The sequence below is a fragment of the Pseudomonas sp. CCC4.1 genome, assembly GCF_035019225.1.
GTDB classification, from domain to species: Bacteria; Pseudomonadota; Gammaproteobacteria; order Pseudomonadales; family Pseudomonadaceae; genus Aquipseudomonas; species Aquipseudomonas bubulae.
Genome location: NZ_JASJWL010000019.1, coordinates 1 through 56,537 on the forward strand (window position 1 = coordinate 1; position 56,537 = coordinate 56,537).

Genomic DNA, 56,537 nt, shown 5'->3' on the forward strand with positions numbered 1-56,537 from the left:
GTAGGGGGTAGAGCACTGTTTCGGCTAGGGGGTCATCCCGACTTACCAAACCGATGCAAACTCCGAATACCTACAAGTGCCGAGCATGGGAGACACACGGCGGGTGCTAACGTCCGTCGTGAAAAGGGAAACAACCCAGACCGTCAGCTAAGGTCCCAAAGTTATGGTTAAGTGGGAAACGATGTGGGAAGGCTTAGACAGCTAGGAGGTTGGCTTAGAAGCAGCCACCCTTTAAAGAAAGCGTAATAGCTCACTAGTCGAGTCGGCCTGCGCGGAAGATTTAACGGGGCTCAAACCATACACCGAAGCTACGGGTATCATCTTAGGATGATGCGGTAGAGGAGCGTTCTGTAAGCCTGTGAAGGTGAGTTGAGAAGCTTGCTGGAGGTATCAGAAGTGCGAATGCTGACATGAGTAACGATAATGGGTGTGAAAAACACCCACGCCGAAAGACCAAGGTTTCCTGCGCAACGTTAATCGACGCAGGGTTAGTCGGTCCCTAAGGCGAGGCTGAAAAGCGTAGTCGATGGAAAACAGGTTAATATTCCTGTACTTCTGGTTATTGCGATGGAGGGACGGAGAAGGCTAGGCCAGCTTGGCGTTGGTTGTCCAAGTTTAAGGTGGTAGGCTGGAATCTTAGGTAAATCCGGGATTCTAAGGCCGAGAGCTGATGACGAGTGTTCTTTTAGAACACGAAGTGGTTGATGCCATGCTTCCAAGAAAAGCTTCTAAGCTTCAGGTAACCAGGAACCGTACCCCAAACCGACACAGGTGGTTGGGTAGAGAATACCAAGGCGCTTGAGAGAACTCGGGTGAAGGAACTAGGCAAAATGGCACCGTAACTTCGGGAGAAGGTGCGCCGATGGAGGTGAAGCATTTACTGCGTAAGCCCCTGTCGGTCGAAGATACCAGGCCGCTGCGACTGTTTATTAAAAACACAGCACTCTGCAAACACGAAAGTGGACGTATAGGGTGTGACGCCTGCCCGGTGCCGGAAGGTTAATTGATGGGGTTAGCTAACGCGAAGCTCTTGATCGAAGCCCCGGTAAACGGCGGCCGTAACTATAACGGTCCTAAGGTAGCGAAATTCCTTGTCGGGTAAGTTCCGACCTGCACGAATGGCGTAACGATGGCGGCGCTGTCTCCACCCGAGACTCAGTGAAATTGAAATCGCTGTGAAGATGCAGTGTATCCGCGGCTAGACGGAAAGACCCCGTGAACCTTTACTATAGCTTTGCACTGGACTTTGAATTTGCTTGTGTAGGATAGGTGGGAGGCTTTGAAGCGTGAACGCCAGTTTGCGTGGAGCCAACCTTGAAATACCACCCTGGCAACTTTGAGGTTCTAACTCAGGTCCGTTATCCGGATCGAGGACAGTGTATGGTGGGTAGTTTGACTGGGGCGGTCTCCTCCTAAAGAGTAACGGAGGAGTACGAAGGTGCGCTCAGACCGGTCGGAAATCGGTCGTAGAGTATAAAGGCAAAAGCGCGCTTGACTGCGAGACAGACACGTCGAGCAGGTACGAAAGTAGGTCTTAGTGATCCGGTGGTTCTGTATGGAAGGGCCATCGCTCAACGGATAAAAGGTACTCCGGGGATAACAGGCTGATACCGCCCAAGAGTTCATATCGACGGCGGTGTTTGGCACCTCGATGTCGGCTCATCACATCCTGGGGCTGAAGCCGGTCCCAAGGGTATGGCTGTTCGCCATTTAAAGTGGTACGCGAGCTGGGTTTAGAACGTCGTGAGACAGTTCGGTCCCTATCTGCCGTGGACGTTTGAGATTTGAGAGGGGCTGCTCCTAGTACGAGAGGACCGGAGTGGACGAACCTCTGGTGTTCCGGTTGTCACGCCAGTGGCATTGCCGGGTAGCTATGTTCGGGAAAGATAACCGCTGAAAGCATCTAAGCGGGAAACTTGCCTCAAGATGAGATCTCACTGGAACCTTGAGTTCCCTAAAGGGCCGTCGAAGACTACGACGTTGATAGGTTGGGTGTGTAAGCGCTGTGAGGCGTTGAGCTAACCAATACTAATTGCCCGTGAGGCTTGACCATATAACACCCAAGCAATTTGCTTAGAAGCGAATTGCGGTGTGTGAAGACGATACAAACCGAAAGTTTGCGGTTCACAAAACACCACATCTATTACATACCCATTCGCTGGAGCGTGAACCGAAAGGTAAACGACCTGGCTACCGAATTTCTTGACGACCATAGAGCATTGGAACCACCTGATCCCATCCCGAACTCAGTAGTGAAACGATGCATCGCCGATGGTAGTGTGGGGTTTCCCCATGTGAGAGTAGGTCATCGTCAAGATTAAATTCCAAACCCCCTGTCTGCTAACGCAGACAGGGGGTTTGTTTTTGTGCGCGAAAAAGCGGTCGCAAGCTTCAAACTGTGTGCTCTCGGCTTGCCCCAAGCTGTTAGCTTGCTGTGTGCGCGGGGTTTCTATGCAATGGCGCCGCTCATGGCTATCATGCGTGCCTCATTGTGAGGCGATACATGCATGCTGACGTTGTTGAAACTCCTCAAAGATGGTCGATTCCACTCAGGGCAAGCGCTTGGTGCTGCACTTGGCGTTAGCCGCAGTGCAGTCTGGAAGCAGCTCCAGCTTTTGGAATCCAACCTGAACCTGTCGATTCATAAAGTTCGTGGTCGTGGCTATCAGTTAGCTGCACCGCTTGAGCTCCTTGAGCAGGACCAGTTGACTGCCAGCCCATGGCCTGTCTCTATTCATGATTCATTAGACTCCACCAATGCCGAGGCCTTGCGCGCGATCGACAGTGGCACTGCGGCGCCGTTTGTTGTTACGGCTGAGCGGCAAACTGCTGGTCGTGGACGAAGAGGCCGCAAATGGGTCAGTCCTTTCGCAGAAAATATCTACTACAGCCTTGTTCTTCGCATGGATGGCGGGATGCGCCAGCTTGAAGGGCTTAGCCTTGTGGTTGGTCTGGCAGTACTGAGTGCGCTTCGCGGGGTGGGGATATCTGACGCCGGCCTCAAATGGCCAAATGATGTGCTCGTAGGCAACAAGAAAATTGCCGGCATTTTGCTTGAGTTGGTCGGCGATCCGGCTGATGTGTGTCATGTGGTTCTGGGGATCGGCATTAACGTCAATATGCGGGTGGCCAGCGAGGTAGATCAGGCCTGGACCTCGGTATTTCTCGAGTCAGGTCATTCGGTAAACCGCAATGCGCTGATTTCGAAACTCAACGATAGCCTGCTTGTGTATCTGAATCGCCATGCTACCGAGGGCTTTTCGGCATTGCAGGCGCAGTGGGAGCAAAACCACTTGTGGCAGGGTCGTGAAGTCTCTCTGATAGCTGGAGTGCATCAGGTGGATGGCACTGTCATGGGTATTGATCAGCAGGGCGCGCTGCGCATGAGTGTCAATGGCGAAGAGAAAGTGTACAGCGGCGGTGAGCTTAGCTTGAGGTTGCGCCATGATTCTTGAGATGGACTGTGGCAACAGTTTTATAAAGTGGCGTGCCCTTGACGCGGGGGTGGCGGTGGGTGGGGGCGTAGTTGACTCTGATGCTGCGCTGCTGGCCGCGGTGTTGGCCGTTCCGGGGTTGAACATCACCCACTGCCGGTTGGTCAGTGTGCGCAGTGATGATGAGACATCGAGCCTGGTGGCCTCCATCGTGACGACCTTTGGTGTGGCTGCACAGTGCGCGCAGCCTGCAAGGAGTGCCGCAGGTGTCAGTAACGGTTATGAGGAGTTTGCCCGTTTGGGGCTCGATCGCTGGCTTGCCGTGGTTGGTGCTTTTGAGTTGGCGAAGAGCGCGTGCCTGGTACTGGATTTCGGCACGGCGGTAACGGCGGACTTCGTGGCTGCTGACGGTCAGCACCTGGGCGGGTTTATTTGTCCCGGGATGCCCTTGATGCGCGATCAGTTGCGTACTCATACACGCCGTATCCGGTATGACGACCTCTCTGCGGAGCAGGCCTTGCTCCAGCGTACGCCCGGGCGTACGACGGTTGAGGCTGTTGAGCGTGGGTGTTTGTTGATGCTGCGGGGCTTTGTGATGACCCAGCTGGAATTGGCGCGCGAGTACTGGGGAGAAGACTTTGAAGTTTTTCTTACCGGCGGTGACGCAAGCCTGGTAAAGGATATGGTTCCAGAAGCGCGCTTGGTGCAAGACCTGGTATTTGTCGGTTTGGCGGTGGTTTGTCCCCTTCCTTGAGGTTTCTATGCGTTGGCTGTTTCTGCTGCTGGTTGTACTGAATGTCTTTTATTACATATGGCACCAGCAAGAGGCTCCGTTGAGGGCCAAAGAAGTTGTTTCCTTGTCTTTGTACAAGGGCAGTCATCAGGGCATACGCCTGCTTGGCGAGGTGCCGCCGGCAGGTGGGGGAGGTGCAGTCGCCATTGACCAGGCGCTGAGTGCGGAATGCATGTTTTTAGGCAATTTACCTGCGCAAGAACAGCTGCACGGTCTGCAGCGCAGGTTGTCTGAGATGGGGATAGCATCTACGCAAGTTGAAGGTGAGCAGGCTGAAATGCCTGGCTATGCCCTCAAGATCAGCCCGCAAGGCACTGCTGCGGCCAGTGAAATGGTTTTGCAGAACCTTGTTAATGAATTCAATGGGTTAAAATACAAAAAAATGCGCTGTGAGGGCTTGCAGGTACCCGATAGTTTGCATAGAATGGCGCCCGCTCCACAGTGAACGCCAAACAGGCTACTAGGTGTGAAGCGAGTCAAGTTGCTAACTTCCTGATTTAATTGAAGAAAGTGGTTGACATAAGGTTGGAATGATGTAGAATTCTAACCAGCTCAGGAGGGGTTCCCGAGCGGCCAAAGGGATCAGACTGTAAATCTGACGTCTACGACTTCGAAGGTTCGAATCCTTCCCCCTCCACCATATTTAAGCTAGAGCAGCAAGATTTGCGGGTGTAGTTTAGTGGTAGAACCTTAGCCTTCCAAGCTAATGATGCGGGTTCGATTCCCGCCACCCGCTCCAGTCTAGCTGTTTTCGCGACATGTTTTGCTCTTGTAGCTCAGTTGGTAGAGCACACCCTTGGTAAGGGTGAGGTCAGCGGTTCAAATCCGCTCAAGAGCTCCATATAACAAGGCAGATATGAAAATATCTGCCTTTGTTTTAACAGGTGCGTAGCCTGTCTGGGGTGTTTGCTGGTGGCGCTGTTTTTAGGTGTCGCTGCCCTGGTTGGTTGTTACGGTTGTGAGTAGCTCGCATTCTGCTATTCGCTGGCAATTCTCTGCTTGGACAGGGTTGATTGCAAAAGTAATTGCGCTTGTTGTTGAAAAGTCTCTCTCGTGTCGGCATAATCCGCGGCTCGATAATGTTTTAGGTCAGTAGCTCAATTGGCAGAGCGACGGTCTCCAAAACCGTAGGTTGGGGGTTCGATTCCCTCCTGACCTGCCAGATTCGCTCATTGCGTCTGGCTTTCTTTTCACAGGATCCTCTTTGATGACTCCCAAGGCTGAAGTTCAAGGCTCTCGCTTCGATCTCCTCAAGTGGCTTGTAGTGGTAGCTCTTGTGGTGGTTGGCGTTGTTGGGAATCAGTATTATTCTGGTTCGCCGATCCTGTATCGCGTCATTGCACTTCTTGTGATTGCTGCTGTTGCTGCCTATGTGGGCTTGCAGACGGCAAAAGGCAAGTCGTTCGCTGTCCTGGTAAAGGAAGCTCGTACTGAGATTCGTAAAGTCGTATGGCCAACTCGCCAAGAAACTACGCAGACCACGTTGATCGTGGTGGCTGTTGTTCTTGTTATGGCGTTGCTGTTGTGGGGTTTGGATTCCCTGCTCGGCTGGCTCGTTTCCTTGATTGTTGGCTAAGGGTGTCCCGTGGCTAAGCGTTGGTACGTAGTGCATGCTTATTCGGGTTACGAAAAGCATGTTATGCGCTCTCTGATAGAGCGTATTAAGCTGGCAGGCATGGAAGATGGCTTCGGCGAAATTCTGGTTCCCACTGAAGAAGTGGTTGAAATGCGTAATGGCCAGAAGCGCAAAAGCGAACGCAAGTTCTTCCCTGGTTATGTGCTGGTTCAGATGGACATGAGCGAAGGGACTTGGCACTTGGTCAAGGACACTCCGCGTGTCATGGGCTTCATTGGTGGTACTGCTGATAAACCGGCACCTATCACTGATAAAGAAGCAGAAGCAATTCTGCGTCGCGTAGCTGATGGCAGCGACAAGCCCAAGCCGAAAACACTGTTCGAGCCGGGCGAAGTTGTCCGTGTTACCGACGGTCCGTTTGCCGATTTCAATGGCACGGTCGAAGAAGTTAACTACGAAAAGAGCCGCATTCAAGTGGCGGTGCTCATTTTCGGTCGCTCTACTCCGGTAGAGCTAGAGTTTAGCCAGGTCGAAAAGGTCTAGTTAAACACGAATCCCAACCCCATGGCCTAGGCTGTGGGGTTTTGTCGTCACTGGGATAAACGCGCAAGTAACCGGGGAGCCTCTTTAGGCGATTGAACCCGTAATTGGAGTGCCTCATGGCTAAGAAGATTACCGCTTACATCAAGCTGCAAGTGAAGGCCGCTCAGGCTAACCCAAGCCCACCTGTTGGTCCGGCTCTGGGTCAGCACGGCGTGAACATCATGGAATTCTGCAAGGCTTTCAACGCCCGTACTCAGGGTATTGAGCCAGGCCTGCCGACTCCAGTGATCATCACTGTATACAGCGACCGTAGCTTCACGTTCGAAACCAAGTCGACCCCTGCTTCGGTTCTGCTGAAGAAGGCTGCCGGTCTGACTAGCGGTTCCGCTCGTCCAAACACCGTTAAGGTTGGCACTGTAACTCGTGCTCAGCTGGAAGAAATCGCGAAAACCAAAAACGCGGATCTGACTGCAGCTGATATGGAAGCAGCCGTGCGTACTATCGCCGGTTCTGCTCGTAGCATGGGCCTTAACGTGGAGGGTGTGTAATGGCTAAGCTGACCAAGCGTCAAAAGGCAATCGCCGGTAAAATCGAAGCTGGCAAGTCTTACAATTTTGTAGATGCTGCTGCTTTGCTGGCTGAGCTGTCGACTGTAAAATTCAGCGAGTCTTTCGACATCGCCGTTAACCTGGGCGTAGACCCACGTAAATCTGACCAGGTTGTTCGTAGCGCTACTGTGCTGCCACACGGCACTGGCAAGACTGTACGTGTTGCTGTGTTCACTCAGGGTCCAGCTGCTGAAGCTGCTCTGGCTGCCGGCGCTGATCGCGTTGGTATGGACGACCTGGCTGCCGAAATGAAAGGCGGCGACCTGAACTACGACGTAGTTATTGCATCCCCGGACGCAATGCGTGTTGTTGGTCAGTTGGGTCAGATCCTGGGCCCACGTGGTCTGATGCCTAACCCTAAGGTTGGTACTGTAACTCCAGACGTAGCCACCGCTGTTAAGAACGCGAAGGCTGGTCAGGTTCGTTATCGCACCGACAAAAACGGTATCATTCACACTTCCGTTGGCAAGATCGGCTTCGACGCCGTTCAGCTGAAGGAAAACGTTGAAGCCCTGATCGCTGATCTGAAGCGTATCAAACCAGCTTCCTCGAAAGGTATTTATGTTAAGCGCGTAACCCTGAGCACCACTATGGGCCCGGGCCTGGTCATCGACCAGGGTTCCCTGGACGCGTAAGGCAAAATTGGCGCAGTCAAATGCGCCAATTGAAAGATTGGGGTCCCTGCCTGGCGGGGGCTATCCAAGACCGTAGGCGGCGAAAGCCTTAAACCTCAAGCCTACGCAGATGGTGCTCCCGGTTCCTTACCGAATCAGACACCAAAACGACATCAGGCCTCGGCCAGATGAAACGGTAACAAGCAGGAGTTAAACCCGTGGCAATTAAACTCGAAGACAAGAAGGCCATCGTCGCTGAAGTCAACGAGGCTGCCAAAGTTGCCCTGTCCGCTGTTGTGGCTGATGCCCGCGGTGTGACAGTAGGCGCTATGACCGGACTCCGTAAAGAGGCTCGTGAAGCTGGCGTTTACGTACGTGTTGTACGTAACACCCTGCTCAAGCGCGCTGTTGCTGACACTGAATACAGTGTTCTCAACGACGTGTTCACTGGCCCGACCTTGATTGCATTCTCGCAAGAACATCCGGGCGCTGCTGCTCGTATCTTCAAAGAGTTCGCAAAAGGTCAGGATAAGTTCGAGATCAAGGCAGCTGCGTTCGAGGGCAAGTTCCTCGCAGCTAATCAGATCGACGTACTGGCAAGTCTGCCGACCCGTGACGAAGCAATTTCTCAGCTGATGAGCGTGATTCAAGGCGCTACCAGCAAATTGGCTCGTACTCTGGCGGCCCTTCGCGACCAGAAAGAAGCTGCTGCAGCCTAAGGCTGAGCGACTCCTTTCAGCGTTTATTGTTTATTTCGATGGCCGCGTAGGCTGTCACCCCAATACAGGAATTTATAGTCATGTCTCTGACTAACGACCAAATCATCGAAGCAATCGGCGAAAAATCCGTTCTGGAAATCGTTGAACTGATCAAAGCAATGGAAGAGAAGTTCGGCGTTTCCGCTGCTGCTGCTTCTGCTGGTCCTGCTGCTGCCGCTGCTGTTGTTGAAGAGCAAACTGAATTCAACGTTATGCTGCTGGAAGCTGGCGAGAAGAAAGTTAACGTGATCAAGGCTGTTCGTGAGCTGACTGGTCTGGGCTTGAAAGAAGCCAAGGCAGTAGTTGACGGCGCTCCAGCTATGGTACTGGAAGCTGTTGCTAAAGAAGCAGCTGACAAAGCCAAGGCTACCTTGGAAGAAGCAGGCGCTAAAGTCGAGCTGAAGTAAGCATCGACCTTGCGTTTCCAGCCCAGGCGTTAAGCTGAGGCTGATGGCTGGTGGCTCTTGCCACCGGCCTTTTTCCGTTATTGGCAGCCGACTAGGTTGGTGCCTTTAACGTGCTGTAACCACCCTGTGCGGTGGAGCAAACCAAGGGGTTTGCACGATTTTCTGGCTGCTCCCGTCGGGAGAGGCCAAACAAGCAGGTGACCAAGCTGGGGAACGCTGATGGCTTACTCATATACTGAGAAAAAACGTATCCGCAAGGACTTTAGCAAGTTGCCGGACGTCATGGATGTGCCGTATCTCTTGGCAATCCAGCTGGATTCGTATCGTGAATTCTTGCAGGCGGGAGCGACTAAAGATCAGTTCCGCGACGTGGGCCTGCATGCGGCCTTCAAATCCGTTTTCCCGATCATCAGCTACTCCGGCAATGCTGCGCTGGAGTACGTCGGTTATCGCTTGGGCGAACCGGCATTTGATGTCAAAGAATGCGTGTTGCGTGGCGTAACGTACGCCGTACCTTTGCGGGTAAAAGTTCGTTTGATCATTTTCGACAAAGAATCGTCGAACAAAGCGATCAAGGACATCAAAGAGCAAGAAGTCTACATGGGTGAAATCCCCCTGATGACTGAAAACGGTACCTTCGTAATCAACGGTACCGAGCGTGTAATTGTTTCCCAGCTGCACCGTTCCCCGGGCGTGTTCTTTGACCACGACCGCGGCAAGACGCACAGCTCCGGTAAGCTGCTTTATTCCGCGCGTATCATTCCTTACCGTGGTTCGTGGCTCGACTTCGAGTTCGACCCGAAAGACTGCGTGTTCGTGCGTATTGACCGTCGTCGCAAGCTGCCTGCATCGGTATTGCTGCGCGCGCTGGGTTATACCACTGAGCAAGTGCTGGACGCGTTCTACACCACCAACGTGTTCCACGTTCAGGGTGAGAGCATCAGCCTGGAGCTGGTTCCACAGCGTCTGCGCGGTGAAATCGCGGCCATCGATATTACCGATGACAAAGGCAAGGTGATTGTTGAGCAGGGTCGTCGTATCACTGCCCGTCATATCAACCAGCTGGAAAAAGCCGGTGTCAAAGAGCTCGTTATGCCTCTGGACTATGTCCTGGGTCGCACAACGGCCAAGGCTATCGTGCATCCGGCTACTGGCGAAATCATTGCTGAGTGCAACACCGAGCTGACCACTGAAATCCTGGCAAAAGTTGCCAAGGGCCAGGTTGTTCGCATCGAAACGTTGTACACCAACGATATCGACTGCGGTCCGTTCGTCTCCGACACGCTGAAGATCGACTCCACCAGCAACCAACTGGAAGCGCTGGTCGAAATCTATCGCATGATGCGTCCAGGCGAGCCGCCAACCAAAGACGCTGCCGAGACTCTGTTCAACAACCTGTTCTTCAGCCCTGAGCGCTATGACCTGTCTGCGGTCGGCCGGATGAAGTTCAACCGTCGTATCGGTCGTACCGAGATCGAAGGTTCGGGCGTGTTGTGCAAAGAAGACATCGTTGCTGTGCTGAAGACCCTGGTCGACATCCGTAACGGTAAAGGCATCGTCGATGACATCGACCACCTGGGTAACCGTCGTGTTCGCTGTGTAGGCGAAATGGCCGAGAACCAGTTCCGCGTTGGCCTGGTACGTGTTGAGCGTGCGGTCAAAGAGCGTCTGTCGATGGCTGAAAGCGAAGGCCTGATGCCGCAAGACCTGATCAACGCCAAGCCTGTGGCTGCGGCGGTGAAAGAGTTCTTCGGTTCCAGCCAGCTGTCCCAGTTCATGGACCAGAACAACCCTCTGTCCGAGATCACCCACAAGCGCCGTGTTTCTGCACTGGGCCCGGGCGGTCTGACGCGTGAGCGTGCGGGCTTTGAAGTTCGTGACGTACACCCGACTCACTACGGCCGTGTTTGCCCTATTGAGACGCCGGAAGGTCCGAACATCGGTCTGATCAACTCCCTGGCTGCCTATGCGCGCACCAACCAGTACGGCTTCCTCGAGAGCCCGTACCGTGTAGTGAAAGACGCACTGGTAACCGACGAGATCGTTTTCCTGTCCGCCATCGAAGAAGCTGATCACGTGATCGCTCAGGCCTCGGCCACGATGAACGACAAGAAAGTGCTGATCGACGAGCTGGTTGCTGTTCGTCACTTGAACGAATTCACCGTCAAGGCGCCGGAAGACGTCACCTTGATGGACGTTTCGCCGAAGCAGGTTGTTTCGGTTGCAGCGTCGCTGATCCCGTTCCTGGAACACGATGACGCCAACCGTGCGTTGATGGGTTCCAACATGCAGCGTCAAGCTGTACCAACCCTGCGCGCTGACAAGCCGCTGGTAGGTACCGGCATGGAGCGTAACGTAGCTCGTGACTCCGGCGTTTGCGTCGTGGCTCGTCGTGGCGGCGTGATCGACTCTGTTGATGCCAGCCGTATCGTGGTTCGTGTTGCTGATGACGAAGTTGAAACTGGCGAAGCCGGTGTCGACATCTACAACCTGACCAAATACACCCGTTCCAACCAGAACACTTGCATCAACCAGCGTCCGCTGGTGCGCAAGGGTGACCGTGTACAGCGTAGCGACATCATGGCTGACGGCCCGTCCACCGATATGGGTGAACTGGCGCTGGGTCAAAACATGCGCATCGCGTTCATGGCCTGGAACGGTTACAACTTCGAAGACTCCATCTGCCTGTCGGAACGAGTTGTTCAAGAAGATCGCTTTACCACGATCCACATCCAGGAATTGACCTGTGTGGCACGTGACACCAAGCTTGGGCCTGAAGAGATCACTGCAGACATCCCGAACGTGGGTGAAGCTGCACTGAACAAACTGGACGAAGCCGGTATCGTTTACGTAGGTGCTGAAGTTGGCGCTGGCGACATTCTGGTAGGTAAGGTTACTCCGAAAGGCGAGACCCAGCTGACTCCGGAAGAGAAGCTGTTGCGTGCCATCTTCGGTGAAAAAGCCAGCGACGTTAAAGACACCTCCCTGCGCGTACCTACCGGTACCAAAGGTACTGTTATCGACGTGCAGGTCTTCACCCGTGACGGCGTTGAGCGTGATGCTCGTGCACTGTCGATCGAGAAGACCCAGCTGGACGAGATCCGCAAGGATCTGAACGAAGAGTTCCGTATCGTTGAAGGCGCTACCTTCGAACGTCTGCGCTCTGCTCTGGTTGGCCGCATTGCCGAAGGTGGTGCCGGTCTGAAGAAAGGTCAGGAAATCACCAATGAAATCCTGGACGGTCTTGAGCATGGTCAGTGGTTCAAACTGCGCATGGCTGAAGATGCTCTGAACGAGCAGCTTGAAAAGGCTCAGGCTTACATCATCGATCGCCGTCGTCTGCTGGACGACAAGTTCGAAGACAAGAAGCGCAAACTGCAGCAGGGCGATGACCTGGCTCCAGGCGTGCTGAAAATCGTCAAGGTTTACCTGGCAATCCGCCGTCGCATCCAGCCGGGTGACAAGATGGCCGGTCGTCACGGTAACAAGGGTGTGGTCTCCGTGATCATGCCGGTTGAAGACATGCCGTACGATGCCAATGGCACCCCGGTTGATGTGGTCCTCAACCCGTTGGGCGTACCTTCGCGTATGAACGTTGGTCAGATTCTCGAAACTCACCTGGGCCTCGCGGCCAAAGGTCTGGGCGAGAAGATCAACCTCATGATTGAAGAACAACGCAAGGTCGCTGACCTGCGTAAGTTCCTGCATGAGATCTACAACGAAATTGGCGGTCGTCAAGAAAGCCTGGATGACTTCTCCGATCAGGAAATCCTGGATCTGGCGAAGAACCTTCGCGGCGGTGTGCCAATGGCTACCCCGGTGTTCGACGGTGCCAAGGAAAGCGAAATCAAGGCAATGCTTCGTTTGGCAGACCTGCCAGACAGCGGCCAGATGGTGCTGACTGATGGTCGTACCGGCAACAAGTTCGAGCGTCCGGTTACCGTTGGCTACATGTACATGCTGAAGCTGAACCACTTGGTAGACGACAAGATGCACGCTCGTTCTACCGGTTCTTACAGCCTGGTTACCCAGCAGCCGCTGGGTGGTAAGGCACAGTTCGGTGGTCAGCGTTTCGGGGAGATGGAGGTCTGGGCGCTGGAAGCCTACGGCGCGGCATACACTCTGCAAGAAATGCTCACAGTGAAGTCGGACGATGTGAACGGCCGTACCAAGATGTACAAAAACATCGTGGACGGCGATCACCGTATGGAGCCGGGCATGCCCGAGTCCTTCAACGTGTTGATCAAAGAAATTCGTTCCCTCGGCATCGATATCGATCTGGAAACCGAATAACACGTGACGCGAATCGAGAGCGGGGCTGTATGGCCCGCTCTCTGCTCCGCCAGGAGGAAAGGCCTTGAAAGACCTACTGAATTTGCTGAAAAACCAGGGTCAAGTCGAAGAGTTCGACGCCATCCGTATTGGATTGGCATCGCCTGAGATGATCCGTTCGTGGTCGTTCGGTGAAGTTAAAAAGCCGGAAACCATCAACTACCGTACGTTCAAGCCTGAGCGTGACGGCCTGTTCTGCGCCAAGATCTTTGGCCCGGTAAAGGATTACGAGTGCCTGTGCGGTAAGTACAAGCGCTTGAAGCACCGCGGTGTGATCTGTGAGAAGTGTGGCGTTGAAGTCGCACTGGCCAAGGTCCGTCGCGAGCGCATGGCTCACATCGAACTGGCTTCGCCAGTGGCTCACATCTGGTTCCTGAAATCGCTGCCGTCCCGTATCGGCTTGCTGATGGACATGACCCTGCGTGATATCGAACGCGTTCTCTACTTCGAGAGCTATGTCGTTATCGATCCGGGCATGACCACTCTGGAAAAAGGTCAGCTGCTGAACGATGAGCAGTACTTCGAAGCGCTGGAAGAGTTCGGCGACGACTTTGATGCCCGCATGGGTGCTGAAGCTGTCCGTGAACTGCTGCACGCTATCGACCTGGAGCACGAGATTGGCCGTCTGCGTGAAGAAATTCCGCAAACCAACTCTGAAACCAAAATCAAGAAGCTGTCCAAGCGCCTGAAGTTGATGGAAGCCTTCCTGGGCTCCGGCAACCTTCCGGAGTGGATGGTTCTGACCGTTCTGCCGGTTCTGCCGCCAGATCTGCGTCCTCTGGTACCGTTGGATGGCGGTCGTTTCGCGACTTCCGACCTCAACGACCTGTACCGTCGAGTGATCAACCGTAACAACCGCTTGAAGCGCCTGCTTGATCTGTCCGCTCCGGACATCATCGTGCGCAACGAAAAGCGTATGTTGCAAGAAGCGGTCGACGCACTGCTCGACAACGGCCGTCGTGGTCGCGCTATCACCGGTTCGAACAAGCGTCCTCTGAAATCCCTGGCTGACATGATCAAGGGTAAGCAAGGTCGTTTCCGTCAGAACTTGCTCGGTAAGCGTGTTGACTACTCGGGTCGTTCGGTAATTACCGTAGGTCCGACCCTGCGTCTGCACCAGTGCGGTCTGCCGAAGAAAATGGCTCTCGAGCTGTTCAAGCCGTTCATTTTCGGCAAGCTGGAAATGCGTGGTCTTGCTACCACCATCAAAGCCGCCAAGAAGATGGTTGAGCGCGAGTTGCCGGAAGTGTGGGACGTTCTCGCTGAAGTTATCCGCGAACACCCGGTTCTTCTCAACCGTGCACCGACCCTTCACCGTCTGGGTATCCAGGCGTTTGAACCGGTACTGATCGAAGGTAAAGCTATCCAGCTGCACCCTCTGGTCTGTGCTGCGTACAACGCCGACTTCGACGGCGACCAAATGGCCGTGCACGTACCGCTGACACTGGAAGCCCAGTTGGAAGCGCGCGCGTTGATGATGTCGACCAACAACATTCTGTCGCCAGCCAACGGTGAGCCAATCATCGTTCCGTCGCAGGACGTTGTATTGGGTCTGTACTACATGACGCGTGAAGCGATCAACGCCAAAGGCGAAGGTCGTGTATTCGCTGACTTGCAGGAAGTTGACCGTGTATTCCGTGCCGGCGAAGCCGCACTGCACGCCAAGGTCAAGGTTCGTATCAACGAAACCGTCAACGACCGTGATGGCGGCAGCGTGACCAACACCCGTATCGTCGACACCACTGTCGGCCGTGCGCTGTTGTTCCAGGTTGTGCCAAAAGGTTTGTCGTACGACGTCGTCAACCTGCCGATGAAGAAAAAAGCGATCTCCAAGCTGATCAACCAGTGCTACCGCGTGGTTGGTTTGAAAGAGACCGTGATCTTCGCTGACCAGTTGATGTACACCGGTTTTGCTTACTCGACCATCTCCGGCGTTTCCATCGGTGTTAACGACTTCGTTATCCCGGATGAAAAAGCTCGCATCATCGCTGCTGCAACCGATGAAGTGAAAGAGATCGAAAGTCAGTACGCCTCCGGCCTGGTAACCCAGGGCGAGAAGTACAACAAGGTAATCGACCTTTGGTCGAAAGCTAACGATGAAGTTTCCAAGGCGATGATGTCCAACCTCTCGAAAGAGAAGGTAATCGACCGCCACGGCAACGAAGTCGAGCAAGAATCGTTCAACTCGATGTACATGATGGCCGACTCCGGCGCACGGGGTTCTGCTGCGCAGATCCGTCAGCTGGCCGGTATGCGTGGTCTGATGGCCAAGCCGGACGGTTCCATCATCGAAACGCCGATTACTGCGAACTTCCGTGAAGGTTTGAGCGTACTTCAGTACTTCATCTCGACTCACGGTGCTCGTAAGGGTCTGGCGGATACCGCCTTGAAAACAGCTAACTCCGGTTACCTGACACGTCGTCTGGTAGACGTTGCACAAGATCTGGTTGTGACTGAAGTTGACTGCGGTACCGAACACGGTCTGCTGATGACTCCGCACATCGAAGGCGGCGACGTTGTTGAGCCATTGGGTGAGCGCGTACTGGGTCGAGTAATCGCCCGTGACGTATTCAAGCCGGGCACCGAGGAAGTTATCGTTCCTGCAGGCACCCTGGTTGACGAGAAGTGGGTTGAATTCATCGAGCTGAACAGCATCGACGAAGTGATCGTGCGCTCGCCAATCAGCTGCGAAACCCGTTTCGGTATCTGCGCCAAGTGCTACGGCCGTGATCTGGCTCGTGGTCACCAGGTGAACATCGGTGAAGCTGTCGGCGTTATCGCTGCCCAGTCGATCGGTGAGCCGGGTACACAGCTGACCATGCGTACGTTCCACATCGGTGGTGCGGCAAGCCGGACCTCCGCTGCTGACAGCGTTCAGGTGAAGAATGGCGGTACTGTCCGTCTGCACAACCTGAAGCACGTTGAGCGTGTAGATGGCTGCCTGGTTGCAGTATCCCGTTCCGGTGAGCTGGCCATTGCTGATGACTTCGGTCGTGAGCGTGAGCGTTACAAGCTGCCGTACGGCGCCGTGATTTCGGTTAAAGAAGGTGACAAGGTTGACGCTGGCTCTATCGTAGCCAAGTGGGATCCTCACACTCACCCAATCGTTACCGAAATGAAAGGTACCGTGACCTACGTGGGCATGGAAGAAGGCATCACGATCAAGCGTCAGACTGACGAATTGACCGGTATGACCAACATTGAAGTACTTGATGCCAAAGACCGTCCAGCTGCCGGCAAGGACATTCGTCCAGCCGTCAAGATGGTGGGTGTTGATGGCAAGGATCTGCTGTTGCCAGGTACCGACGTACCGGCTCAGTACTTCCTGCCAGCGAACGCCTTGGTCGGTGTAGCGGATGGTGCGGAAATCGCGATCGGTGACGTTATCGCTCGTATTCCGCAAGAAACTTCGAAAACTCGAGACATCACCGGTGGTCTGCCACGGGTTGCTGACTTGTTCGAAGCCCGTCGTCCGAAAGAAGCCTCGATTCTGGCTGAAGTCAGCGGCACCATCGCGTTCGGTAAAGAAACCAAAGGCAAGCGCCGTCTGGTTATTACCCCGAACGACGGTACTGATCCGTACGAAGAGCTGATTCCAAAGTGGCGCCACCTGAACGTCTTCGAAGGCGAACAAGTGAACCGCGGCGAAGTTATCTCCGACGGTCCAAGCGATCCACACGACATCCTGCGTCTGCTGGGTGTGAGTGCGCTGGCCAAGTACATCGTTAACGAGATCCAGGACGTTTACCGTCTGCAAGGCGTAAAAATCAACGATAAGCACATCGAGACCATTCTGCGTCAGATGCTGCGTAAAGTTGAGATTGCCGAGTCTGGCGATTCCACCTTCATCAAGGGCGACCAGATGGAGTTGACGCAGGTATTGACCGAGAACGAGCGTCTGGGCAACGAAGACAAATTCGTGTCCAAGTTCACTCGCGTCCTGCTGGGTATCACCAAGGCGTCGTTGTCGACTGAATCGTTCATCTCGGCGGCCTCTTTCCAGGAGACCACTCGAGTACTGACCGAAGCGGCGGTAACCGGCAAGCGCGATTACCTGCGCGGCCTGAAAGAAAACGTTGTCGTGGGTCGTCTGATCCCGGCAGGTACCGGTTTGGCATACCACAGCGAGCGTAAGCGCCGCCGTGAGGCTGACAAGCCGTTGCGCGTAAGCGCCAGTGAAGTGGAAGCTGCACTGACCGAAGCGCTGAACTCGAGCGGTAACTGAGTTCTGCGGTAAATGATGGGCGGGCCCCGGCAGTTCCGTTCATCGAATCGAGACAATTTGTCTGGGTTTGATGAGTGGAAGTGTCGGGGCCTTGCCTTGACTGGGGGCAAGATCCTCTTTAGACTCTTGTACCCCTAAATTTGGCGGGAATTCGTTCCTGCCATTTTGCTTTTCTTGCAAGACAATAGCGTCGCAAGACAACAGTGGAGCTAGTAGATGGCAACTATCAACCAGCTGGTACGTCAGCCGCGTAAGCGTATCGTCGAGAAATCCGACGTACCTGCGCTGCAAAACTGCCCGCAACGTCGTGGCGTATGCACCCGTGTGTATACAACTACGCCGAAAAAACCTAACTCGGCACTGCGTAAAGTATGCCGTGTGCGCCTGACCAACGGTTTCGAGGTTTCCTCGTACATCGGTGGTGAAGGTCACAACCTGCAAGAACACAGCGTGGTACTGATTCGTGGCGGTCGTGTAAAAGACTTGCCAGGTGTTCGTTACCACACCGTTCGCGGCTCTTTGGATACTTCCGGCGTTAAAGGTCGTAACCAAGGTCGTTCGAAGTACGGTACCAAGAAGCCGAAGTAGTCTTCGGTTTCCGGTAAATAATGCAGATTTCTTTTTTTCTGAGTCGATAAGAGTAAGGTCGGACCTGCATCCCTGGGGTGTAATGGTTCCGAGCTAACCTGAAGACCGTTTGAGGGCTTATCCATGCCAAGAAGACGCGTAGCAGCCAAGCGCGAAGTGCTTGACGATCCAAAATACGGAAGCCAAATTCTGGCCAAGTTCATGAACCACGTGATGGAAAGCGGCAAAAAAGCCGTTGCCGAGCGTATCGTTTATGGCGCGCTGGAAAAGGTTAAAGAACGCAAGAACAGCGATCCCCTGGAACTCTTCGAGAAAGCTCTCGACGCCATCGCTCCGCTGGTCGAAGTGAAGTCGCGCCGTGTAGGCGGTGCTACTTACCAGGTTCCGGTCGAAGTTCGCCCGTCCCGTCGTAACGCCCTGGCAATGCGCTGGTTGGTAGACTTCGCCCGCAAGCGCGGCGAGAAGTCTATGGCTCTGCGTTTGGCTGGCGAACTGTTGGACGCTGCCGAAGGTAAAGGTGCTGCTGTTAAGAAGCGTGAAGACGTGCACCGTATGGCCGAAGCTAACAAAGCTTTCTCGCACTACCGCTTCTAATTTCAGCTTCACTAATTTTGCGAGGGCTTTATGGCTCGTACTACTCCGATTAGTCGCTACCGTAACATCGGTATCGTCGCTCACGTGGATGCTGGTAAAACCACCACCACCGAGCGCGTACTGTTTTACACTGGCAAAAGTCACAAAATGGGCGAGGTGCATGATGGCGCCGCGACCACAGACTGGATGGTTCAGGAGCAGGAGCGTGGTATTACCATTACTTCTGCTGCCATTACCGCCTTCTGGAAAGGTTCTGCCAAGCAGTACAAGGACGAACACCGCTTCAACGTAATCGATACCCCGGGCCACGTTGACTTCACTATTGAAGTTGAGCGTTCCCTGCGTGTACTCGACGGCGCTGTCGTTGTGTTCTGTGGTACCTCGGGCGTTGAGCCTCAGTCGGAAACCGTATGGCGTCAAGCCAACAAATACGGCGTTCCACGTCTTGTTTACGTAAACAAGATGGACCGTGCTGGTGCCAACTTCCTGCGCGTTATCGAGCAGATCAAGAAGCGTCTGGGCCACACTCCAGTTCCAATCCAGTTGGCTATCGGTTCCGAAGACAACTTCCAGGGTCAGATCGATCTGATCAACATGGAAGCTGTGTACTGGAACGATGCTGACAAAGGTATGGTTCCTGTTCGCAAAGAAATTCCAGCTGAGCTGAAAGATCTTGCTGACGAGTGGCGCGACAACATGGTTCAGGCTGCGGCCGAAGCCAATGAAGAGCTGATGAACAAGTACCTCGAAGGTGAAGAATTCACCATCGCGGAAATCAAGGCGGCTCTGCGTCAGCGTACTATCGCTGGTGAGATCGTCCTGGCTGTTTGCGGTTCTTCCTTCAAGAACAAGGGTGTTCCCCTGGTTCTCGACGCCGTTATCGACTTCCTGCCTGCTCCGACTGATATTCCTGCCATCAAGGGTACTGACCCGGATGACGAGACTATCGAACTGGAGCGTCATGCAGACGACAACGAGCCGTTCTCGGCTCTGGCGTTCAAGATCGCTACCGACCCATTCGTGGGTACCTTGACCTTCGTCCGTGTTTACTCGGGCGTGTTGAACTCCGGCGACGGCGTAATCAACTCGGTTAAGGGCAAGAAAGAGCGCGTGGGTCGTATGGTGCAAATGCACGCAAACGCCCGTGAAGAAATCAAGGAAGTACGCGCTGGTGACATCGCGGCCTTGATCGGCATGAAGGACGTCACCACTGGTGAGACTTTGTGCAACGCTGACAAGCCAATCATTCTGGTTCGTATGGACTTCCCGGAGCCGGTTATTTCGGTTGCCGTAGAGCCTAAGACCAAGGATGACCAGGAAAAAATGGGTGTTGCACTGGGCAAGCTTGCTCAGGAAGATCCATCTTTCCGCGTTAAAACTGATGAAGAGACTGGTCAAACGATCATCTCTGGCATGGGCGAGCTGCACCTGGACATCCTGGTTGACCGGATGCGCCGTGAGTTCAACGTCGAAGCCAACATCGGTAAGCCTCAGGTTTCCTATCGTGAGCGCATCACGAAGAACTGTGAGATCGAAGGCAAGTTCGTTCGTCAGTCCGGCGGTCGTGGCCAGTTTGGTCACTGCTGGATTCGTTTTGCACCTGCTGACGAAGGTCAGGAAGGTCTGCAGTTCGTGAACGAAGTGGTAGGTGGTGTGGTTCCTAAGGAATACATCCCGGCTATCCAGAAGGGTATCGAAGAGCAGATGAAGAACGGTGTTGTTGCCGGCTATCCGCTGATCGGCCTGAAGGCTACCGTGTTTGATGGTTCTTACCACGACGTCGACTCCAACGAGATGGCGTTTAAGGTGGCTGCTTCCATGGCGACCAAGCAACTGGCTACCAAAGGTGGCGGTGAGCTGCTTGAGCCGATCATGGCGGTAGAGGTTGTTACACCTGAAGACTATATGGGTGACGTGATGGGCGACTTGAACCGTCGTCGCGGCATGATCCAGGGTATGGAAGATACGGTCTCCGGCAAAGTAATTCGTGCTGAAGTACCGTTGGGTGAAATGTTCGGTTATGCGACCGACGTTCGTTCCATGTCCCAGGGTCGCGCAAGCTACTCTATGGAATTCAAAAAATACGATACAGCTCCGGCGCACATCGTCGAAACTGTTACTAAAAAACAAGGCTGATTTAGTTCAGTCCTTTAGGCAAGGAGTTAATTGTCGTGGCTAAAGAAAAATTTGATCGTTCCCTACCGCACGTCAACGTTGGCACTATCGGTCACGTTGACCATGGTAAAACCACGCTGACTGCAGCTCTGACCCGTGTTTGCTCCGAAGTTTTCGGTTCGGCAATCGTTGACTTCGATAAAATCGACAGCGCGCCAGAAGAAAAAGCTCGTGGTATCACGATCAACACTGCGCACGTTGAATACAACTCGCACATTCGTCACTACGCTCACGTTGACTGCCCAGGTCACGCTGACTATGTGAAGAACATGATCACCGGTGCTGCTCAGATGGACGGCGCTATCCTGGTTTGTTCGGCCGCTGATGGTCCGATGCCACAAACCCGTGAGCACATCCTGCTGTCCCGTCAGGTTGGCGTTCCGTACATCGTGGTTTTCCTGAACAAGGCTGACCTGGTAGACGACGCTGAGCTGCTGGAACTGGTTGAGATGGAAGTTCGTGACCTGCTGTCGACTTACGACTTCCCAGGCGACGACACTCCGATCATCATCGGTTCGGCTCGTATGGCGCTGGAAGGCAAAGACGACAACGAAATGGGCACCACTGCCGTTCGTAAACTGGTTGAAACTCTGGATACCTACATTCCAGATCCAGTACGTGTTATCGACAAGCCGTTCCTGATGCCAATCGAAGACGTATTCTCGATCTCTGGTCGCGGTACTGTTGTAACTGGTCGTATCGAGCGCGGTATCGTTCGCGTTCAAGATCCGCTGGAAATCGTTGGTCTGCGTGACACTACTGTTACCACCTGCACCGGCGTTGAAATGTTCCGTAAGCTGCTCGACGAAGGTCGTGCGGGCGAGAACTGCGGCGTGCTGCTGCGCGGCACCAAGCGTGACGACGTTGAGCGTGGCCAGGTTCTGGTTAAGCCAGGCTCGGTTAAGCCACACACTACCTTCGAAGCTGAAGTGTACGTGTTGAGCAAAGAAGAAGGCGGCCGTCACACTCCGTTCTTCAAAGGCTACCGTCCTCAGTTCTACTTCCGTACAACTGACGTAACTGGTAACTGCGAACTGCCGGAAGGCGTTGAGATGGTAATGCCGGGCGACAACATCAAAATGGTTGTTACCCTGATCAAAACCATCGCAATGGAAGACGGTCTGCGTTTCGCAATCCGTGAAGGCGGTCGTACCGTTGGCGCTGGCGTTGTAGCCAAAATCATCGCGTAAGTGATGATTGTCTGAAAAAAGCCCCCGCTCAGCGGGGGCTTTTTTTATTGAGTTGACACCTACTGGGGTCGTCTATAGAATTGCGCCTCCTTTTAACGGGCGTATTGCGCTCGGTGGGAACAGCAATCTGGAGTCTGAAATCCAATGCAAAATCAGCAAATCCGTATCAGGTTGAAGGCTTTTGACCATCGCCTGATCGACCAATCAACCCAGGAAATCGTGGAAACCGCGAAACGTACTGGTGCTCAAGTGCGTGGTCCAATTCCACTGCCTACCCGTAAAGAGCGGTTCACCGTTCTGGTCTCCCCGCACGTCAACAAAGACGCGCGTGACCAGTACGAGATCCGTACTCATAAGCGCGTACTGGACATCGTCCAGCCAACGGATAAAACCGTTGATGCACTTATGAAGCTTGATCTTGCGGCCGGTGTGGAAGTGCAGATCAGCCTCGGCTAAGACTTGGGTCTTAGTCGTGTAACGCTCTGAAATGGGCGGCCATAGCGGGTGAAAGCCCCGTACACTCATGAGGTTTACAACATGACTATTGGTGTAGTCGGTCGTAAATGCGGTATGACCCGTATTTTCACCGAAGAAGGTGTCTCCATTCCGGTCACGGTCATTGAGATCGAGCCGAATCGCGTCACCCAGTTCAAAACTGAAGAAACCGATGGCTATCGTGCAGTGCAAGTCACTGTCGGCGAGCGTCGCGCTTCGCGTGTAACAGCTGCTCAAGCGGGTCACTTCGCTAAAGCAAACGTTGCCGCCGGTCGTACCGTAATGGAATTCCGTCTTGAAGAAGGCGAGTACCAGGCTGGCGATCTGATCAACACTGAAATCTTCACCGCTGGCCAACTGGTTGATGTAACCGGTCAGTCCAAGGGTAAAGGCTTCCAGGGTACGATCAAGCGTTGGAATTTCCGTGGCCAAGACAACACTCACGGTAACTCCGTTTCCCACCGCGTCCCGGGCTCTATTGGCCAGTGCCAGACTCCTGGTCGTGTATTCAAGGGCAAAAAAATGTCCGGTCATATGGGCGCTGAGCGCGTGACCGTGCAGTCCCTGGAAGTAGTGCGCGTCGACGCTGAACGCAATCTGTTGTTGGTCAAGGGTGCTGTTCCTGGCGCTACTGGCGGCAACCTGGTTGTACGTCCAGCGGCCAAGGCTCGCGGTTAAGGGGAAGCTGACATGCAATTAAATGTAAATGACGCTCAAGCGATCGAAGTTTCCGAACTGACTTTCGGCGGCGAATTCAACGAGACGCTGGTTCACCAAGCAGTCGTGGCCTACATGGCCGGCGGCCGTCAAGGTAGCAAGCAGCAAAAGACCCGTTCCGACGTTCGTGGTGGCGGTAAGCGCCCTTGGCGTCAGAAAGGTACTGGCCGTGCTCGTGCCGGTACTATCCGTAGCCCAATCTGGCGTGGCGGCGGTACCACTTTCGCAGCTCGTCCACAGGATCACTCCCAGAAGCTGAACAAGAAGATGTATCGCGCAGCAATGCGTTCCATCCTTGCTGAGCTGGTGCGTACTGATCGTCTGGTCGTGGTTCAGGACTTCGCTGTTGAAGCGCCGAAAACCAAAGATCTGCTCAACAAGCTGAATGGCATGGGTCTGACTGATGTCCTGATCGTGTCTGAAGGTGTTGATCAGAACCTGTACCTGGCTGCTCGTAACCTGCCACACGTTGATGTACGTGACGTGCAAGGTTCCGATCCAGTTAGTCTGATCGCATACGACAAGGTGTTGATCACCGTGTCGGCCGTGAAGAAATTCGAGGAGCTGCTGGGATGAACCAGGAACGCGTATTTAAAGTTCTGCTTGGCCCGCACGTTTCCGAGAAGGCTACGGTTCTGGCAGACAAGAAAGGCCAGTTCGTTTTCAAGGTTGCTACCGATGCAACCAAGCTGGAAATCAAGAAGGCCGTCGAAAGCCTGTTCAGCGTGAAAGTTGAGCGTGTTACTACCCTGAACGTTCTGGGTAAGAGCAAGCGCACCGCTCGCGGCGTGGGCAAGCGTAATGACTGGAAGAAGGCAGTAATCTCCCTTCAGCCAGGCCAAGATCTCGATTTCAGCAGCAGTGCTGAGTAAGGAAGGGGTGCATCATGGCAATCGTTAAATGCAAACCGACTTCCCCTGGCCGCCGTCATGTGGTCAAGGTGGTCAACCAGGAGCTGCATAAAGGCGCTCCTCACGCACCGCTGCTCGAGAAGAAATCGAAGTCTGGTGGTCGTAACAACAATGGCCGTATTACCACTCGTCACATCGGTGGTGGTCATAAGCAGCATTACCGTATGGTCGACTTCCGTCGCAACGACAAAGATGGCATTCCAGCCACTGTTGAGCGTATCGAATACGATCCAAACCGTACTGCTCACATCGCTCTGATGCTGTACGCAGACGGCGAGCGCCGCTACATCATCGCTCCTAAAGGCGTGAGTGCTGGCGACCAGCTGATTTCGGGTGCTTTGGCCCCAATCAAGCCGGGTAACTCGTTGCAACTGCGCAGCATTCCAGTTGGTAGCACCGTACACGGCATCGAATTGAAGCCGGGTAAAGGCGCGCAAATCGCACGTTCCGCTGGTGCTTCGGCTCAGCTGGTCGCTCGTGATGGTGTCTATGTGACCCTGCGTCTGCGCTCTGGTGAAATGCGTAAAGTACTGGCTGAATGCCGTGCGACCCTGGGTGAAGTCTCGAACTCCGAGCACAGCCTGCGTTCGCTGGGTAAAGCTGGTGCCAAACGCTGGCGTGGCGTTCGCCCAACCGTTCGTGGTGTTGCCATGAACCCGGTTGACCACCCACATGGTGGTGGTGAAGGTCGTACCTCTGGTGGTCGTCATCCGGTATCGCCATGGGGCTTCCCGACTAAGGGCGCGAAGACTCGTGGTAATAAGCGTACCGACAAAATGATCGTCCGTCGTCGCAAGTAAATAGAGGGATACGACAGTGCCACGTTCTCTGAAAAAAGGTCCTTTTATTGATCTTCACCTACTGAAGAAGATCGAAGTGGCGGCGGAAAAGAACGATCGCAAACCGGTGAAAACCTGGTCGCGTCGTTCGATGATCCTGCCACAAATGGTCGGTCTGACCATCGCTGTGCATAACGGTCGTCTTCATGTCCCAGTTCTCGTGAACGAAGACATGGTTGGCCATAAACTAGGCGAGTTTGCCGGTACCCGCACTTATCGTGGGCACGTGGCAGACAAGAAAGCCAAGCGTTAAGGGGTAAGGAACGATGGAAGTAGCCGCTAAGTTGTCGGGCGCTCGAATCTCCGCCCAGAAAGCCCGCTTGGTCGCCGACCAGATCCGCGGGAAGAAGGTGGGCGAAGCGCTCAACCTGTTGGCTTTCAGCAACAAGAAAGCCGCCGAGATCATCAAGAAAGTGCTGGAGTCGGCCGTAGCCAACGCCGAGCATAACGAAGGCGCAGACGTTGACGACTTGAAAGTCGCCACCGTTTTCGTCAACGAAGGGCGTTCGCTGAAGCGCATCATGCCGCGTGCCAAAGGCCGCGCTGATCGCATCGTCAAGCGGTCTTGCCATATCACTGTCAAGGTTGCTGACAAGTAACGGAGTCGAAGAGATGGGTCAGAAAGTACATCCCATTGGCATTCGCCTGGGAATCGTCAAGGAGCACACCTCCGTCTGGTACGCAGACGGCCGGACTTATGCGGACTACTTGTTCGCTGATCTGAAGGTGCGTGAATACCTCCAAGACAAACTAAAAAGCGCGTCCGTAAGCCGTATCGATATCCATCGTCCGGCCCAAACTGCACGTATCACCATCCACACCGCTCGTCCAGGTATCGTTATCGGGAAGAAAGGTGAAGATGTTGAGAAACTGCGTCAGGACCTGACCAAGCAAATGGGTGTGCCTGTGCACATCAATATCGAAGAGATCCGCAAGCCGGAACTCGACGGTATGCTGGTTGCGCAGAGCGTAGCTCAGCAGCTGGAGCGTCGTGTAATGTTCCGTCGCGCGATGAAACGCGCTGTACAGAACGCTATGCGCATTGGTGCCAAAGGCATCAAAATCCAAGTGAGCGGTCGTCTCGGCGGTGCTGAAATCGCACGTACTGAATGGTATCGCGAAGGTCGTGTGCCATTGCACACCCTGCGTGCCGACATCGACTATGCCAACTACGAAGCTCACACCACTTACGGTGTGATCGGTGTAAAGGTTTGGATCTTCAAAGGCGAAGTAATTGGTGGTCGCCAAGAAGAACTGAAGCCACAAGCACCAGCGCCTCGTAAAAAAGCTGCTAAGTAAGGGGTACGCCAAATGTTACAACCTAAGCGTACGAAGTTCCGCAAGCAAATGACTGGCCACAACCGTGGCTTGGCATTGCGCGGTAGCAAAGTCAGCTTCGGCGAATACGCGCTGAAGTCTGTTGCTCGTGGTCGTCTCACCGCTCGTCAGATCGAATCAGCGCGTCGTGCACTGACCCGTCACGTTAAGCGTGGCGGCAAGATCTGGATCCGTGTATTCCCGGACAAGCCTATTTCCAAAAAGCCCCTAGAAGTTCGTATGGGTAAAGGTAAGGGTAACGTGGAATATTGGGTTGCCCAGATTCAGCCAGGCAAAGTCCTGTATGAAATCGAGGGTGTTACTGAAGAGCTGGCGCGTGAGGCTTTCGCCCTGGCTGCTGCAAAGCTGCCGCTCGCCACCTCCTTTGTTAAACGGACGGTGATGTGATGAAAGCGAATGAACTTCGTGAAAAATCCGCACAGCAGCTGAACGAGCAACTGCTCGGCTTGCTGCGCGACCAGTTCAATCTGCGTATGCAGAAAGCAACTGGCCAGTTGGGGCAGTCGCATCTGCTCTCGCAAGTTAAGCGTGACATCGCTCGCGTGAAGACTGTGCTCAAACAGCAGGCAGGTAAGTAATCATGGCTGAAGCCGAAAAGACTGTCCGTACGCTGACTGGCCGTGTTGTCAGCGACAAGATGGACAAAACCATCACCGTTCTGATCGAGCGTCGCGTTAAGCACCCGATCTACGGTAAATACGTTAAGCGTTCGACTAAGCTGCACGCGCACGACGAAACCAATCAGTGCCACATCGGCGACAAAGTCACTATTCGTGAAACTCGTCCGATGGCCAAGACCAAGTCTTGGGCACTGGTTGATGTTCTCGAACGCGCTGTGGAAGTCTAAGGACTAGGGGTCGGAGAAATTATATGATTCAGACTCAATCCATGCTCGATGTGGCCGATAACAGCGGCGCACGCCGCGTTATGTGCATCAAGGTGCTGGGTGGCTCCCATCGTCGTTACGCTGGTATCGGTGACATCATCAAAGTTACCGTGAAGGAAGCAATTCCTCGCGGTAAAGTGAAAAAAGGCCAAGTGATGACTGCTGTTGTAGTCCGCACTCGTCACGGCGTACGTCGTGCTGATGGCTCCATTATCCGCTTTGATGGCAACGCTGCTGTTCTTCTGAACAACAAGCAAGAGCCGATCGGCACCCGTATCTTTGGGCCAGTGACCCGTGAACTTCGTACTGAGAAGTTCATGAAGATCGTCTCGCTCGCCCCAGAAGTGCTGTAAGGAGATCCGACATGCAAAAGATTCGTCGTGACGACGAGATCATCGTGATCGCCGGCAAAGACAAAGGTAAGCGCGGTAAGGTGCTTAAGGTTCTCGCTAACAACCGTTTGGTTATTGGCGGTCTGAACCTGGTTAAGCGTCATACCAAGCCTAACCCGATGTCGGGCGTACAAGGCGGTATCGTCGAGAAAGAAGCTCCACTGGACGCTTCTAACGTGGCCATCTTCAACAGCGAAACCAGCAAAGCAGATCGCGTTGGTTTCAAAGTAGAAGAAGGCAAAAAAATTCGTGTCTTCAAGTCGACCCAAAAAGCGGTTGATGCTTGAACACTGCTAGGTAGATGAGACCATGGCACGACTAAAAGAGATTTACCGGAAGGAAATCGCTCCGAAACTTAAGGAAGAACTTAAGCTTTCGAACGTGATGGAAGTTCCGCGCGTTACCAAAATCACCCTGAACATGGGTTTGGGCGAAGCGATCGGTGATAAGAAAATCATCGAGCACGCTGTAGCTGATTTGGAAAAAATCACGGGTCAAAAATGTGTAGTGACCTACGCTCGCAAGTCCATCGCAGGCTTCAAAGTTCGCGAAGGCTGGCCGATCGGCGTTAAGGTTACTCTGCGCCGTGAGCGTATGTACGAATTCCTGGATCGTCTGCTGTCGATCTCCCTGCCTCGGGTACGCGACTTCCGCGGCCTGAATGCCAAGTCCTTCGATGGTCGTGGTAACTACAGCATGGGCGTAAAAGAGCAGATCATCTTCCCGGAAATCGACTACGACAAAATCGATGCTCTCCGCGGTCTGGACATTACCCTGACCACCACTGCTCGGACAGATGATGAAGGTCGCGCCTTGCTGCGTGCTTTCAAATTCCCGTTCCGCAACTGATTGGAGTAGGACCATGGCTAAGATGAGCATGAAAAACCGCGAGCTGAAACGTCAGCTCACGGTTGCCAAGTTCGCCAAGAAGCGTGCAGCACTGAAAGCTATCATCGTGGATCTGAACGCAAGTCCAGAAGCACGTTGGGAAGCTCAAGTTGCTCTGCAGAAGCAGCCACGTGACGCAAGCGCTGCGCGCATGCGTAACCGCTGCCGCCTGACTGGCCGTCCGCATGGTGTTTACCGCAAGTTCGGCCTTGGCCGTAACAAATTGCGTGAAGCAGCAATGCGTGGCGACGTACCAGGTCTGGTTAAAGCCAGCTGGTAAGGCGCACAGGCAAAGTTACCCCTGTCAGGGTTGCAAGATCCTGACAGCCGGTGACCTTGAATATGAATCAAGCCCCTATTGGGGCTTGATTCATTTCTGGCGTGTGTCTAGAATGACCGGCTCGCCTGAGCCCGTGCTTTTTAAGCATTGAGTACTCGGCGACAGTTGTAGCCGCAAGGCTAATTCTTTTTGTATCAGGAGCGTCTAGCCCATGAGTATGCAGGACCCGTTAGCGGACATGCTAACTCGAATCCGTAATGCCCAGATGGCTGAAAAGTCCGTCGTAAGCATGCCATCTTCCACGTTGAAGGTAGCTGTAGCCAAAGTTCTCAAAGACGAAGGTTACATCGCGGATTATCAGATCAGCAGCGAAATCAAGCCACTGCTGTCTATCGAGCTGAAGTACTTCGAAGGCCGTTCGGTTATCGAAGAAGTTAAGCGCGTTAGCCGTCCAGGCCTGCGTCAGTACAAGTCCTCCGAAGATCTGCCGAAAGTTCGTGGCGGTCTGGGTGTGTCTATCGTCTCCACCAGCAAAGGTGTGATGACGGATCGTGCTGCGCGCGCTGCCGGTGTCGGCGGCGAAGTTCTTTGCACTGTGTTCTAAGGGGGGATAAGCATGTCACGCGTCGCTAAGAACCCCGTTAAGCTGCCAGCTGGTGTCGAAGTAAAATTCGCCGGCCAACAGCTTTCGGTGAAGGGTGCCAAGGGTACTCTAGAACTGAACATCCATTCGTCCGTTGAGATTGTTGAAGAAGCTGGTGAGCTGCGTTTCGCTGCTCGCAATGGCGATCAACAAACTCGCGCAATGGCTGGTACCACTCGTGCGTTGGTAAACAACATGGTCCAAGGCGTAAGCCAAGGCTTCGAGCGCAAGCTCCAGCTGGTCGGTGTTGGTTACAAAGCGCAAGCAAAAGGCACAGTGCTGAACCTGGCTCTTGGCTTCTCGCACCCAGTGGATTACGAGTTGCCGGAAGGCATCACCGCTGAGACTCCTAGCCAAACCGATATCCTGATCAAGGGTATTGATAAGCAGCTGGTAGGTCAGGTGGCCGCTGAGATCCGCGGTTTCCGTCCGCCAGAGCCTTATAAAGGCAAGGGTGTACGTTACGCGGACGAAGTCGTCCGTCGTAAAGAAGCCAAGAAGAAGTAGGGCATAGCAAATGACCGACAAAAAAGTTACTCGCCTGCGCCGCGCTCGCAAAGCACGTCTGAAAATGCACGAACTAGAAGTCGTGCGTCTCTGCGTGTTCCGCTCGGCACAGCACATATACGCCCAGGTCATCTCGGCCGACGGCAGCAAAGTCCTGGCAAGCGCCTCGACTTTGGACAAAGAACTGCGTGATGGTGCCACTGGCAACATCGACGCGGCCACAAAGGTTGGCCAGCTGGTCGCTACGCGTGCAAAAGCCGCTGGCGTCTCGCAGGTGGCTTTCGACCGCTCTGGCTTCAAGTACCACGGCCGCGTGAAAGCGCTGGCTGAGGCTGCTCGTGAAGCTGGGCTGGAGTTCTAAGTTATGTCAAATAACGACCAAAAGCGCGACGAAGGCTACATTGAGAAGCTGGTTCAAGTTAACCGCGTAGCCAAAACCGTTAAAGGCGGCCGTATCTTCACTTTCACCGCGTTGACCGTGGTTGGTGATGGTAAAGGGCGCGTTGGCTTCGGCCGTGGCAAGTCACGTGAAGTGCCTGCTGCGATCCAGAAGGCAATGGAAGCTGCTCGCCGCAACATGATTCAAGTGGACCTTAACGGCACCACTCTGCAGTACGCCATGAAATCCGCCCACGGCGCTTCCAAGGTTTACATGCAGCCTGCTTCTGAAGGTACCGGTATCATCGCTGGCGGCGCTATGCGTGCTGTCCTCGAAGTTGCTGGCGTTCAGAACGTACTGGCCAAGTGCTACGGCTCGACTAACCCGGTAAACGTGGTTCACGCCACTTTCAAAGGTTTGAAAGCTATGCAATCTCCTGAATCTATTGCCGCCAAGCGTGGCAAAAGCGTCAAGGAGATCTTCTGATCATGGCTACCGTTAAAGTAACGCTGATCAAAAGCATGACCGGCCGTATCCCTAACCACAAACTGTGCGTTAAGGGTCTGGGTCTGCGTCGCATCGGTCACACTGTAGAAGTACTTGATACTCCCGAGAATCGCGGGATGATCAACAAGGCTTACTACATGCTGCGTGTAGAGGGTTAATCGATGAAACTCAATGATCTGAGTCCAGCGCCGGGTTCCCGTCGCGAAAAGCATCGTCCGGGCCGTGGTATCGGTAGTGGTTTGGGTAAGACTGGTGGCCGTGGTCACAAAGGTCAGACCTCCCGCTCCGGTGGCACCATTGCTCCAGGCTTTGAAGGCGGTCAACAGCCGCTGCATCGCCGTCTGCCTAAGTTCGGTTTCGTATCCCTGAAAGCCATGGATCGCGCAGAAGTGCGTTTGTCCGAGCTGGCTAAAGTGGAAGGCGACATCGTAACTGTGCAGACCCTGAAAGATGCCAACGTGATCAACGTCAACGTACTGCGTGTGAAAATCATGCTGTCCGGTGAAGTGACTCGCGCTGTCACAATCGGCAAGGGAATCGGCGCCACCAAAGGTGCGCGTTCGGCTATCGAAGCAGCTGGCGGCAAGTTCGAGGAATAAATGGCTAAGCAAGGTGCTCTCTCAGCGCTCAGCAAAGGCGGGTTATCCGAGCTCTGGGCTCGACTGCGTTTTCTATTCCTGGCGATTATCGTCTACCGGATAGGCGCACACATCCCAGTTCCAGGTATCAACCCGGACCGGCTGGCGGACCTGTTTCGACAGAATGAGGGGACCATACTTAGCTTGTTCAACATGTTTTCCGGCGGCGCGCTGGAGCGGATGAGTATTTTTGCGCTGGGGATCATGCCGTACATTTCGGCATCGATCATCATGCAGCTTATGTCCGCTGTCAGCCCGCAACTGGAGCAGTTGAAGAAGGAAGGTGAAGCTGGCCGTCGCAAGATTAGCCAGTACACCCGCTACCTCACTGTCGCTCTTGCTCTTGTCCAGGCTATTGGCATGTCCATTGGTCTGGCAGGGCAAGGCGTAGCGTTCACTGGTGACCTGGGCTTCCATTTCGTTGCAGTAACCACGTTTGTGGCGGGTGCAATGTTCATGATGTGGCTGGGTGAGCAGATTACTGAGCGTGGTGTTGGCAACGGTATCTCGATGTTGATTTTTTCGGGTATCGTCGCCGGTCTTCCGAGAGCAATCGGGCAGTCTTTCGAGTCTGCACGTCAGGGCGATATCAATATTTTCGCTCTGGTTGCTATCGGTTTGCTGGCAGTAGCGATTATCGGTTTTGTGGTGTTCATTGAGCGTGGCCAGCGTCGTATTGCTGTTCACTACGCCAAGCGTCAGCAGGGCCGCAAGGTGTTTGCTGCGCAGACTAGCCACCTACCGCTGAAAGTGAATATGGCCGGTGTTATCCCGGCTATTTTTGCGAGCAGCATTTTGCTGTTCCCGGCTTCGCTGGGTGCCTGGTTCGGTCAGTCTGAAGGTATGGGCTGGTTGCAGGACATCTCGCAGTCGATCGCTCCTGGTCAGCCGTTGAATATTCTGCTGTTTAGTGCAGGGATTATTTTCTTCTGCTTCTTCTATACGGCGTTGATGTTCAATCCGAAAGACGTAGCGGAAAACCTGAAGAAGTCCGGTGCCTTTATTCCGGGTATCCGTCCAGGTGAGCAGTCGGCACGCTATATTGATGGCGTTTTGACTCGTTTGACTCTGTTCGGTGCTCTTTATATGACGGCCGTGTGCCTGTTGCCCCAGTTCCTGGTGGTTGCGGCAAACGTTCCGTTCTACCTTGGCGGGACCTCGTTGCTGATCGTTGTTGTGGTTGTTATGGACTTCATGTCCCAAGTACAATCGCACCTCGTTTCGCACCAGTACGAATCCCTGATGAAGAAAGCCAACCTGAAGGGCTACGGCAGCGGCATGCTCCGCTGAAGTACTACCCCGTAAGGTGAGAGGAGTTGGTGATGAAAGTTCGTGCATCGGTGAAAAAGCTGTGCCGTAACTGCAAGATTATTCGCCGCGAAGGTGTTGTTCGGGTAATTTGCAGCGCGGAACCACGTCACAAACAGCGCCAAGGCTGAGTGTGATCTGTTTGAAGCCCAGCAGCTAGTGCGCTGCTGGGTTGATTATTTGTTATTACAGCGATATTATCTCGCGCCCTATTTCTTGGCTTCCGGGGCGTAGGTAGCTGTCAATTGGAGTCCCACTGAATGGCCCGTATTGCAGGCGTTAACATTCCAGATAACAAGCACACTGTTATCTCGCTGACCTACATCTATGGTGTTGGTCGCACTACCTCACAGAAAATCTGTGCGGATGCTGGTGTAAACCCAGCCGCTAAGATCAAGGATCTGAGCGACGAGCAGATTGAGTTGCTGCGTGGCGAAGTGGCGAAGTTCACCACTGAAGGTGACCTGCGTCGTGAAGTCAACATGAAAATCAAACGCTTGATGGACCTGGGCTGCTACCGCGGTCTGCGCCATCGTCGTGGTCTTCCAGTGCGCGGTCAGCGTACCAAGACCAACGCGCGTACTCGCAAAGGTCCGCGTAAGCCGATCCGCAAGTAATCGCACCAGCGAATCGACAGGAATTTAGTCATGGCAAAACCTGCTGCTCGTCCTCGTAAAAAAATTAAAAAGACAGTGGTTGATGGCATCGCCCACATCCACGCGTCTTTCAACAACACCATCGTGACCATCACGGATCGTCAGGGTAACGCGCTTTCTTGGGCTACCTCTGGTGGTTCGGGTTTCCGCGGTTCACGCAAGTCCACCCCGTTCGCTGCTCAAGTAGCTGCTGAACGTGCTGGTCAAGCTGCGCTGGAATATGGCCTGAAAAACCTTGACGTTAACGTCAAGGGCCCAGGTCCAGGTCGTGAGTCCGCTGTCCGTGCTTTGAACGGCTGTGGCTATAAGATCGCCAGCATCACCGACGTGACGCCAATCCCGCACAACGGGTGCCGTCCGCCGAAGAAGCGCCGCGTGTAATCAGGAGACTGTAAAGAATGGCTCGTTACATTGGTCCAAAATGCAAACTGGCACGTCGTGAAGGCACTGATCTCTTCCTGAAGAGTGGTGTGCGCGCTATCGAATCGAAGTGCAATATTGAAGCTGCTCCAGGCATCCACGGCCAACGCCGCGGTCGCCAATCCGACTACGGTACCCAACTGCGTGAAAAGCAGAAGGTCCGTCGTATCTACGGCGTTCTCGAGCGTCAGTTCAGCGGCTACTACAAACAAGCTGCTGGCAAAAAAGGTGCAACCGGTGAAAACCTGCTGCAACTGCTCGAATGCCGCCTGGATAACGTCGTATACCGTATGGGTTTCGGTTCTACTCGTGCCGAATCTCGTCAGTTGGTATCGCACAAGTCGATCAGCGTTAACGGTCAGACCGTAAACGTTCCGTCCTACCAGGTTCGTGCTGGTGACGTGGTCGCTATCCGCGAGAAAGCAAAGAACCAGCTTCGCATTGTCCAAGCTCTCGATCTGTGTGCCCAACGTGGCCGCGTAGAATGGGTAGAAGTAGACACTGAGAAGAAGTCGGGCGTTTTCAAGAACGTTCCTGCTCGCAGTGATCTGTCCGCCGACATCAACGAAAGCCTGATTGTCGAGCTCTACTCCAAGTAAGGGCTAGAAAATAGGTGCATCCATGCAGATTTCGGTAAATGAGTTCCTGACACCTCGCCATATTGATGTGCAAGTTGTCAGTCCAACCCGCGCTAAAATCACTCTCGAGCCTCTCGAGCGTGGTTTTGGCCACACCCTGGGCAACGCGCTGCGCCGCATCCTGTTGTCCTCAATGCCAGGCTGTGCAGTAGTCGAGGCCGAGATTGACGGTGTGCTCCACGAGTACAGCGCCATCGAAGGTGTACAGGAAGACGTAATTGAAATCCTGTTGAACCTTAAAGGTCTGGCTATCAAGCTGCACGGCCGTGACGAAGTTACGCTGACCTTGTCGAAGAAGGGTTCGGGGGTGGTTACCGCTGCCGATATTCAGCTGGATCATGATGTCGAGATCGTTAATCCCGATCACGTAATCGCCAACCTGGCGTCTAACGGCGCCTTGAACATGAAGCTCACCGTAGCTCGTGGTCGTGGTTATGAACCAGCAGACTCGCGTCAGAGCGATGAAGACGAAAGCCGCAGCATTGGTCGCTTGCAGCTGGATTCTTCGTTCAGCCCGGTTCGCCGTATCGCATACGTGGTGGAAAACGCCCGTGTCGAGCAGCGCACCAACCTGGACAAGCTGGTTATTGATCTGGAAACCAACGGTACACTGGATCCTGAAGAGGCCATTCGTCGTGCTGCAACCATCCTGCAACAGCAGTTGGCTGCATTCGTCGACCTCAAAGGTGACAGCGAGCCAGTGGTAATCGAGCAGGAAGACGAGATCGATCCGATCCTGCTTCGTCCTGTTGACGATCTGGAACTGACCGTGCGTTCGGCCAACTGCCTTAAGGCGGAGAACATTTACTACATCGGTGACCTGATTCAGCGCACCGAAGTAGAACTGTTGAAGACTCCGAACCTGGGCAAGAAATCCTTGACTGAAATCAAGGACGTTCTGGCCTCCCGTGGTCTGTCCCTCGGCATGCGCCTCGACAACTGGCCGCCTGCAAGTCTTAAGAAGGACGACAAGGCGACTGCCTGATCGTCGTAATCACCGAACGTTGTGTTTGGTAAGGAATGAACCATGCGTCATCGTAAAAGTGGTCGTCACCTGAGCCGCACTAGCTCGCACCGCAAGGCTATGTTTCAAAACATGGCAGTGTCGTTGTTCGAGCACGAGCTGATCAAAACGACTCTGCCGAAAGCCAAAGAATTGCGTCGCGTTGCTGAGCCGCTGATTACTCTGGCCAAGATTGATTCTGTTGCTAACCGCCGTCTGGCCTTCGACCGTACTCGTTCGAAAGCCATGGTTGGTAAGCTGTTCAACGATCTGGGCAAGCGTTATGCAACTCGTGAGGGTGGCTACCTGCGCATCCTCAAGTGCGGTTTCCGCGCTGGCGACAACGCGCCTATGGCGTACGTCGAGTTGGTTGATCGTCCAGTTGGCGGTGAAGCTGTATCCGCTGAGTAAGACGTCAGTCTCTACAAAGAACCGGGCCTAGTGCCCGGTTTTTTGTGCGCGTTCGATTATGATTATCTATTGATTCTGATCATTTAATGCATTTGCCCATGTGTAATTCATGGTCAATACTCCTCGTCAGCCGATTAGCCGGCAGTACAAAGACTGACTGAGGAAGCAAACATATGAGCCAGACCAAAACGCTTACAACCGCCAGCGGCGCTCCAGTTGCGGATAACCAGAATTCTCGTTCTGCCGGTCCTCGTGGCCCATTGCTGCTTGACGATTTTCATCTGATCGAAAAGCTCGCGCACTTCAACCGTGAAAACATTCCTGAGCGTCGCGTACACGCCAAGGGTTCAGGCGCCCATGGCACTTTCACCCTGACCCGTGACATGGCTCAGTACAGCAGTGCCAAGCTGTTTGACACCATCGGCAAGCAAACCCCCACTTTTCTGCGCTTCTCAACGGTAGGTGGCGAGCGCGGCTCGGCAGATACCGAGCGTGATCCACGTGGCTTTGCCCTCAAGTTCTACACCGAGGAAGGTAACTGGGACATCGTCGGTAATAACACCCCGGTGTTTTTCATCCGTGACCCGCTTAAATTTCCCGACTTTATCCACACCCAAAAACGCCTCCCGCAAAGCAACCTGAAAAGCGCACAGATGATGTGGGACTTCTGGTCGCACTCCCCTGAGTCGCTGCACCAGGTCACCATCCTGTTTTCCGATCGCGGCATTCCAGATGGTTACCGCCATATGCATGGCTTTGGCAGCCACACGTACAGCCTGATCAATGCTGCGGGTGAGCGTCACTGGGTCAAATGGCATTACAAAACCAAGCAGGGCATCAAGAACCTGCCGCCTGCAGAGGCTGCGCGCCTTGCCGGTACCGACCCGGATTACGCACAGCGTGACTTGTTTGGCGCCATCGAATGCGGTGACTTTCCGAAATGGCGCGTATGCATGCAGGTCATGACTGAAGCTCAGGCTGCAGCCCACTATGAGAACCCGTTTGACGTGACCAAGACCTGGTCGCAGAAAGAGTTCCCGCTGATTGAAATCGGTGAGCTGGAGCTGAACCGCAACCCGCTGAACTACTTTGCCGAAGTGGAGCAGGCTGCGTTCGGGCCAAGCAATATGATCCCGGGTGTGGGCCTGTCGCCTGACCGCATGCTGCAAGGCCGTGTGTTCGCGTATGCCGATGCCCATCGCTACCGTGTAGGCACCAACCACCAGCACCTGCCGATCAACTCACCACGGGTACCTGTGCATAACTATCAGCGTGATGGCTCTATGGCCTTCGGCAACAATGGTGGTGCTGCACCGAACTATGAGCCGAACAGCTATGGCGACGCGCCAAAACAAGCACCGCAATATGCTGAGCCGCCATTGGCCCTCAGTGGTGCAGCTGATCGTTACGATCATCGTGTAGACAGCGATTACTACAGCCACGCCGGTGCCCTGTTCCGACTGATGAACGACGAGCAGAAAGCCCTGCTGATCAACAATATTGCAGGGGCTATGGAGGGTGTGACGGGGGATGTCGTCGAGCGTCAGCTGCAGCATTTCTACAATGCTGATCAGGCTTATGGTGATGGTGTTGCCAAGGCGTTGGGTGTACAGCGTAACTAACTCTAAGTGAGAAGCAGAACCGCCCTCAATTGGGCGGTTTTTGCGTTATTTAACCCTGTTTTCTCTGAAAAACAGGGTTTTTATTGCGATTTAGCCGTGACCTCTCAGTCGGCTTGGTTCAAACTACAGCCTTTCAAGCAGGGAGATGTAAGGCAATGCAAGGCCACCCGGATGTAATCGATTATCTCAATACGTTGCTGACCGGCGAGTTGGCTGCGCGTGACCAATATTTCGTCCATTCCCGTATGTACGAGGATTGGGGTTTCACCAAGCTTTACGAGCGTATCAACCACGAGATGGAGGAAGAGGCACAACACGCTGATGCGTTGATGCGCCGGATTCTGATGCTCGAGGGTACGCCGCGCATGCGCCCTGACGACCTGGATGTGGGTACTACGGTGCCTGAGATGTTCGCTGCCGACCTGCGCCTGGAATATAAAGTCCGTGCCGCGCTGTGCAAAGGCATCGCCCTGTGCGAACTGCACAAGGACTACGTGAGCCGTGACATGTTGCGTGTTCAGCTGGCAGACACCGAAGAAGACCACACCTACTGGCTGGAAAAACAGCTGGGCCTGATCAAGTCGATCGGCTTGCAGAACTACCTGCAATCGCAGTTCTGATCCAGGGAAGCTGAGATGCTTTTGGTGGGAGCGTGGCTTGCCCGCGATGCAGGCAACACGGTCTGGCTTGTGTGTCGCGGCGTTACCTTCGCGAGCAAGCCCGCTCCCACAAGAGCTTGATTTGCGCTCAGTAAAAAGCCCCTGCCATCTCACGATGGCAGGGGCTTTTTCGTACCGCGATTTAAGCCTTGTCGCGAATCAACAGTGGCTTCAGGTAGAAGCCCGTGTGTGATTGCTTCATCTCGGCTACTTCTTCCGGTGTACCGGTAGCAATGATCTGCCCGCCCTTGGAACCCCCCTCAGGGCCGAGATCCACCAGCCAGTCAGCGGTCTTGATCACGTCCAGGTTGTGTTCGATCACTACCACGGTGTTGCCATGGTCGCGAAGACGATGCAGCACATCCAGCAACTGCTGGATGTCAGCAAAGTGCAAACCGGTAGTAGGCTCATCGAGGATATACAAGGTCTTGCCTGTATCGCGCTTGGACAGCTCACGGGACAACTTGACCCGTTGCGCCTCACCGCCTGACAGTGTGGTGGCGGATTGTCCTAGCTTGATATAGGACAAGCCTACATCCATCAGCGTTTGCAGCTTACGCGCCAGTGCAGGCACGGCATCGAAGAACACTCGCGCTTCTTCGATGGTCATTTCCAGCACTTCGTGGATGCTCTTGCCCTTGTATTTGATCTCAAGGGTTTCACGGTTGTAACGCTTGCTTTTGCACACATCGCAAGGCACATAGATGTCCGGCAGAAAGTGCATTTCTACCTTGATCAGGCCATCACCCTGACAGGCCTCGCAGCGTCCGCCCTTTACGTTGAAAGAGAAACGCCCCGGGCCGTAACCGCGCGAGCGCGACTCGGGCACACCCGAGAACAACTCGCGGATTGGCGTAAACAACCCGGTGTAGGTCGCAGGGTTGGAGCGCGGCGTACGGCCAATCGGGCTTTGGTCGATATCGACGACCTTGTCCAGATGCTCAAGCCCCTTGATGCTGTCGTGCGCCGCCGCTTCCAGCGTGGTCGCGCCATTCAGTGCCGTGGCGCTGAGCGGGTAGAGTGTGTTGTTGATCAGGGTCGACTTGCCCGAACCGGAAACCCCGGTCACACAGGTCAAAAGACCGATCGGTATCTCCAGGTCAACGTTGCGCAAGTTATTGCCGCGAGCACCCTTGAGCGACAGTGTCAGCTTCTTGTTGCGCGGTGTGCGCTTGGCGGGTACGGCAATCTTCACACGCCCCGACAGGTATTTGCCTGTCAGTGAATCAGGGTGAGCCATCACCTCGGCCGGTGTACCTTCAGCAACAATATGACCGCCATGCACGCCAGCACCAGGGCCGATATCCACCACATAGTCCGCCAGGCGGATGGCGTCTTCGTCGTGCTCCACCACAATCACGGTGTTACCGATATCACGCAGATGCTTGAGGGTGCCCAGCAGGCGATCGTTATCGCGCTGATGCAGGCCGATGGAGGGCTCGTCGAGGATATACAGCACGCCAACCAGGCCTGCACCAATCTGACTGGCCAGACGAATACGCTGGGCTTCACCGCCTGACAGGGTATCGGCACTACGGTCCAGCGACAGATAGTCCAGCCCCACATTCACCAGGAACTGCAGGCGCTCGCGAATTTCCTTAAGGATTTTGTCAGCGATTTCGCCACGGCGTCCGCTCAGGCTCAGCGTGCTGAAGTATTCGGTCGCATCACCGATAGGCATGCTGGTGACCGCGGGCAGGGTTTTTTCGCCGACCCATACATGACGGGCTTCGCGACGCAGTCGGGTACCCCGGCAATCCGGGCAGGACTGGGTGCTGAGGAACTTGGCCAGTTCTTCGCGCACGGTGGCCGACTCGGTTTCGCGATAACGGCGTTCCAGGTTTGGCACGATGCCTTCGAACGGGTGAGCACGCTTGACGATATCGCCACGATCATTCAGATAGCGGAAATCCACGTTTTGCGTGCCGCTGCCATAGAGGATCACCTTTTGCTTGTCGGCCGGCAGCTCGCTGAACGGCACTTCAAGGCTGAAGTCGTAATGCTTGGCCAACGCCCCGAGCATCTGGAAGTAATAAACGTTGCGCCTGTCCCAACCGCGGATCGCGCCTTCGGCCAGCGTCAGCTCGCCATTGACCAGGCGCTTGATATCGAAGAACTGCTTGACCCCCAGACCATCGCAGGTCGGGCATGCACCTGCCGGGTTGTTGAAGGAAAACAGCTTGGGTTCCAGCTCGCTGATCGCATGGCCGCAAATCGGGCAGGCGAAGCGCGCGGAAAAGATTATTTCTTCGCCCGGCTCATCGTCCATCGGCGCAACCAGGGCAATGCCATCAGCCAGTTTCAGCGCTGTCTCGAAAGACTCGGCCAGGCGCTGCTGCAGATCGGCACGCACTTTAAAGCGGTCAACCACCACATCAATGCTGTGCTTTTTCTGTTTGTCGAGCTTGGGCAGTTCGTCCAGCTCGCAAAGCTTGCCGTTGACCCGGGCGCGAACAAAACCCTGGGCGCGCAGTTCTTCAAATACTGAAAGGTGTTCGCCCTTACGCTCGCGGATCACCGGCGCCAGCAGCATCAGCTTGCTGCCTTCGGGCTGGGCCAGTACCAGGTCGACCATTTGGCTGACGGTCTGGGCTTCCAGAGGAATGTCGTGATCCGGGCAGCGCGGGATACCTACGCGGGCATACAGCAGGCGCAGGTAGTCGTAGATTTCGGTGATGGTGCCGACCGTGGAGCGCGGGTTGTGCGAGGTCGATTTTTGCTCGATGGAAATCGCCGGCGACAGACCCTCGATGGTATCGACGTCAGGCTTTTCCATCATCGACAGGAACTGCCGCGCATAGGCTGACAACGACTCGACATAACGGCGCTGGCCTTCGGCATACAGCGTGTCAAACGCGAGGGATGATTTGCCGGAGCCAGACAGTCCGGTGATAACGATCAGTTTGTCCCTTGGCAGGGTCAGGTCGATGTTCTTCAGGTTGTGGGTTCGTGCCCCACGTATCAGGATCTTGTCCACTGCGGCCTCGCTTGGCGGGCATAACGTAAACGAATGAGTATACGGATCTGTGCGAAAGCTGTGCAGGCCCTTGATGGCACACTGTCATTCAAGCAGCCTTTATAACTTTTGCGTGACAAAGCGTCGCGTCTCTCTCGTGTATGTGCTGTTAGACGATGGGACTGATAGAATCGCCGCCGGTTCACATGAGGTTTTTCCATGCACGATCCCCACAGCGAACGCATGAGTAGCGGCGAGACCCGGGCAGCAAGCGGTCTGGCCCTTGTGTTCGCCTTCCGTATGCTGGGCATGTTTATGGTGTTGCCGGTTCTGGCAACCTATGGAATGGACCTTGCCGGTGCAACGCCCGCCCTGATTGGTCTGGCGATTGGCGCTTATGGCCTGACCCAGGCCATTTTCCAGATCCCTTTTGGTGTTATTTCCGATCGTATTGGACGGCGCCCGGTCATTTACCTGGGCTTGATTGTCTTCGCGCTGGGCAGTGTGCTGGCGGCCAATTCCGATTCGATCTGGGGCGTCATTGCGGGACGCATCCTGCAAGGTGCGGGGGCGATTTCTGCAGCCGTCATGGCGCTGTTGTCAGACCTTACCCGTGAACAGCATCGCACCAAGGCCATGGCCATGATCGGCATGACCATCGGCTTGTCATTTGCCGTGGCCATGGTGGTGGGCCCGCTCCTGACTCGCGCTTTCGGGTTGTCCGGGCTGTTTCTGGCGACGGGGGCAATGGCGCTGTGCGGGATCGTGATTGTGATGTTTATGGTGCCGCGTTCCACCGGTACCTTGCAGCATCGTGAGTCCGGAGTGGCGAAGCAGGCCTTGCTGCCGACCTTGCGCCATCCCGACCTGTTGCGCCTGGACCTTGGCATTTTTGTGCTGCACGCCATGTTGATGTCGAGCTTTATCGCACTGCCGCTGGCGCTGGTCGAGAAGGCCGGCCTGCCCAAGGAACAACATTGGTGGGTGTATCTGACGGCCTTGCTGATTTCATTCTTCGCCATGATCCCGTTCATCATCTACGGCGAAAAGAAACGCAAAATGAAACGAGTTTTGCTCGGCGCCGTCGTGACGTTGATGCTCACTGAGCTATTCTTCTGGAAGTTCGGCGACAGTTTACGAACGCTGGTGATTGGCACTGTGGTGTTTTTCACTGCGTTTAACCTGTTGGAGGCTTCATTGCCTTCGCTGATCAGCAAAGTTTCACCCGCAGGCGGCAAGGGCACGGCGATGGGGGTTTACTCCACCAGCCAGTTCCTCGGATCGGCACTGGGCGGCATACTCGGCGGCTGGCTGTTTCAGCATGGCGGTCTGTCGGTTGTGTTCCTGGGAGGCGCAGGTCTGGCTGCACTCTGGTTGGCCTTTGCTGTTACCATGCGTGAACCACCGTATGTAACAAGCCTGCGCCTGCCGTTATCGCCCGAGGCGTTGCGCGAAGCAGGTCTGGCTGAGCGTCTAAAGGCAGTCAATGGCGTTACAGATGCAGTGATCGTGGCTGAAGAGGCTGCGATTTATATCAAATTGGACACCGAACTATTGGATCGCGCGACACTCGAGCAGTTGGTTAACCCAGCGCCGACGTGCGAAGCCTAGGAGAACGTTATGGCCCGTGGGGTTAACAAAGTTATATTGGTCGGCACATGCGGCCAGGATCCCGAAGTTCGCTACTTGCCTAACGGTAATGCCGTGACCAACCTGAGTCTGGCAACCAGCGAACAATGGACTGACAAGCAAACCGGTCAGAAAGTCGAGAAGACTGAATGGCACCGTGTATCGATGTTCGGCAAAGTGGCCGAAATCGCCGGCGAATACCTGCGCAAGGGTTCGCAGGTGTACATCGAAGGCAAGCTGCAAACCCGTGAGTGGGAAAAAGACGGTATCAAGCGTTACACCACCGAAATCGTGGTCGACATGCAAGGCACCATGCAACTGCTGGGTGGCCGTCCACAGGGCGACCAGCAAAACCAGGGTGGTGGCAACAACTACCAGCAACAACAGTCGGCTCCGCGTCAGCAGGCTCAACGCCCTGCACCGCAGCAACAGCAACAGTCGCGCCCTGCGCCGCAACAGCAGGCCCCGCAGCCAGCTCCGGATTTCGACAGCTTTGATGACGATATTCCGTTCTAGGTCTTGCCTTGGGCTTAACAGCTTCAGCGTTACCTAAAAAGCCCCGAGAGTTCTGCTCTCGGGGCTTTTTGTTTGCCTCAAAAATAATCCCCGTAAACGGGGATTATTTTTTACATAAACGTAACCAGCCGTTTATTTTTCAGCGCTGTCCGGTAATGCATACGCAATGATGTAATCACCTACGTCAGGGGAGTGGCTCATGCCCCCTGCAGAGATCACCACGTATTGTTTCCCGGTAACCGGTGATTTGTAGATCAGCGGTGCGGCCACTGCGCCGACAGGCAAGCGTGCTTTCCACACTTCTTTACCGGTTGCCGAGTCGAGCGCACGCAGGTAGTAGTCTTGAGTCCCTGCAAAGAACACCAGGCCCGAGGCTGTTGAGGTTGGACCACCCAGTGTTGGCATGCCCAGCGGTATCGGCATGTGGGTTTTAATTCCCATAGGGCCGGTATCCTGGACGGTGCCCATAGGCACTTGCCACACCAGTTTCTGAGTATTGAGATCAATCGCACTCATGCTGCCGAACGGGGGTGTATTACACGGCACGCCCAGTGGCGATTGCAGAATGTCGATTCTCACGCCGCCATAGATGCCGGCGACTTGTGGGCGAATGGTTCCCATGAAACCGGGCACTTCGTCAGTCGATACTTTGAACTTGCTGGTGTCTTCCTTCGTCACCAGCGACATCCGCAGGGGCACACGCATGTCGTTAACAAACATCATGCCTGTATTTTCGTCGATGGAGATGCCCCCCCAGTTCATACCGCCCAACAAGCCTGGCCATTCGATGTACGGTTTCTCGGACGGAGGTGTAAACGGGCCCACGTAAACGGAGTCCTTGAACATGATCCGGCAGTACAGTTGATCGAAAGTCGTCACGCCCCACATGGACTTCTCAGTCAGTGGCTCAACACCAATAGTTGGCATTCCGACCGAAAACGGTTGAGTCGGTGACAGGTGCTCGCCTTCAGCAGCAGGTGAGGTTGGAACCGGACGTTCTTCAACTTCGGTAACAGGTTTGCCTGTACGACGGTCCAGAACAAAAATATTGCCTGTTTTGCTGGTCTGGATCAAAACCGGCGTTTTCTCGCCGTCAGCGCTCTTCCAGTCATACATGACTGGCTGAGAAGGCAGGTCGTAATCCCACACATCGTGGTGAACGATCTGGTAAACCCACTTGGCTTTACCGGTCGATGCATCCACAGCTACAACCGCCGAGCCATATTTTTCCTTGGCCGCGTTGCGATCACCGCCCCAGTAGTCCGGTGGGCCATTGCCTGTTGGCAGGTAGACCAGGTTCAACTCTTTATCGTAAGTAGGAATAGTCCATACGTTAGGCGTTTCCAGCGTGAACTGGTGATCGTCGGCAGTAGCGTCCTTACCCTCAGGTGCGCCTATGTCCCATGCCCAGACCAAATCACCGGTCAGCACGTCAAATGCACGCACGGCCCCTGAAGGCTCGCCCGCTACAATGTCACGCACCCAGCCGCCGACTACGGTCAGATGACCCATCACAACCGGCAGAGAGGTTGGGTGATAGCGTTTGCTCTTCTCGGTCGGGCCCATGCCTTTCTTGAGATCGACGTAACCGTTCTCACCAAAGCTCGAGCACAGGGCGCCGGTGTGCGCATCAAGCGCAAACAGACGGGCATCTACCGACGACACCAGAATGCGCTGACGGCATTGTTGGTCGTTGTCGTGCGAAGCCTTGACCTCAGCACTCAGGCTGTCGTCTTTATCGATGTCGTAATAACCCACGCCGCGGCAGGTGACGTGTTCTTCAGTTTTGGCTTTAGGGTCGAACTTCCAGAGAGGAGTCCCAGTATCACCATCCAGTGCGGTGATCAGATTCTCTGGTGTGCATGAATACAGCACGTTGCCAATCTGCAACGGCGTGTTTTCGTCTACGCCTGCACCAGCCCCGGTCGTTCTGCGCCCTGTTCTGTATGTCCAGGCGACCTGTAGGTCCTTGACGTTTTCTGGGGTGATCTGCGTGTAAGGCGCAAACCGGGTACCCGATGCGCTGCGACCATAGTATTCCCAATTTTCAGGCGTATCGGCAGTAGGTTCCTTCGGCTCGGATGCCTTCGACGCGACCACAGGATTTGAGATCGCACCATGAGGGTAAAACGCAGCAATAAAGGTAGCGATCAACGCGGCAAATACCGCAAAGCCAAACCGGTTAGCCATGCGCCGAGTCGTCAGGGATGTACCCGGGAACGTCGCGCCCACCCACAAACTAAGTGTCAGGATAATGGCTGGAACGACAAGGCGTGGCAGCAGTTCCCAATAACTGAACTGACCTACCTCATAAAATGCCCAGACGCATGTGGCAAGGAAAATAAGTGCCGAAAATATAATGCTGAAACGTTTACGCCATAACAATAACGGGGCGAGTAGCAAATAAGCCAACCCGGCTATTAGATAATAACTTGATCCGTCCAGGGCCAATAACATGACCCCGCCGTATATCAATGTCACTGCAACAGCAAAAACGAAGAGGGAAAATATTATTCTCGCGAGCGAGCTGATTGCCCGTCTTTTAGTGGGTGATTGATGGTCATCCGTCATTTTCATGAATGCTCTATGGGTGAATACAAAACTGTTCGTCGTCGGTGCGAACAGCCCGGCCGAATGATCGATTCGGACGTAATTGGTTGGGCGTAAATCCTCTGGCACCTCGTCAATCAAGCGTTAAAGCGCTGAAAAACCAGGTCGTTACCCGGTGAGTCGGATGCCGAACGCGCAGTTGCACACAAAGGACTGAAGGTTCTACGAAACCTGGAGCGGAGCATCAGTGCTCTATAGGGTTGGATTTTGTGACTTTGTTTGCGCAAGCAGGCTAATTTTAATCGGATGATGTCTCGGATAAATCCAGCGCATTGGAAAACAATATTGATGAAACAGTAACAATCAAGTAGTCGTGAGCGACTCAATAGGTGCAGAACGTCATCGGTGCTGGGTGGCCAACGAGCAATGAGTCATAGGCACGATGAGCAGATCTGTTGAGTCATCGCTTCAGGTTCGTGCCTGTTAGTTCAAGAGCTGGCATTCAGGCGAATTGTTACGAACGCACCAACAATGTTTCTTGCAGAGTTGGATGTATTCCAAAAAAGCTAATGCTTACACTTAAGCGTTGTTACTAACGTCAAGCGACGTTATCCAATCCAATCCAGTCCTTACACCCTGACGCAAGCAGCATAAGGCGACTTGCTAAACAGCCTTGATCATCTGCGTTTTTTCAACGGAGCACCTTTCGAATGTTTTTTTCTTTCCGCGCGCTGCTGAGTACCAGCCTGTGCAGCGGTTTGTCGTTCTGTATGTTGGCCCCTGCTTCAGCGTTGGCAGATTCTACGGACTTGATGAGTCGCTCAACACTCACCGGCGATTGGGGAGGGGAGCGACAGAAGCTGGTCGACAAGGGGATTAAGCTGACGGGTGAATACAGCTCCGAGACGATTTCGAACCTGCACGGCGGGATAAAACGCGGCACTCGCTATGCGCAACAAATACGCATTGGCGCGCAGTTTGATCTGAGCAAGTTACTCGACACTCCGGATGCTGGGGTGGTGCAGATCATTATCAATGACCGTCGTGGCCACAGCGCCACGGAAGATTTGCTCGGTAACCGCTTATCAGCTCAGGAAAACTATGGGGGTGAATACACCCGGCTGACCGAGTTCAGCTATCAACGCAATCTGTTTTCCAAAGAACTGTCGGCCAAGGTTGGATATATGGTCATGGGCACCGAATTTGGGGGGATGCCGATCCTGACCAACTTTGTAAGCGCCGGTTTTTGTGCACACCCGTTAACCATGTCGAGCGGCAGTGGATGGGGTAACTATCCGACGGCACACTGGGGGGGAGAACTGCGTTACGACGTTAACCCGTCTCTAACGCTGCAAACCGCTGTGTTCCAAGTCAACCCGGAGCACAACGCACGCCCTTCTGAAGCGTTTTCCATGCCCAGCAACGGCACCACCGGGGCTATTTTGCCACTGGAGGCGATTTTCAATAATCATGCCTTTCTGGATGGTCAGTACAAAGTCGGTTGGTATTACGACACGTCCAATTACCAGAAAATTGGCAGCACAGAAAAGAGCAGTAACCGTACCGGGGCTTACGTGTTGTTTGATCAGGCCATCTGGAAGGACGAGCAAGACCCTGAAAGCGTATTGCGCCTTTTCGGGCAAGCGGCCACCAGTAACGCTGCGACTTCACCGATGCGTCGTTGGTATTCGGTGGGTCTGGTCAAGCAGAAGCCCTTTGCAAACCGCCCCAAAGATACTATCGCCTTTGGTTATGGCCGCGCCGTGATCAATTCGCGCACGCGCGATGAGCAAGAAGCGGCTGCAATCAATTTTGGGGAGTCAGACATGATCGCCAGCCTCGACAACGGCGAGCAGATGCTTGAACTCAACTATGGCGCGCAAGTCACGCCCTGGCTGCTGGTGCGACCGGACATGCAGTACTACATCGAACCGGGCGCGTTCTTCGGTAAAAAAAGAGGAAACGCATTGGCTGTAGGACTACAGATCAAAGCGACTTTTTAACAGACGGGCTGGCGCTTTGTGCGTTACGAACCTGAAAGCGCAGGCTATTAAGCGATCTCCGCGACTCAGGCAAGCACACATTGCCCATTGACCATGCGCCACAGTTCGAGCGGATTGCCCTCCTGTAGCGCTTCAGGCATCAAGGCCGCAGGCAGGTCCTGATAACACACCGGCCGCAAGAACCTGTCGATGGCGCTGGCGCCGACGGCGCTACTTCGACTGTCCGAACTGGCCGGGAACGGGCCGCCATGCACCATCGCGTGAGAGACCTCGACGTTGTTCGGATAACCGTTCACCAGGATGCGGCCCGCCTTGCGCTCAAGGATGGGCAGCAGCTTTCGGGCCAGCCCATGATCAGCGTCATCCAATTGCATTGTCGCCGTCAGCTGTCCAGACAGGTGCTCGGCCACCGCCAGCATTTCATCTTCATTTTTGCAGGCGACGATCAGCGAGCAGGGGCCGAATAGTTCGTCACCAAGCCGTTCTGTTGTGAGAAAGGTGGCTGCATCGGTTACGAACACTGTGGCCTGCGCGGCACTTGGCTTTTCTGCAGGGCACCCTTGGCCCAGCGTTGTAATACCGCTGATGTTGCCTGTCTCCTCGATCCCAGCGAGGTAGGCATGATGAATCCCCGGCGTCAGCATGGTTGCTGCCGCCTTTTTGTGCAGGGCGTCCAGGGCCGTGCTGCAAAACTGGGTCAGCGGCTGACCTTCCAGGGCAATCACCAAACCTGGATTTGTACACAATTGGCCGGCACTCATCGTCAGAGCCTCAACGAATCCACGGCCGATTTCGCTGGCGCGCATCGACAGCGCATGCGGCAACAGGAACACGGGATTGATGCAGCTCATTTCGGCGTACACCGGAATCGGTTCGCTGCGTTGCGCCGCGGTACGCATCAGCGCCAGACCGCCTTGTCGCGAACCCGTGAAGGCGACTGCCTTGATCGCGGGATGGCTGACCAGGGACTGGCCGAACGGATGACTGTCGCCAATGAGCAGGGAAAACACGCCCTCTGGCAAGTTGTGGGCAGCGGCTGCCTGTTGAATCACCTGGCCTACCAGTTCAGACGTACCCAGGTGAGCCTCGTGTGCCTTGACCACTATCGGGCAGCCAGCGGCCAGGGCAGCGGCGCTGTCGCCGCCGGCAACCGAAAACGCCAGGGGAAAATTGCTTGCACCAAATACAGCCACCGGGCCGAGCGCGATCTTGTGCAGCCTCAGGTCGGGGCGAGCAGGGATGCGTGTCGGCAATGCGCAGTCGAGGGTGGCGCCGAGGTAGTGGCCGTCGCGCACCACCTGGGCAAAGAGTCGCAACTGGCTCACGGTGCGACCCCGTTCGATGATCAGGCGCGCTGCAGGCAATCCGGTTTCGAGGGAGGCGCGCCCGATCAGCGTGACCCCCAACGCCAGGATGCCGGTGGCGATCGCTTCCAGAAACTGGGCACGCTGTTCTGCCGTGGTCGCGCGGTAGCGATCGCAGGCCTGCTGCGCCAACGTGCAGGCCTGCTCAATGTCAGCGATACCGCCGACGCCGAAGTCAGGCCCCAGCTTTTCATGGGTGGCAGGGTTGATTGCAGACAGCAATCCTTTGTCGCCAAGCACTGCCGACTGGCCGATGAGCATTTTGCCGGTAATCATCATGTGTCCTATAGCTTGCTGTGCCATCGTCAGGCCCGATTTTTCTGAAATTGAAGTGCGCAGGCGGTTTGTTCTATGTGTAGCGGTAGCGGCCCAACACAGCTTGGGGATCCATTAAATGCTGCATAGCCCTGCTGATTTCCTGCACCTCTGGGGGCGTGTACTTGCTGTAATAAGCTGCATTCACAGGCCCGACGCCATGCTCTGCACTGAAGCAGCCGCCGTTTTCGGTCACCAGCTTATAGATGCCGCTACGCACAGCGACGACCTTGGCGATGCCGTACTGGCTGATGTGGGCGTGCGGCACCAGCACAATCAAATGGCAGCCGCCGTCGGCAAAATGGCCGAAATCGTAAAGTTGCAGCAGCGGATGTTCGTGCTCTAGCCACTGTGCAGCTTGATCGCGGAAAGCGACCAATCGTGAGCGCGAAAACGCCACGTCGAACGACAGTGGGATACCTTCCTTGGCGATGGCCAGCGGCAGGTTGTCTCGCAGTGGCCAAAAGCTGCTGGTATTTCCAAAAGCGGCGTCGAGAATTCGGCCGCTTTCATACAGCGCTTCCAACACCTGTTCGGTTCGTTGCGCAAAAAGGCTGTGCAAGCCAGGCATGCTGCTGGCGATCTCAATCAGGGCGTAGCAGCTTGCCGACGATTGGCCGAACGGGTGGCGCAGCGTGGGGAAGTTGCGCAACGTAATGGCGAGCGCCGCCTCGGAGATCACTTCGAACGCGCACAGCAGATCGCCAAATTGAAGTTCGAAAGCCTGCAACACCTCAAGCGCTGTCCCATGGTCAGGCAAGGCCACAAACACGCTTTGCGTCGACTGGTCGATGCGTTTGAGCTCAAGCGTCGCCGCCGTAATGATGCCGAAGGCGCCGCCGGTGCCGACAAACAACTGCTTGAGGTCAAGCCCGGTATTGTTCTTGCGCAGCGGTGCGAGGAGTTGCACCACGGTGCCGTCGCCATCGGGCAGCACCACTTCGATACCGAGCAGGTTATGGCGCACGTCGCCATGCTTGAGCAAGCGGCTGCCGCCGGCATTGGCGCCAATTAATCCGCCTATGGCCGGGTCGCTGCCGATATCAATAGGGAAATACAGCGAATGGGTTTCCAGTGTGCGATTCAGTGCTGACAAGAGCGTGCCGGCTTCGACAATCACCGTGCGGTTCAAGGGATCAATCTCGCGCACTTGGCGCATGCGCGAAAGTGAGACGATCACTTGCTTGCCGGAGTTGTCGGTGACGGCACCGCCCACCAATCCGCTGCGGTTGCCTTGGGCGACCAGCCGTATGCGATGGCGCACCGCGATGCGCATAAGCGCGCTGACAGCGTGGGTATCGCACGGGATGACGACCGCCGCCGCTTTGCCGCGGCAATGAGCAACGTCGATTTCATAGGGGGCACAGTCCGCCCCGGTCAGCAGCGACGCCTGCCCCAGAACTTCGGCGACTTCGGCCAGAAACGCGTGGAGTCCCGAGGCTTGTCGGTCCACGGTATGTTCCAGGTCGCTCATTGCGCCGCCACCATGCGTTTGAGCAACTGGCTGCGTACCAGCACCAATGCGACGACCGGCAATACGCCTCCCAGCAGCGTGTTATGGCGAAAAGCCAGTGACACCGCGACGGCGATGGCAGCGCCAATCAGCAACATCACAGAGAGTTTTCGGACCAAAGCCTGGTCGCTGCTGGTTTCGCCGATAAAGCCGAGTGGAGAAAACCGGGTGGCACCCATGCCAATCACCAATACGCACGCCAGCACCGGAGCAGCACCCAGCTCCTGCCCCCACACTTGCAACGCAGCGGTAGAGACCGTGGCCAACAGGGCGCCAATCATCAGGTACAGGTCGACGCCCATTGCGATCCAATGGCCAGGGCGGTAATTGAACAGCCAGAACAGGTGCGCAATGCTGAGAATACCGCTGAGCACATACGCGGTATCCCAGCGTACGCCTGCCTCACCCGGGCCGAAACGGCCATACAACAGGAACACGATGACCGGAATGAATGCGCTGGCATTCGACAAATAGGCACGGCCTAGCTTGCTGATAGACATGCGGGTTTCCTTGGATAGAGATGCAATGAAATGCCTGAGTCCCGGGCTTAACTCTTGTGCCAGCGGAACATTAAGGTGGCTGCGGTGAGAAACAACGTGGTCCAGCCTGCCATGGCCAACAAGGGCAGCCACAGCGAAGGCAAGGGCGCTCCTTCGAGCATCACTTGGCGCAGTACCGAGACAAACTGGTTGATCGGAATCACCGAGAGAATGCTTTTGATCCAGGCTGGCGCATCGTTCAACGGGATGGTCAGGTTGCCGAAGAACAGGGCCGGGTAATGGATCAGATGGCACAGCAATTCGGTTTCCTTGACCGAGGAGGTGCGACTGGCCAGCAGGGTGCCGAGGCTCAGCAACATGGCGCCGCCCAGCAGAATGACCGGCAACGCACGCATGGACTGCACGCTCCACAGCGAGATATCAATGCCGTACCCGTACCGCGCCACCAGCAGCAAGGTGCCGACAGAAATCAGCATCATGAGCACCCGCGACACGAGAATAGAGGCCAGAAAGACCAGCTTCGGCACTGGAAAGCAGGCGTAGATCTTGAGTGCATTATGTTCACGCAAGCTTGCAATCGATAAGGCGGTGGACATGATGCCGAGTGACATCAAACAGATGACCAGAATGCCGGTTGTAAAGAACTGGCCGTAGTCGAAGGGCTTGGCACCGGAGGCCGTATCCTCGAAACGCACCAGGTCTGTTGAGACGATGCCGCGTCTGGCCGCTGAACACCTGACCGCGGCGATCTCGATCACGCGCGCTGCGGCGCGTACCGCCAGCTGACCCTTGAAGTCATAGTGCACCTGCAACGGTTCGTCGCCGGCCGCAAAGACGATGCGTACCGTGTCTGCTGCGATGGGGGCAGTGCTGCTGACGGTTGAAAAATTGGCCTTTACCGGATCTCCGCCAGCAAATGCCTGCTGGATTGCTAGCTGGCAACTGGTGTCCGAACTGGCCTGGGCGTCAGCCTCCAGAAACTGGATATTTACCGTACCGAGTGAGCCAGGATGACCGAACGCCATCAGCATCACGGTCAGCAGCAGGATGGGAAAGGCCAACGCCCAGAACAGCGCCGACTTGCTGCGAAAAAACCCCAGCAGCTCGTTGCGCGTCAATATCGCCAGTATGCTAAACATCCTGTTCTCCCTGGGCGCAGAGGTGCAACATGTCGCGGTAATGGGTGGGGCCGAACTCGAAGTGCTGGAACGCAACATTGCCGATCAGGCGGCGTATCGACTGATCCAGTTCCTGCGTGCCATAGACGCTGATTTCAGTGTTTGATGGCCTCGACAGCCGCAACGTGGCGCTTTCGCGCTCCAACTGGCGATAGATGGCGTTGATATGATCACTGTCGTCCAGCTGCAGATACGCATGGAAGGCGCCGACCAGGCGGTTCTTTAATGCTTCTTTATCGCCTCGATACTTAACGCCGCCGTTGCACACCCACACCACATCGCTTGCGGCATCCAGCTCTTCCTCCGAGTGGCAAATCATGATGATGGTCAGTTCCGTCAGGTCGTAGCGCAGCAGGTGTGCGACGCGCTCGATATACGCTCGGTCGAGCCCGGTAAACGGTTCGTCAAGGATTGCGATTTCCGGGTGGTGTGCCAGCGCCACGAACAAATCGAGCCGCTGTTTCTGGCCGCGTGACAGTGCCCGATAGGGCAGTGTGCGCAGCGCTTCGATATCCAGTGCCTGCGCCACCTGCGGGTCTTGCTTGCCGTACAGGGCCTGATGCAAATCGAGGATTTCCCTGACATTCGACGAGTCTTCATATTCGACCCGCTGCAATTGCACCCCCAACCGCTTGCGGTGCCGGGTGCTTTGCAGAAAGCGCGACGCCGCAACCCCCAGAATCTGCGCCTCTTCCAGATGCGCCTGACGGAAGCCGAGCAAGGCTTCGATCAGGGTGGTTTTGCCAGCACCATTGGGGCCAATGATGGCGGTATGTCGACCGCGCCGGAACTGCAGATCGCGGACCTCGAAGTGGAAACTGCCAGCGCTGACCCGGATCAGTTTGGCCGCCGCCGCATAGGGTTCATCAGTGCGCGTGGGTGCCAACTGCACCTCACGGTGCAGGGCAGGTTCGGACAGCCCGTGTGTTTCGTCCGTCAGCAGGATTTGACTGTTCATGTTCAATCGAACAACGCGACTTGGACATCGCGTTTGCCTTTGTAGGGATTGCGGCCATGGGCGACGGCAATGTTATCGATCAACAACATGTCACCGCTGTGCCAGGGAAACGCAATTTCCTGCGCCTCCAAGGCGTCGTATATCGGCGCAATTTCATCCTCCGAGATCGGCGAGCCGTCGCCCAGCCGCACATCGTAAGGGCGTGCCGGTTTGTCCTGATAGGCGTGCTGGATATAGGCGTAGCCCGGCTTGCCGAGGGAGCGGGCGTTGTTGTGTTGGGTCGACAGTTGATTGAACCAGATCGCTTCGCCGGTCAGCGGATGTTTCAACATGGCATCACCGGTATGCGAGACCGTGATGCTGCCATCGTCGAGCCACTGGTAATCGAGGTGGGTATCGCGGCACAGCTGTTCCACCTGCTGCGGATCATCGGTCAGGAACGCTTCATCCCAGGGGCGGTGGTATTCGCGCATATGGGTGTTACGCGGTTCATTCTCGGGTGTGCTGGGGGCACGGAAGTTGCGCAAGTACTGGATGCGCGCGGCGCTGAGGCGTTCGATCAATGACGGTGACAGGCGACGGGTGACGGCTCGCATATCACACAGTATGGTTTCGCCGCCTTGGTCAGAGGGCTGTTTGCAAAAGAAAGCCAGTTTCTGTGGATAGTGCGCCATGTAGGCCTTTTCCTGATGCAGACCGATTTTCAGGGTGGCCGGGATGCGTGTCGATTCGTAGACTCTGCCCTCGATGTTCTTGCGTGGCGTGGCGCCGCCGATATAACCGAACGCATGCTCAGGATAGTGTTGCGCAATGGCCTGGAAGTCCGCGTTTTCGCGCAATGGAAAACCACGGAACAACAGGCAACCGAACTCCAGCAGCATGCTGTCAAAGATTGACTGGTGCTGGCGATACCACGTCGTAAAAGCCTCGCGGTCATCGCTTAGCGTACTGTCGACAGGCGTTATGACGAGCGGCATGTGCTCCGGCGACAGAAAGCCACACTGTACCCGTGAGCCGCCCAGCATTTCGTTAAAGTGCTCAACCCTATCTAAACGATGATCCATAGCCTTTTCCCCGACGAGTTGCGTATCAAGCCAGCAAAGGCTTTTTGATAAGGATTTCGAAACCCAGTGCGCCCATGCCGGAACTTGGGCTGGTCACTACCGTGCAATGGTCCAGACCCGCTTCGATGACCAGCGCGCGTGCCTCTTCCAGGGTGACTTTTTCTTCAACATGGGTCGGTGGATAACCCACTGAAGCGCGCATTTGAGTGAACTTCTCCAGCAAGTCGGGGGCGACGTCGCGGCGCATGTCGTGCACCAGGCCAACCCCGCCCGGCTGCAGTACGCGATACATTTCAGTCAGGCTTTTCAGCTTGTCCGGCAAGTGATGCAAGGTGGCACGGCTTACCGCCATGGTCAGGCTGTTGTCCGCGAAGGGCAGGTCCAGGGCATCGCCGACTTTGAGTTCGATGGTATCGCTCAGGCCTAGCGCTTCGATGCGTGGTCGGCCTCCTTCGAGCATGGTTTCGTCCAGATCCAGGCCGATGAAATGCCAGCCTTTCAAAACCGGGTCGGCCGCCAGACGCACCGGGACCACGACGGTGGCGGTGCCGATATCGACCAGGGCGCCCGGCGGCAAGTCGCGGGCAATCTGGCGGATGCGGGTGACGAACAACACATCCCAGGGTTCCAGTGCTTGCGAGGCAAAGCGGTCGTACTCGTCAGCAGGGCGTAGATTTTTCAATAACATGGATACGTTCTCGTCTTGGTTAGCGTTAGAAGAAGATTCAGCGTTGAACTAGCCAGTGCGTGTGGCTCATTTCTTGTCTTACAGCCACCCCACTGGAACGGTGGCCAACAACTTGCGCGCGGCTTTGCTGTTGACACCGAAAGCAGGGCGATCGCGTCGCTCGATGGCATGCGCGACCATGGCCGCCACCCGGCCACAGAGCCCCAGGCCGACACCCCAGCGGGCTTGGGTCACGCCGAGATCGAGCAGGGCTACGGCGGTAATAAAATCAATATTCGGACGTAGGCCTTTGCGCTCCAGAACGTGGGCACAAACAACGTCGTAAATCTCCAGATAGCGCCCCCCGAAACCCCACTGGGAAAACAGGGCCCTGATGTGCGGCGGTCGTGGGTCCTGCACAAACAGCGGATGGCCAAAGCCAAACAACAGGTTGCCCGGCTGATCCAGCGCAAGGTCGACCGCTTGCCGTATGTCAGCAGGGCTGGCTTGCGCACTGATGGTCTTGAGCCAGGTCATCGCTTCTTCTGCTGCGCCGACATGGTTCGGTCCGCTGGCCATGAAACCGGCCGCCACGGCCTGGGCAAGGGTGACACCGGTGCCGATGGCGGTACGGGGTACCAGCACCGTCGGCGTGATGTAGCCGAAACCGGCGTGCCAGGCCACCAGCAGGGCATCAACGACACGAATGGCTAATGGGTCGATATCGGTCGCGCCCATTGCCGTCAACACGACCTCGGCGTGATGCGTCGATGCTGCGCCGGGGGCGCCATAACCGAGCGCCGTTTGCAGAAAGTGCGGCGTTGAAGCAACGCTGACCAGGCCCTCGATAAAATCCTGATGCGTAGGCAAGTCGCGAACGGTGGCTTCGATCAGGACAATATGTTCCAGCGCTGCCAGATCACCGAGAAGGCCGCAGGCGGCGGCCTGAACGATGCCGGCACCGCTGTCGGCCACGGCTTCGATGCCACGTCGATAGGCAGGCTCCGCCGACAGGTGGCTGGCAATGCGTACCAGAAGGGCGTCAACGGCCTGGCTCTCAGCAGGGGTCGGCAGGCTGCCAAACCACGCCAGCCATAGCGCTGTGGGGAAGTCGACACTGCCGATCAGGTCATTGAGGTTGCGACCCCTGACCCACAGCCCTTCATTAGGCTCAATCGTGGCGCCGTCGATATTGGTACCGCGATACAGGGTGCGTGGTCCGCCAAACAGGCTCTGCGGCGGTGTGGGTATCAGCGTGTCGGCCTGTGCCAACTCATCAAGCGCAATGCCGCAGTGGGCGACCAGCAGGTTTTCTATTGTGTGTGCGTGTTGCGTGACCGTCGGCAGGAT

58 protein-coding genes, 4 tRNA genes and 2 rRNA genes (1 of these 64 running past the window's edge) are annotated in these 56,537 nt (G+C 55.2%); 54 read left to right on the plus strand and 10 right to left on the minus strand.

Going from position 1 to position 56,537, the window contains the following annotated elements; all coding sequences use genetic code 11:
* From QN377_RS10095 to bfr, 51 genes are all read left to right on the plus strand, one after another.
* Positions 1-2,053 (plus strand): 23S ribosomal RNA (locus QN377_RS10095); the annotation flags it as partial.
* 148 nt (positions 2,054-2,201) lie between these two features.
* Positions 2,202-2,317 (plus strand): 5S ribosomal RNA (rrf, locus tag QN377_RS10100).
* A 190-nt stretch (positions 2,318-2,507) separates the two neighbouring features.
* A complete protein-coding gene (birA, locus tag QN377_RS10105; RefSeq protein WP_095019088.1) occupies positions 2,508-3,455 on the plus strand; it encodes a bifunctional biotin--[acetyl-CoA-carboxylase] ligase/biotin operon repressor BirA in 948 nt (315 codons plus the stop codon).
* Positions 3,445-4,188: a pantothenate kinase gene (locus QN377_RS10110; protein WP_095019087.1), complete on the plus strand. Its 744-nt coding sequence runs from the start codon at positions 3,445-3,447 to the stop codon at positions 4,186-4,188. Before birA ends, QN377_RS10110 begins: the two co-directional genes overlap by 11 nt.
* Before the next feature lie 7 nt (positions 4,189-4,195).
* Complete coding sequence (locus tag QN377_RS10115) at positions 4,196-4,672, plus strand: hypothetical protein (protein WP_095019086.1); 477 nt, start codon at positions 4,196-4,198, stop codon at positions 4,670-4,672.
* Between the two features lie 110 nt (positions 4,673-4,782).
* Positions 4,783-4,867 (plus strand) — tRNA-Tyr (locus QN377_RS10120).
* 25 nt (positions 4,868-4,892) lie between these two features.
* Positions 4,893-4,966 (plus strand) — tRNA-Gly (locus tag QN377_RS10125).
* 26 nt (positions 4,967-4,992) lie between these two features.
* Positions 4,993-5,068, plus strand: a tRNA-Thr gene (locus tag QN377_RS10130).
* 245 nt (positions 5,069-5,313) lie between these two features.
* Positions 5,314-5,389, plus strand: a tRNA-Trp gene (locus tag QN377_RS10135).
* Positions 5,390-5,434: 45 nt separating this feature from the next.
* Positions 5,435-5,803 (plus strand): preprotein translocase subunit SecE, encoded by a 369-nt coding sequence (secE, locus tag QN377_RS10140; RefSeq protein ID WP_016779165.1) that lies wholly within the window; start codon positions 5,435-5,437, stop codon positions 5,801-5,803.
* Between the two features lie 9 nt (positions 5,804-5,812).
* Complete coding sequence (gene nusG / locus QN377_RS10145) at positions 5,813-6,346, plus strand: transcription termination/antitermination protein NusG (RefSeq protein WP_026014126.1); 534 nt, start codon at positions 5,813-5,815, stop codon at positions 6,344-6,346.
* A gap of 116 nt (positions 6,347-6,462) precedes the next feature.
* Positions 6,463-6,894: a 50S ribosomal protein L11 gene (gene rplK, locus QN377_RS10150; RefSeq protein ID WP_008008888.1), complete on the plus strand. Its 432-nt coding sequence runs from the start codon at positions 6,463-6,465 to the stop codon at positions 6,892-6,894.
* Positions 6,894-7,589 carry a 50S ribosomal protein L1 gene (gene rplA, locus QN377_RS10155; protein ID WP_016779167.1) on the plus strand — a complete coding sequence of 232 codons (696 nt, stop codon included), beginning with the start codon at positions 6,894-6,896 and terminating at the stop codon, positions 7,587-7,589. The genes rplK and rplA overlap by 1 nt, the downstream gene beginning before the upstream one ends.
* Before the next feature lie 197 nt (positions 7,590-7,786).
* Entirely contained in the window at positions 7,787-8,287 is a 501-nt protein-coding gene (gene rplJ, locus QN377_RS10160) for a 50S ribosomal protein L10 (protein WP_016779168.1), read from the plus strand.
* 80 nt (positions 8,288-8,367) lie between these two features.
* Positions 8,368-8,733, plus strand: coding sequence for a 50S ribosomal protein L7/L12 (gene rplL / locus QN377_RS10165; RefSeq protein WP_016779169.1), 366 nt, complete (start codon positions 8,368-8,370; stop codon positions 8,731-8,733).
* Positions 8,734-8,952: 219 nt separating this feature from the next.
* Positions 8,953-13,026 carry a DNA-directed RNA polymerase subunit beta gene (gene rpoB / locus QN377_RS10170; RefSeq protein WP_016779170.1) on the plus strand — a complete coding sequence of 1,358 codons (4,074 nt, stop codon included), beginning with the start codon at positions 8,953-8,955 and terminating at the stop codon, positions 13,024-13,026.
* Positions 13,027-13,090: 64 nt separating this feature from the next.
* Positions 13,091-17,290 carry a DNA-directed RNA polymerase subunit beta' gene (gene rpoC, locus QN377_RS10175; RefSeq protein WP_094999501.1) on the plus strand — a complete coding sequence of 1,400 codons (4,200 nt, stop codon included), beginning with the start codon at positions 13,091-13,093 and terminating at the stop codon, positions 17,288-17,290.
* 216 nt (positions 17,291-17,506) lie between these two features.
* A complete protein-coding gene (gene rpsL, locus QN377_RS10180) occupies positions 17,507-17,878 on the plus strand; it encodes a 30S ribosomal protein S12 (RefSeq protein ID WP_002555494.1) in 372 nt (123 codons plus the stop codon).
* Positions 17,879-18,001: 123 nt separating this feature from the next.
* Positions 18,002-18,472 (plus strand): 30S ribosomal protein S7, encoded by a 471-nt coding sequence (gene rpsG, locus QN377_RS10185; protein ID WP_016779172.1) that lies wholly within the window; start codon positions 18,002-18,004, stop codon positions 18,470-18,472.
* Positions 18,473-18,502: 30 nt separating this feature from the next.
* The gene (gene fusA, locus QN377_RS10190) at positions 18,503-20,608 is read left to right on the plus strand and encodes an elongation factor G (protein ID WP_094999500.1); all 2,106 of its coding nucleotides are present in this window, start codon (positions 18,503-18,505) and stop codon (positions 20,606-20,608) included.
* Positions 20,609-20,643: 35 nt separating this feature from the next.
* Positions 20,644-21,837, plus strand: a complete 1,194-nt coding sequence (gene tuf / locus QN377_RS10195; protein WP_016779174.1) for an elongation factor Tu — start codon at positions 20,644-20,646, stop codon at positions 21,835-21,837.
* Positions 21,838-21,981: 144 nt separating this feature from the next.
* Entirely contained in the window at positions 21,982-22,293 is a 312-nt protein-coding gene (gene rpsJ / locus QN377_RS10200) for a 30S ribosomal protein S10 (RefSeq protein ID WP_003186070.1), read from the plus strand.
* 81 nt (positions 22,294-22,374) lie between these two features.
* Positions 22,375-23,010 (plus strand): 50S ribosomal protein L3, encoded by a 636-nt coding sequence (gene rplC, locus QN377_RS10205; protein ID WP_016779175.1) that lies wholly within the window; start codon positions 22,375-22,377, stop codon positions 23,008-23,010.
* Positions 23,011-23,022: 12 nt separating this feature from the next.
* Entirely contained in the window at positions 23,023-23,625 is a 603-nt protein-coding gene (gene rplD, locus QN377_RS10210; protein WP_016779176.1) for a 50S ribosomal protein L4, read from the plus strand.
* Positions 23,622-23,921, plus strand: coding sequence for a 50S ribosomal protein L23 (gene rplW / locus QN377_RS10215; protein WP_003444375.1), 300 nt, complete (start codon positions 23,622-23,624; stop codon positions 23,919-23,921). Before rplD ends, rplW begins: the two co-directional genes overlap by 4 nt.
* A 14-nt stretch (positions 23,922-23,935) precedes the next feature.
* A complete protein-coding gene (gene rplB / locus QN377_RS10220) occupies positions 23,936-24,760 on the plus strand; it encodes a 50S ribosomal protein L2 (protein WP_016779177.1) in 825 nt (274 codons plus the stop codon).
* A gap of 16 nt (positions 24,761-24,776) precedes the next feature.
* Positions 24,777-25,052: a 30S ribosomal protein S19 gene (rpsS, locus tag QN377_RS10225; protein WP_003232420.1), complete on the plus strand. Its 276-nt coding sequence runs from the start codon at positions 24,777-24,779 to the stop codon at positions 25,050-25,052.
* 13 nt (positions 25,053-25,065) lie between these two features.
* The gene (gene rplV, locus QN377_RS10230; protein WP_003444373.1) at positions 25,066-25,398 is read left to right on the plus strand and encodes a 50S ribosomal protein L22; all 333 of its coding nucleotides are present in this window, start codon (positions 25,066-25,068) and stop codon (positions 25,396-25,398) included.
* Positions 25,399-25,411: 13 nt separating this feature from the next.
* A complete protein-coding gene (rpsC, locus tag QN377_RS10235) occupies positions 25,412-26,098 on the plus strand; it encodes a 30S ribosomal protein S3 (protein ID WP_003176422.1) in 687 nt (228 codons plus the stop codon).
* 12 nt (positions 26,099-26,110) lie between these two features.
* Complete coding sequence (gene rplP / locus QN377_RS10240) at positions 26,111-26,524, plus strand: 50S ribosomal protein L16 (RefSeq protein WP_016779178.1); 414 nt, start codon at positions 26,111-26,113, stop codon at positions 26,522-26,524.
* On the plus strand, positions 26,524-26,715 hold the full coding sequence (rpmC, locus tag QN377_RS10245) for a 50S ribosomal protein L29 (protein ID WP_003444371.1): 192 nt from the start codon (positions 26,524-26,526) through the stop codon (positions 26,713-26,715). Before rplP ends, rpmC begins: the two co-directional genes overlap by 1 nt.
* 2 nt (positions 26,716-26,717) lie before the next feature.
* Positions 26,718-26,984, plus strand: coding sequence for a 30S ribosomal protein S17 (gene rpsQ / locus QN377_RS10250; protein WP_003194644.1), 267 nt, complete (start codon positions 26,718-26,720; stop codon positions 26,982-26,984).
* A gap of 23 nt (positions 26,985-27,007) precedes the next feature.
* The gene (rplN, locus tag QN377_RS10255; protein WP_002555479.1) at positions 27,008-27,376 is read left to right on the plus strand and encodes a 50S ribosomal protein L14; all 369 of its coding nucleotides are present in this window, start codon (positions 27,008-27,010) and stop codon (positions 27,374-27,376) included.
* A gap of 11 nt (positions 27,377-27,387) precedes the next feature.
* Positions 27,388-27,702 (plus strand): 50S ribosomal protein L24, encoded by a 315-nt coding sequence (rplX, locus tag QN377_RS10260; protein WP_016779179.1) that lies wholly within the window; start codon positions 27,388-27,390, stop codon positions 27,700-27,702.
* A 22-nt stretch (positions 27,703-27,724) separates the two neighbouring features.
* Positions 27,725-28,264, plus strand: coding sequence for a 50S ribosomal protein L5 (rplE, locus tag QN377_RS10265; RefSeq protein ID WP_003444368.1), 540 nt, complete (start codon positions 27,725-27,727; stop codon positions 28,262-28,264).
* A 13-nt stretch (positions 28,265-28,277) separates the two neighbouring features.
* Complete coding sequence (gene rpsN, locus QN377_RS10270; protein WP_003444367.1) at positions 28,278-28,583, plus strand: 30S ribosomal protein S14; 306 nt, start codon at positions 28,278-28,280, stop codon at positions 28,581-28,583.
* 211 nt (positions 28,584-28,794) lie between these two features.
* Positions 28,795-29,187: a 30S ribosomal protein S8 gene (gene rpsH, locus QN377_RS10275; protein ID WP_003444366.1), complete on the plus strand. Its 393-nt coding sequence runs from the start codon at positions 28,795-28,797 to the stop codon at positions 29,185-29,187.
* A 12-nt stretch (positions 29,188-29,199) separates the two neighbouring features.
* Positions 29,200-29,733, plus strand: coding sequence for a 50S ribosomal protein L6 (rplF, locus tag QN377_RS10280; protein WP_016779180.1), 534 nt, complete (start codon positions 29,200-29,202; stop codon positions 29,731-29,733).
* Between the two features lie 10 nt (positions 29,734-29,743).
* On the plus strand, positions 29,744-30,094 hold the full coding sequence (rplR, locus tag QN377_RS10285; protein ID WP_016779181.1) for a 50S ribosomal protein L18: 351 nt from the start codon (positions 29,744-29,746) through the stop codon (positions 30,092-30,094).
* Positions 30,095-30,097: 3 nt separating this feature from the next.
* Positions 30,098-30,598 (plus strand): 30S ribosomal protein S5, encoded by a 501-nt coding sequence (gene rpsE, locus QN377_RS10290; protein WP_003186035.1) that lies wholly within the window; start codon positions 30,098-30,100, stop codon positions 30,596-30,598.
* Between the two features lie 2 nt (positions 30,599-30,600).
* Positions 30,601-30,777 (plus strand): 50S ribosomal protein L30, encoded by a 177-nt coding sequence (gene rpmD / locus QN377_RS10295; protein WP_003186033.1) that lies wholly within the window; start codon positions 30,601-30,603, stop codon positions 30,775-30,777.
* A 3-nt stretch (positions 30,778-30,780) separates the two neighbouring features.
* On the plus strand, positions 30,781-31,218 hold the full coding sequence (gene rplO / locus QN377_RS10300) for a 50S ribosomal protein L15 (RefSeq protein ID WP_016779182.1): 438 nt from the start codon (positions 30,781-30,783) through the stop codon (positions 31,216-31,218).
* Complete coding sequence (secY, locus tag QN377_RS10305; protein ID WP_003444361.1) at positions 31,219-32,547, plus strand: preprotein translocase subunit SecY; 1,329 nt, start codon at positions 31,219-31,221, stop codon at positions 32,545-32,547.
* A 32-nt stretch (positions 32,548-32,579) separates the two neighbouring features.
* Positions 32,580-32,696: a 50S ribosomal protein L36 gene (gene rpmJ / locus QN377_RS10310; RefSeq protein WP_002555468.1), complete on the plus strand. Its 117-nt coding sequence runs from the start codon at positions 32,580-32,582 to the stop codon at positions 32,694-32,696.
* A 129-nt stretch (positions 32,697-32,825) separates the two neighbouring features.
* Entirely contained in the window at positions 32,826-33,182 is a 357-nt protein-coding gene (rpsM, locus tag QN377_RS10315) for a 30S ribosomal protein S13 (protein ID WP_016779184.1), read from the plus strand.
* 30 nt (positions 33,183-33,212) lie between these two features.
* On the plus strand, positions 33,213-33,602 hold the full coding sequence (rpsK, locus tag QN377_RS10320) for a 30S ribosomal protein S11 (protein WP_007924177.1): 390 nt from the start codon (positions 33,213-33,215) through the stop codon (positions 33,600-33,602).
* Positions 33,603-33,619: 17 nt separating this feature from the next.
* Positions 33,620-34,240 (plus strand): 30S ribosomal protein S4, encoded by a 621-nt coding sequence (gene rpsD / locus QN377_RS10325; RefSeq protein ID WP_003444359.1) that lies wholly within the window; start codon positions 33,620-33,622, stop codon positions 34,238-34,240.
* Positions 34,241-34,262: 22 nt separating this feature from the next.
* Positions 34,263-35,264, plus strand: coding sequence for a DNA-directed RNA polymerase subunit alpha (locus tag QN377_RS10330; protein WP_003176403.1), 1,002 nt, complete (start codon positions 34,263-34,265; stop codon positions 35,262-35,264).
* Positions 35,265-35,306: 42 nt separating this feature from the next.
* Positions 35,307-35,693, plus strand: a complete 387-nt coding sequence (rplQ, locus tag QN377_RS10335) for a 50S ribosomal protein L17 (RefSeq protein WP_016779185.1) — start codon at positions 35,307-35,309, stop codon at positions 35,691-35,693.
* 173 nt (positions 35,694-35,866) lie between these two features.
* Positions 35,867-37,315: a catalase gene (locus tag QN377_RS10340; RefSeq protein ID WP_322213722.1), complete on the plus strand. Its 1,449-nt coding sequence runs from the start codon at positions 35,867-35,869 to the stop codon at positions 37,313-37,315.
* Positions 37,316-37,470: 155 nt separating this feature from the next.
* Positions 37,471-37,935, plus strand: coding sequence for a bacterioferritin (gene bfr / locus QN377_RS10345; protein ID WP_016779187.1), 465 nt, complete (start codon positions 37,471-37,473; stop codon positions 37,933-37,935).
* A gap of 181 nt (positions 37,936-38,116) precedes the next feature.
* Here the strand turns inward: bfr and uvrA are convergent, their stop codons facing one another.
* Complete coding sequence (gene uvrA, locus QN377_RS10350) at positions 38,117-40,951, minus strand: excinuclease ABC subunit UvrA (RefSeq protein ID WP_094999498.1); 2,835 nt, start codon at positions 40,949-40,951, stop codon at positions 38,117-38,119.
* A 198-nt stretch (positions 40,952-41,149) separates the two neighbouring features.
* Between uvrA and QN377_RS10355 the strand changes: the two genes are divergently transcribed.
* Together QN377_RS10355 and QN377_RS10360 are read left to right on the plus strand one after the other, a co-directional pair.
* Positions 41,150-42,541 carry an MFS transporter gene (locus QN377_RS10355; RefSeq protein ID WP_095019084.1) on the plus strand — a complete coding sequence of 464 codons (1,392 nt, stop codon included), beginning with the start codon at positions 41,150-41,152 and terminating at the stop codon, positions 42,539-42,541.
* 9 nt (positions 42,542-42,550) lie between these two features.
* Positions 42,551-43,075 (plus strand): single-stranded DNA-binding protein, encoded by a 525-nt coding sequence (locus QN377_RS10360; protein ID WP_016779190.1) that lies wholly within the window; start codon positions 42,551-42,553, stop codon positions 43,073-43,075.
* Between the two features lie 132 nt (positions 43,076-43,207).
* Here QN377_RS10360 and QN377_RS10365 read toward each other — a convergent pair whose 3' ends face one another.
* The gene (locus QN377_RS10365) at positions 43,208-45,646 is read right to left on the minus strand and encodes a membrane-bound PQQ-dependent dehydrogenase, glucose/quinate/shikimate family (RefSeq protein ID WP_095021276.1); all 2,439 of its coding nucleotides are present in this window, start codon (positions 45,644-45,646) and stop codon (positions 43,208-43,210) included.
* A 689-nt stretch (positions 45,647-46,335) separates the two neighbouring features.
* On the opposite strand from QN377_RS10365, the gene QN377_RS10370 reads away from it, so the two are divergent.
* The gene (locus QN377_RS10370) at positions 46,336-47,628 is read left to right on the plus strand and encodes a carbohydrate porin (RefSeq protein ID WP_150628560.1); all 1,293 of its coding nucleotides are present in this window, start codon (positions 46,336-46,338) and stop codon (positions 47,626-47,628) included.
* Positions 47,629-47,693: 65 nt separating this feature from the next.
* Here QN377_RS10370 and QN377_RS10375 read toward each other — a convergent pair whose 3' ends face one another.
* The 8 genes from QN377_RS10375 to QN377_RS10410 form a co-directional block, all read right to left on the minus strand.
* Positions 47,694-49,271 (minus strand): aldehyde dehydrogenase (NADP(+)), encoded by a 1,578-nt coding sequence (locus QN377_RS10375; RefSeq protein ID WP_095019083.1) that lies wholly within the window; start codon positions 49,269-49,271, stop codon positions 47,694-47,696.
* A gap of 70 nt (positions 49,272-49,341) precedes the next feature.
* Entirely contained in the window at positions 49,342-50,781 is a 1,440-nt protein-coding gene (locus tag QN377_RS10380) for an FAD-binding oxidoreductase (RefSeq protein WP_095019082.1), read from the minus strand.
* Positions 50,778-51,320, minus strand: coding sequence for a permease (locus tag QN377_RS10385; protein ID WP_095019081.1), 543 nt, complete (start codon positions 51,318-51,320; stop codon positions 50,778-50,780). The genes QN377_RS10380 and QN377_RS10385 overlap by 4 nt, the downstream gene beginning before the upstream one ends.
* Before the next feature lie 47 nt (positions 51,321-51,367).
* Complete coding sequence (locus QN377_RS10390; protein WP_094999492.1) at positions 51,368-52,459, minus strand: ABC transporter permease; 1,092 nt, start codon at positions 52,457-52,459, stop codon at positions 51,368-51,370.
* Positions 52,452-53,456, minus strand: coding sequence for an ATP-binding cassette domain-containing protein (locus QN377_RS10395; protein WP_095019080.1), 1,005 nt, complete (start codon positions 53,454-53,456; stop codon positions 52,452-52,454). The genes QN377_RS10390 and QN377_RS10395 overlap by 8 nt, the downstream gene beginning before the upstream one ends.
* A gap of 2 nt (positions 53,457-53,458) precedes the next feature.
* Positions 53,459-54,520, minus strand: a complete 1,062-nt coding sequence (locus QN377_RS10400) for a TauD/TfdA family dioxygenase (RefSeq protein ID WP_095025001.1) — start codon at positions 54,518-54,520, stop codon at positions 53,459-53,461.
* Positions 54,521-54,545: 25 nt separating this feature from the next.
* Positions 54,546-55,208 carry a class I SAM-dependent methyltransferase gene (locus tag QN377_RS10405; RefSeq protein WP_094999489.1) on the minus strand — a complete coding sequence of 221 codons (663 nt, stop codon included), beginning with the start codon at positions 55,206-55,208 and terminating at the stop codon, positions 54,546-54,548.
* A gap of 78 nt (positions 55,209-55,286) precedes the next feature.
* Positions 55,287-56,537, minus strand: partial view of a citrate/2-methylcitrate synthase gene (locus QN377_RS10410; protein ID WP_322213717.1) — the final stretch only. It continues 1,752 nt past the right edge of the window; only the last 1,251 of its 3,003 coding nucleotides appear in the window; its start codon lies off the right edge, out of view; the stop codon is at positions 55,287-55,289.

Excerpts from the sequence above, each read along its gene's own strand:
- birA (WP_095019088.1), top strand. The coding sequence starts at position 2,508 with ATGCTGACGTTGTTGAAACTCCTCAAAGATGGTCGATTCCACTCAGGG.
- QN377_RS10110 (WP_095019087.1), top strand. The coding sequence starts at position 3,445 with ATGATTCTTGAGATGGACTGTGGCAACAGTTTTATAAAGTGGCGTGCC.
- QN377_RS10115 (WP_095019086.1), top strand. The coding sequence starts at position 4,196 with ATGCGTTGGCTGTTTCTGCTGCTGGTTGTACTGAATGTCTTTTATTAC.
- secE (WP_016779165.1), top strand. The coding sequence starts at position 5,435 with ATGACTCCCAAGGCTGAAGTTCAAGGCTCTCGCTTCGATCTCCTCAAG.
- rplK (WP_008008888.1), top strand. The coding sequence starts at position 6,463 with ATGGCTAAGAAGATTACCGCTTACATCAAGCTGCAAGTGAAGGCCGCT.
- rplA (WP_016779167.1), top strand. The coding sequence starts at position 6,894 with ATGGCTAAGCTGACCAAGCGTCAAAAGGCAATCGCCGGTAAAATCGAA.
- rplL (WP_016779169.1), top strand. The coding sequence starts at position 8,368 with ATGTCTCTGACTAACGACCAAATCATCGAAGCAATCGGCGAAAAATCC.
- rpoB (WP_016779170.1), top strand. The coding sequence starts at position 8,953 with ATGGCTTACTCATATACTGAGAAAAAACGTATCCGCAAGGACTTTAGC.
- rpsL (WP_002555494.1), top strand. The coding sequence starts at position 17,507 with ATGGCAACTATCAACCAGCTGGTACGTCAGCCGCGTAAGCGTATCGTC.
- rpsG (WP_016779172.1), top strand. The coding sequence starts at position 18,002 with ATGCCAAGAAGACGCGTAGCAGCCAAGCGCGAAGTGCTTGACGATCCA.
- fusA (WP_094999500.1), top strand. The coding sequence starts at position 18,503 with ATGGCTCGTACTACTCCGATTAGTCGCTACCGTAACATCGGTATCGTC.
- rpsJ (WP_003186070.1), top strand. The coding sequence starts at position 21,982 with ATGCAAAATCAGCAAATCCGTATCAGGTTGAAGGCTTTTGACCATCGC.
- rplC (WP_016779175.1), top strand. The coding sequence starts at position 22,375 with ATGACTATTGGTGTAGTCGGTCGTAAATGCGGTATGACCCGTATTTTC.
- rplD (WP_016779176.1), top strand. The coding sequence starts at position 23,023 with ATGCAATTAAATGTAAATGACGCTCAAGCGATCGAAGTTTCCGAACTG.
- rplW (WP_003444375.1), top strand. The coding sequence starts at position 23,622 with ATGAACCAGGAACGCGTATTTAAAGTTCTGCTTGGCCCGCACGTTTCC.
- rplB (WP_016779177.1), top strand. The coding sequence starts at position 23,936 with ATGGCAATCGTTAAATGCAAACCGACTTCCCCTGGCCGCCGTCATGTG.
- rplV (WP_003444373.1), top strand. The coding sequence starts at position 25,066 with ATGGAAGTAGCCGCTAAGTTGTCGGGCGCTCGAATCTCCGCCCAGAAA.
- rpsC (WP_003176422.1), top strand. The coding sequence starts at position 25,412 with ATGGGTCAGAAAGTACATCCCATTGGCATTCGCCTGGGAATCGTCAAG.
- rplP (WP_016779178.1), top strand. The coding sequence starts at position 26,111 with ATGTTACAACCTAAGCGTACGAAGTTCCGCAAGCAAATGACTGGCCAC.
- rpmC (WP_003444371.1), top strand. The coding sequence starts at position 26,524 with ATGAAAGCGAATGAACTTCGTGAAAAATCCGCACAGCAGCTGAACGAG.
- rpsQ (WP_003194644.1), top strand. The coding sequence starts at position 26,718 with ATGGCTGAAGCCGAAAAGACTGTCCGTACGCTGACTGGCCGTGTTGTC.
- rplN (WP_002555479.1), top strand. The coding sequence starts at position 27,008 with ATGATTCAGACTCAATCCATGCTCGATGTGGCCGATAACAGCGGCGCA.
- rplX (WP_016779179.1), top strand. The coding sequence starts at position 27,388 with ATGCAAAAGATTCGTCGTGACGACGAGATCATCGTGATCGCCGGCAAA.
- rplE (WP_003444368.1), top strand. The coding sequence starts at position 27,725 with ATGGCACGACTAAAAGAGATTTACCGGAAGGAAATCGCTCCGAAACTT.
- rpsN (WP_003444367.1), top strand. The coding sequence starts at position 28,278 with ATGGCTAAGATGAGCATGAAAAACCGCGAGCTGAAACGTCAGCTCACG.
- rpsH (WP_003444366.1), top strand. The coding sequence starts at position 28,795 with ATGAGTATGCAGGACCCGTTAGCGGACATGCTAACTCGAATCCGTAAT.
- rplF (WP_016779180.1), top strand. The coding sequence starts at position 29,200 with ATGTCACGCGTCGCTAAGAACCCCGTTAAGCTGCCAGCTGGTGTCGAA.
- rplR (WP_016779181.1), top strand. The coding sequence starts at position 29,744 with ATGACCGACAAAAAAGTTACTCGCCTGCGCCGCGCTCGCAAAGCACGT.
- rpsE (WP_003186035.1), top strand. The coding sequence starts at position 30,098 with ATGTCAAATAACGACCAAAAGCGCGACGAAGGCTACATTGAGAAGCTG.
- rpmD (WP_003186033.1), top strand. The coding sequence starts at position 30,601 with ATGGCTACCGTTAAAGTAACGCTGATCAAAAGCATGACCGGCCGTATC.
- rplO (WP_016779182.1), top strand. The coding sequence starts at position 30,781 with ATGAAACTCAATGATCTGAGTCCAGCGCCGGGTTCCCGTCGCGAAAAG.
- secY (WP_003444361.1), top strand. The coding sequence starts at position 31,219 with ATGGCTAAGCAAGGTGCTCTCTCAGCGCTCAGCAAAGGCGGGTTATCC.
- rpmJ (WP_002555468.1), top strand. The coding sequence starts at position 32,580 with ATGAAAGTTCGTGCATCGGTGAAAAAGCTGTGCCGTAACTGCAAGATT.
- rpsM (WP_016779184.1), top strand. The coding sequence starts at position 32,826 with ATGGCCCGTATTGCAGGCGTTAACATTCCAGATAACAAGCACACTGTT.
- rpsK (WP_007924177.1), top strand. The coding sequence starts at position 33,213 with ATGGCAAAACCTGCTGCTCGTCCTCGTAAAAAAATTAAAAAGACAGTG.
- rpsD (WP_003444359.1), top strand. The coding sequence starts at position 33,620 with ATGGCTCGTTACATTGGTCCAAAATGCAAACTGGCACGTCGTGAAGGC.
- QN377_RS10330 (WP_003176403.1), top strand. The coding sequence starts at position 34,263 with ATGCAGATTTCGGTAAATGAGTTCCTGACACCTCGCCATATTGATGTG.
- rplQ (WP_016779185.1), top strand. The coding sequence starts at position 35,307 with ATGCGTCATCGTAAAAGTGGTCGTCACCTGAGCCGCACTAGCTCGCAC.
- QN377_RS10340 (WP_322213722.1), top strand. The coding sequence starts at position 35,867 with ATGAGCCAGACCAAAACGCTTACAACCGCCAGCGGCGCTCCAGTTGCG.
- bfr (WP_016779187.1), top strand. The coding sequence starts at position 37,471 with ATGCAAGGCCACCCGGATGTAATCGATTATCTCAATACGTTGCTGACC.
- QN377_RS10355 (WP_095019084.1), top strand. The coding sequence starts at position 41,150 with ATGCACGATCCCCACAGCGAACGCATGAGTAGCGGCGAGACCCGGGCA.
- QN377_RS10360 (WP_016779190.1), top strand. The coding sequence starts at position 42,551 with ATGGCCCGTGGGGTTAACAAAGTTATATTGGTCGGCACATGCGGCCAG.
- QN377_RS10365 (WP_095021276.1), bottom strand. The coding sequence starts at position 45,646 with ATGACGGATGACCATCAATCACCCACTAAAAGACGGGCAATCAGCTCG.
- QN377_RS10370 (WP_150628560.1), top strand. The coding sequence starts at position 46,336 with ATGTTTTTTTCTTTCCGCGCGCTGCTGAGTACCAGCCTGTGCAGCGGT.
- QN377_RS10375 (WP_095019083.1), bottom strand. The coding sequence starts at position 49,271 with ATGATGATTACCGGCAAAATGCTCATCGGCCAGTCGGCAGTGCTTGGC.
- QN377_RS10380 (WP_095019082.1), bottom strand. The coding sequence starts at position 50,781 with ATGAGCGACCTGGAACATACCGTGGACCGACAAGCCTCGGGACTCCAC.
- QN377_RS10385 (WP_095019081.1), bottom strand. The coding sequence starts at position 51,320 with ATGTCTATCAGCAAGCTAGGCCGTGCCTATTTGTCGAATGCCAGCGCA.
- QN377_RS10390 (WP_094999492.1), bottom strand. The coding sequence starts at position 52,459 with ATGTTTAGCATACTGGCGATATTGACGCGCAACGAGCTGCTGGGGTTT.
- QN377_RS10395 (WP_095019080.1), bottom strand. The coding sequence starts at position 53,456 with ATGAACAGTCAAATCCTGCTGACGGACGAAACACACGGGCTGTCCGAA.
- QN377_RS10400 (WP_095025001.1), bottom strand. The coding sequence starts at position 54,520 with ATGGATCATCGTTTAGATAGGGTTGAGCACTTTAACGAAATGCTGGGC.
- QN377_RS10405 (WP_094999489.1), bottom strand. The coding sequence starts at position 55,208 with ATGTTATTGAAAAATCTACGCCCTGCTGACGAGTACGACCGCTTTGCC.